At 60.9% G+C, this 55,426-nt stretch carries 61 protein-coding genes (1 of these 61 only partly in view); 55 read left to right on the top strand and 6 right to left on the bottom strand.

What is annotated here, in order from left to right:
* The 28 genes from ACZ42P_RS00720 to ACZ42P_RS00855 all read left to right on the top strand — a co-directional run bounded on the left by ACZ42P_RS00720 (position 1) and on the right by ACZ42P_RS00855 (position 28,358).
* Positions 1-2,916: a hypothetical protein gene (locus ACZ42P_RS00720; protein ID WP_464898195.1), complete on the top strand. Its 2,916-nt coding sequence runs from the start codon at positions 1-3 to the stop codon at positions 2,914-2,916.
* Positions 2,917-3,062: 146 nt separating this feature from the next.
* Positions 3,063-4,013, top strand: coding sequence for an ABC-three component system protein (locus ACZ42P_RS00725; RefSeq protein ID WP_464898196.1), 951 nt, complete (start codon positions 3,063-3,065; stop codon positions 4,011-4,013).
* A 43-nt stretch (positions 4,014-4,056) separates the two neighbouring features.
* Positions 4,057-4,239: an ABC-three component system middle component 6 gene (locus tag ACZ42P_RS00730; protein WP_464898197.1), complete on the top strand. Its 183-nt coding sequence runs from the start codon at positions 4,057-4,059 to the stop codon at positions 4,237-4,239.
* Positions 4,236-5,948 (top strand): DUF2326 domain-containing protein, encoded by a 1,713-nt coding sequence (locus ACZ42P_RS00735; RefSeq protein WP_464898198.1) that lies wholly within the window; start codon positions 4,236-4,238, stop codon positions 5,946-5,948. Before ACZ42P_RS00730 ends, ACZ42P_RS00735 begins: the two co-directional genes overlap by 4 nt.
* Before the next feature lie 129 nt (positions 5,949-6,077).
* Positions 6,078-6,989 carry a plasmid replication initiator TrfA gene (trfA, locus tag ACZ42P_RS00740; protein ID WP_464898199.1) on the top strand — a complete coding sequence of 304 codons (912 nt, stop codon included), beginning with the start codon at positions 6,078-6,080 and terminating at the stop codon, positions 6,987-6,989.
* A gap of 340 nt (positions 6,990-7,329) precedes the next feature.
* Positions 7,330-7,719 carry a hypothetical protein gene (locus tag ACZ42P_RS00745; RefSeq protein ID WP_464898200.1) on the top strand — a complete coding sequence of 130 codons (390 nt, stop codon included), beginning with the start codon at positions 7,330-7,332 and terminating at the stop codon, positions 7,717-7,719.
* Positions 7,720-8,058: 339 nt separating this feature from the next.
* Positions 8,059-9,852 carry a conjugative transfer system coupling protein TraD gene (traD, locus tag ACZ42P_RS00750; RefSeq protein WP_464898201.1) on the top strand — a complete coding sequence of 598 codons (1,794 nt, stop codon included), beginning with the start codon at positions 8,059-8,061 and terminating at the stop codon, positions 9,850-9,852.
* A gap of 3 nt (positions 9,853-9,855) precedes the next feature.
* A complete protein-coding gene (locus tag ACZ42P_RS00755) occupies positions 9,856-10,404 on the top strand; it encodes a phospholipase D family nuclease (RefSeq protein ID WP_464898202.1) in 549 nt (182 codons plus the stop codon).
* 54 nt (positions 10,405-10,458) lie between these two features.
* Positions 10,459-11,004, top strand: coding sequence for an IncC plasmid conjugative DNA transfer DtrJ family protein (locus ACZ42P_RS00760; protein ID WP_464898203.1), 546 nt, complete (start codon positions 10,459-10,461; stop codon positions 11,002-11,004).
* Positions 11,005-11,019: 15 nt separating this feature from the next.
* Entirely contained in the window at positions 11,020-11,661 is a 642-nt protein-coding gene (locus ACZ42P_RS00765) for an EAL domain-containing protein (protein ID WP_464898204.1), read from the top strand.
* Complete coding sequence (locus ACZ42P_RS00770; RefSeq protein WP_464898205.1) at positions 11,658-12,059, top strand: metal-dependent hydrolase; 402 nt, start codon at positions 11,658-11,660, stop codon at positions 12,057-12,059. The genes ACZ42P_RS00765 and ACZ42P_RS00770 overlap by 4 nt, the downstream gene beginning before the upstream one ends.
* A 56-nt stretch (positions 12,060-12,115) precedes the next feature.
* Positions 12,116-13,339, top strand: coding sequence for an RNA-guided endonuclease InsQ/TnpB family protein (locus ACZ42P_RS00775; protein WP_464899343.1), 1,224 nt, complete (start codon positions 12,116-12,118; stop codon positions 13,337-13,339).
* Between the two features lie 194 nt (positions 13,340-13,533).
* On the top strand, positions 13,534-13,920 hold the full coding sequence (locus ACZ42P_RS00780; RefSeq protein WP_464898206.1) for a hypothetical protein: 387 nt from the start codon (positions 13,534-13,536) through the stop codon (positions 13,918-13,920).
* A gap of 9 nt (positions 13,921-13,929) precedes the next feature.
* On the top strand, positions 13,930-14,415 hold the full coding sequence (locus ACZ42P_RS00785) for a lytic transglycosylase domain-containing protein (RefSeq protein ID WP_464898207.1): 486 nt from the start codon (positions 13,930-13,932) through the stop codon (positions 14,413-14,415).
* A 17-nt stretch (positions 14,416-14,432) separates the two neighbouring features.
* Entirely contained in the window at positions 14,433-15,014 is a 582-nt protein-coding gene (locus tag ACZ42P_RS00790) for an OmpA family protein (protein ID WP_464898208.1), read from the top strand.
* Entirely contained in the window at positions 15,011-15,208 is a 198-nt protein-coding gene (locus ACZ42P_RS00795; RefSeq protein WP_464898209.1) for a hypothetical protein, read from the top strand. The genes ACZ42P_RS00790 and ACZ42P_RS00795 overlap by 4 nt, the downstream gene beginning before the upstream one ends.
* The gene (gene traA, locus ACZ42P_RS00800) at positions 15,198-15,485 is read left to right on the top strand and encodes a TraA family conjugative transfer protein (RefSeq protein WP_464898210.1); all 288 of its coding nucleotides are present in this window, start codon (positions 15,198-15,200) and stop codon (positions 15,483-15,485) included. The genes ACZ42P_RS00795 and traA overlap by 11 nt, the downstream gene beginning before the upstream one ends.
* Before the next feature lie 10 nt (positions 15,486-15,495).
* The gene (gene traL, locus ACZ42P_RS00805; RefSeq protein ID WP_310676500.1) at positions 15,496-15,792 is read left to right on the top strand and encodes a type IV conjugative transfer system protein TraL; all 297 of its coding nucleotides are present in this window, start codon (positions 15,496-15,498) and stop codon (positions 15,790-15,792) included.
* Between the two features lie 7 nt (positions 15,793-15,799).
* Positions 15,800-16,393 (top strand): type IV conjugative transfer system protein TraE, encoded by a 594-nt coding sequence (gene traE / locus ACZ42P_RS00810; RefSeq protein WP_464898211.1) that lies wholly within the window; start codon positions 15,800-15,802, stop codon positions 16,391-16,393.
* Positions 16,365-17,027, top strand: a complete 663-nt coding sequence (locus ACZ42P_RS00815; protein ID WP_464898212.1) for a TraK domain-containing protein — start codon at positions 16,365-16,367, stop codon at positions 17,025-17,027. The genes traE and ACZ42P_RS00815 overlap by 29 nt, the downstream gene beginning before the upstream one ends.
* The gene (locus tag ACZ42P_RS00820; RefSeq protein ID WP_464898213.1) at positions 17,024-18,271 is read left to right on the top strand and encodes a TraB/VirB10 family protein; all 1,248 of its coding nucleotides are present in this window, start codon (positions 17,024-17,026) and stop codon (positions 18,269-18,271) included. The genes ACZ42P_RS00815 and ACZ42P_RS00820 overlap by 4 nt, the downstream gene beginning before the upstream one ends.
* 3 nt (positions 18,272-18,274) lie before the next feature.
* The gene (locus ACZ42P_RS00825) at positions 18,275-19,012 is read left to right on the top strand and encodes a DsbC family protein (protein ID WP_464898214.1); all 738 of its coding nucleotides are present in this window, start codon (positions 18,275-18,277) and stop codon (positions 19,010-19,012) included.
* A gap of 11 nt (positions 19,013-19,023) precedes the next feature.
* On the top strand, positions 19,024-19,587 hold the full coding sequence (gene traV / locus ACZ42P_RS00830; RefSeq protein ID WP_464898215.1) for a type IV conjugative transfer system lipoprotein TraV: 564 nt from the start codon (positions 19,024-19,026) through the stop codon (positions 19,585-19,587).
* Positions 19,584-22,157, top strand: a complete 2,574-nt coding sequence (gene traC / locus ACZ42P_RS00835) for a type IV secretion system protein TraC (RefSeq protein WP_464898216.1) — start codon at positions 19,584-19,586, stop codon at positions 22,155-22,157. The genes traV and traC overlap by 4 nt, the downstream gene beginning before the upstream one ends.
* A complete protein-coding gene (locus ACZ42P_RS00840; RefSeq protein WP_464898217.1) occupies positions 22,154-22,522 on the top strand; it encodes a hypothetical protein in 369 nt (122 codons plus the stop codon). The genes traC and ACZ42P_RS00840 overlap by 4 nt, the downstream gene beginning before the upstream one ends.
* Before the next feature lie 10 nt (positions 22,523-22,532).
* On the top strand, positions 22,533-23,342 hold the full coding sequence (locus ACZ42P_RS00845) for a conjugal transfer protein TraF (protein ID WP_464898218.1): 810 nt from the start codon (positions 22,533-22,535) through the stop codon (positions 23,340-23,342).
* A gap of 98 nt (positions 23,343-23,440) precedes the next feature.
* Complete coding sequence (locus ACZ42P_RS00850; protein ID WP_464898219.1) at positions 23,441-24,865, top strand: conjugal transfer protein TraH; 1,425 nt, start codon at positions 23,441-23,443, stop codon at positions 24,863-24,865.
* A gap of 7 nt (positions 24,866-24,872) precedes the next feature.
* Entirely contained in the window at positions 24,873-28,358 is a 3,486-nt protein-coding gene (locus tag ACZ42P_RS00855; protein ID WP_464898220.1) for a conjugal transfer protein TraG N-terminal domain-containing protein, read from the top strand.
* On the opposite strand, the gene ACZ42P_RS00860 is transcribed toward ACZ42P_RS00855, so the two are convergent.
* The 3 genes from ACZ42P_RS00860 to ACZ42P_RS00870 are packed head-to-tail and all read right to left on the bottom strand — an operon-like array spanning position 28,353 to position 29,553.
* Positions 28,353-28,895, bottom strand: coding sequence for a hypothetical protein (locus ACZ42P_RS00860; RefSeq protein ID WP_464898221.1), 543 nt, complete (start codon positions 28,893-28,895; stop codon positions 28,353-28,355). The two genes, ACZ42P_RS00855 and ACZ42P_RS00860, sit on opposite strands and share 6 nt — an antisense overlap.
* A gap of 20 nt (positions 28,896-28,915) precedes the next feature.
* Positions 28,916-29,326 (bottom strand): type II toxin-antitoxin system VapC family toxin, encoded by a 411-nt coding sequence (locus tag ACZ42P_RS00865; RefSeq protein ID WP_464898222.1) that lies wholly within the window; start codon positions 29,324-29,326, stop codon positions 28,916-28,918.
* On the bottom strand, positions 29,323-29,553 hold the full coding sequence (locus tag ACZ42P_RS00870) for a FitA-like ribbon-helix-helix domain-containing protein (protein ID WP_464898223.1): 231 nt from the start codon (positions 29,551-29,553) through the stop codon (positions 29,323-29,325). Before ACZ42P_RS00870 ends, ACZ42P_RS00865 begins: the two co-directional genes overlap by 4 nt.
* 337 nt (positions 29,554-29,890) lie before the next feature.
* Between ACZ42P_RS00870 and ACZ42P_RS00875 the strand changes: the two genes are divergently transcribed.
* From ACZ42P_RS00875 to ACZ42P_RS00890, 4 genes are read left to right on the top strand one after another with little or no spacing between them, the layout of a single operon-like run.
* On the top strand, positions 29,891-30,115 hold the full coding sequence (locus tag ACZ42P_RS00875; RefSeq protein WP_217086351.1) for a hypothetical protein: 225 nt from the start codon (positions 29,891-29,893) through the stop codon (positions 30,113-30,115).
* Positions 30,116-30,164: 49 nt separating this feature from the next.
* Positions 30,165-30,455, top strand: coding sequence for a hypothetical protein (locus tag ACZ42P_RS00880; protein WP_464898224.1), 291 nt, complete (start codon positions 30,165-30,167; stop codon positions 30,453-30,455).
* A 3-nt stretch (positions 30,456-30,458) separates the two neighbouring features.
* Positions 30,459-31,319 (top strand): hypothetical protein, encoded by an 861-nt coding sequence (locus tag ACZ42P_RS00885; RefSeq protein WP_464898225.1) that lies wholly within the window; start codon positions 30,459-30,461, stop codon positions 31,317-31,319.
* The gene (locus ACZ42P_RS00890; RefSeq protein WP_464898226.1) at positions 31,316-32,179 is read left to right on the top strand and encodes a nuclease-related domain-containing protein; all 864 of its coding nucleotides are present in this window, start codon (positions 31,316-31,318) and stop codon (positions 32,177-32,179) included. The genes ACZ42P_RS00885 and ACZ42P_RS00890 overlap by 4 nt, the downstream gene beginning before the upstream one ends.
* Here ACZ42P_RS00890 and ACZ42P_RS00895 read toward each other — a convergent pair.
* Positions 32,151-32,645 (bottom strand): helix-turn-helix domain-containing protein, encoded by a 495-nt coding sequence (locus ACZ42P_RS00895; RefSeq protein ID WP_464898227.1) that lies wholly within the window; start codon positions 32,643-32,645, stop codon positions 32,151-32,153. The two genes, ACZ42P_RS00890 and ACZ42P_RS00895, sit on opposite strands and share 29 nt — an antisense overlap.
* On the opposite strand from ACZ42P_RS00895, the gene ACZ42P_RS00900 reads away from it, so the two are divergent.
* The 13 genes from ACZ42P_RS00900 (at position 32,644) to ACZ42P_RS00960 (ending at position 43,721) form a co-directional block, all read left to right on the top strand.
* On the top strand, positions 32,644-32,919 hold the full coding sequence (locus tag ACZ42P_RS00900; RefSeq protein ID WP_464898228.1) for a hypothetical protein: 276 nt from the start codon (positions 32,644-32,646) through the stop codon (positions 32,917-32,919). The genes ACZ42P_RS00895 and ACZ42P_RS00900 overlap by 2 nt on opposite strands.
* Positions 32,919-33,392 (top strand): FlhC family transcriptional regulator, encoded by a 474-nt coding sequence (locus ACZ42P_RS00905; protein ID WP_464898229.1) that lies wholly within the window; start codon positions 32,919-32,921, stop codon positions 33,390-33,392. Before ACZ42P_RS00900 ends, ACZ42P_RS00905 begins: the two co-directional genes overlap by 1 nt.
* Before the next feature lie 39 nt (positions 33,393-33,431).
* A complete protein-coding gene (locus ACZ42P_RS00910) occupies positions 33,432-33,959 on the top strand; it encodes a hypothetical protein (protein WP_464898230.1) in 528 nt (175 codons plus the stop codon).
* Between the two features lie 167 nt (positions 33,960-34,126).
* Complete coding sequence (locus tag ACZ42P_RS00915; RefSeq protein WP_464898231.1) at positions 34,127-34,624, top strand: S26 family signal peptidase; 498 nt, start codon at positions 34,127-34,129, stop codon at positions 34,622-34,624.
* Between the two features lie 10 nt (positions 34,625-34,634).
* Complete coding sequence (gene mobH, locus ACZ42P_RS00920) at positions 34,635-37,049, top strand: MobH family relaxase (RefSeq protein ID WP_464898232.1); 2,415 nt, start codon at positions 34,635-34,637, stop codon at positions 37,047-37,049.
* Positions 37,050-37,119: 70 nt separating this feature from the next.
* Positions 37,120-37,746: a type-F conjugative transfer system protein TraW gene (traW, locus tag ACZ42P_RS00925; protein ID WP_464898233.1), complete on the top strand. Its 627-nt coding sequence runs from the start codon at positions 37,120-37,122 to the stop codon at positions 37,744-37,746.
* Positions 37,730-38,743 (top strand): conjugal transfer pilus assembly protein TraU, encoded by a 1,014-nt coding sequence (gene traU / locus ACZ42P_RS00930; protein WP_464898234.1) that lies wholly within the window; start codon positions 37,730-37,732, stop codon positions 38,741-38,743. Before traW ends, traU begins: the two co-directional genes overlap by 17 nt.
* Positions 38,740-39,486: a type-F conjugative transfer system pilin assembly protein TrbC gene (gene trbC / locus ACZ42P_RS00935; protein WP_464898235.1), complete on the top strand. Its 747-nt coding sequence runs from the start codon at positions 38,740-38,742 to the stop codon at positions 39,484-39,486. Before traU ends, trbC begins: the two co-directional genes overlap by 4 nt.
* Positions 39,487-39,506: 20 nt before the next feature.
* Positions 39,507-40,523 (top strand): hypothetical protein, encoded by a 1,017-nt coding sequence (locus ACZ42P_RS00940; protein WP_464898236.1) that lies wholly within the window; start codon positions 39,507-39,509, stop codon positions 40,521-40,523.
* Complete coding sequence (locus ACZ42P_RS00945; RefSeq protein WP_464898237.1) at positions 40,523-42,124, top strand: conjugal transfer protein TraN; 1,602 nt, start codon at positions 40,523-40,525, stop codon at positions 42,122-42,124. Before ACZ42P_RS00940 ends, ACZ42P_RS00945 begins: the two co-directional genes overlap by 1 nt.
* On the top strand, positions 42,121-42,903 hold the full coding sequence (locus ACZ42P_RS00950; protein ID WP_464898238.1) for a hypothetical protein: 783 nt from the start codon (positions 42,121-42,123) through the stop codon (positions 42,901-42,903). Before ACZ42P_RS00945 ends, ACZ42P_RS00950 begins: the two co-directional genes overlap by 4 nt.
* A 9-nt stretch (positions 42,904-42,912) precedes the next feature.
* Complete coding sequence (locus tag ACZ42P_RS00955) at positions 42,913-43,335, top strand: hypothetical protein (protein WP_464898239.1); 423 nt, start codon at positions 42,913-42,915, stop codon at positions 43,333-43,335.
* Positions 43,336-43,514: 179 nt separating this feature from the next.
* A complete protein-coding gene (locus ACZ42P_RS00960) occupies positions 43,515-43,721 on the top strand; it encodes a hypothetical protein (RefSeq protein ID WP_464898240.1) in 207 nt (68 codons plus the stop codon).
* A 5-nt stretch (positions 43,722-43,726) separates the two neighbouring features.
* Here ACZ42P_RS00960 and ACZ42P_RS00965 read toward each other — a convergent pair whose 3' ends face one another.
* Both ACZ42P_RS00965 and ACZ42P_RS00970 read right to left on the bottom strand, forming a co-directional pair.
* Complete coding sequence (locus ACZ42P_RS00965) at positions 43,727-44,065, bottom strand: helix-turn-helix domain-containing protein (protein WP_464898241.1); 339 nt, start codon at positions 44,063-44,065, stop codon at positions 43,727-43,729.
* On the bottom strand, positions 44,031-44,321 hold the full coding sequence (locus ACZ42P_RS00970; protein ID WP_464898242.1) for a BrnT family toxin: 291 nt from the start codon (positions 44,319-44,321) through the stop codon (positions 44,031-44,033). Before ACZ42P_RS00970 ends, ACZ42P_RS00965 begins: the two co-directional genes overlap by 35 nt.
* Before the next feature lie 1,369 nt (positions 44,322-45,690).
* Here ACZ42P_RS00970 and modA point away from each other — a divergent pair.
* The 10 genes from modA to ACZ42P_RS01020 all read left to right on the top strand — a co-directional run.
* Positions 45,691-46,455 (top strand): molybdate ABC transporter substrate-binding protein, encoded by a 765-nt coding sequence (gene modA, locus ACZ42P_RS00975; RefSeq protein WP_464898243.1) that lies wholly within the window; start codon positions 45,691-45,693, stop codon positions 46,453-46,455.
* A gap of 12 nt (positions 46,456-46,467) precedes the next feature.
* The gene (gene modB, locus ACZ42P_RS00980; protein ID WP_464898244.1) at positions 46,468-47,160 is read left to right on the top strand and encodes a molybdate ABC transporter permease subunit; all 693 of its coding nucleotides are present in this window, start codon (positions 46,468-46,470) and stop codon (positions 47,158-47,160) included.
* Positions 47,160-48,242: a molybdenum ABC transporter ATP-binding protein gene (modC, locus tag ACZ42P_RS00985; protein ID WP_464898245.1), complete on the top strand. Its 1,083-nt coding sequence runs from the start codon at positions 47,160-47,162 to the stop codon at positions 48,240-48,242. The genes modB and modC overlap by 1 nt, the downstream gene beginning before the upstream one ends.
* Before the next feature lie 211 nt (positions 48,243-48,453).
* The gene (locus tag ACZ42P_RS00990; RefSeq protein ID WP_464898246.1) at positions 48,454-49,383 is read left to right on the top strand and encodes an HPP family protein; all 930 of its coding nucleotides are present in this window, start codon (positions 48,454-48,456) and stop codon (positions 49,381-49,383) included.
* Positions 49,355-49,855: a tRNA adenosine(34) deaminase TadA gene (gene tadA, locus ACZ42P_RS00995; protein WP_464898247.1), complete on the top strand. Its 501-nt coding sequence runs from the start codon at positions 49,355-49,357 to the stop codon at positions 49,853-49,855. Before ACZ42P_RS00990 ends, tadA begins: the two co-directional genes overlap by 29 nt.
* On the top strand, positions 49,845-50,324 hold the full coding sequence (locus ACZ42P_RS01000) for a L,D-transpeptidase family protein (RefSeq protein WP_464898248.1): 480 nt from the start codon (positions 49,845-49,847) through the stop codon (positions 50,322-50,324). Before tadA ends, ACZ42P_RS01000 begins: the two co-directional genes overlap by 11 nt.
* Positions 50,325-50,491: 167 nt before the next feature.
* Positions 50,492-52,921: a protein kinase domain-containing protein gene (locus tag ACZ42P_RS01005; RefSeq protein WP_464898249.1), complete on the top strand. Its 2,430-nt coding sequence runs from the start codon at positions 50,492-50,494 to the stop codon at positions 52,919-52,921.
* Between the two features lie 37 nt (positions 52,922-52,958).
* Positions 52,959-53,900, top strand: coding sequence for an HlyD family secretion protein (locus tag ACZ42P_RS01010; protein WP_464898250.1), 942 nt, complete (start codon positions 52,959-52,961; stop codon positions 53,898-53,900).
* A 40-nt stretch (positions 53,901-53,940) separates the two neighbouring features.
* Positions 53,941-54,867 (top strand): ABC transporter ATP-binding protein, encoded by a 927-nt coding sequence (locus ACZ42P_RS01015; protein ID WP_464898251.1) that lies wholly within the window; start codon positions 53,941-53,943, stop codon positions 54,865-54,867.
* Positions 54,864-55,426: the beginning of an ABC transporter permease gene (locus ACZ42P_RS01020; protein ID WP_464898252.1), read on the top strand. 574 nt of this gene lie beyond the right edge of the window; only the first 563 of its 1,137 coding nucleotides appear in the window; the start codon lies at positions 54,864-54,866; its stop codon lies beyond the right edge, outside the window. Before ACZ42P_RS01015 ends, ACZ42P_RS01020 begins: the two co-directional genes overlap by 4 nt.

Here is a 55,426-nt window from a genome sequence, read left to right on the forward strand (position 1 = left end):
ATGAGTCCGGCCATCAGACACCGGGAAGAGACGATCAACACACAGCTTGCAATCGTTCTTAGCAAGCACGGCGTCCATGCGGATGCCGAGACGATCCACCGGCATGGACAGCAGCGACCGGATGTGATGTTTCTGATGGGTGGCGTCCGCGTTGTGATCGAGGGTAAATACGCGGACGCTCCCGATGCGGAAAACACAGTGCTGCGCGCCGCAAGGCAGCGCGTTCAGAGCGGCATCTGCCACATCGCCGTGGCGCTGATCTATCCCAAGACCCTTCGGACGGTTCCCGTCAGCAGGCTCGATGCGGCGCTGTCGGAGAGCCGGTTGAGGCACCGGGTCATATCCGAGACCGGAGAGACGGACTGGGCCGAAGGAAGCCCAGACGAGGTGCTTGCCTCTCTGCGCCGGGCGCACGAGGCGATGACAAAAGACGACATCGTTGCTGCCTCGGCAGAGAGGTTGTCTGAGCGCATTCAGTCCATCGCCGATCTATGGGCAGGCGCGGGCGGCATCTGCGACAGGCTCTCCGACACCCTGGGGATGCACTCCAAGCGCGGCGAGACCGCGCAGGAGCGTGACGCACGCCGCGAAACGGCGGCCAAGGTGGCCGCGCTGGTGCTGGCCAACGCCATGATCTTCCAGGAACAACTGGCGGCATCGAATGCGGATGGGCGCATCGACTCGCTGCGCGCCTACGACAACGCGGCAGACCCGATCAACGAGATCAAGAAGCACTGGCGCTGGATCTGGACGCGCATCAACTACGTCCCGATCTTTCAGATTGGCGAGGCCATTCTCGAAGAAGTGCCGATCACCCAGGGAGCTATCGCGGCGGTTCGCTGGCTCAAGGACGAGGCCAAGGCGATCTGCGCCAACCAGTCGGCGCTGCGGCACGACCTGATGGGACGCATCTACCACTGGCTGCTGCACCATGCCAAATACCTTGGGACGTATTACACGGCCACGTCCTCGGCCACGATGCTGCTCAAGCTCGCCTTCGCGCAGAAGTGGGACATCGATTTCGGCTCGCTGAAAAAGCTGGTCGATTTCGTTGCTGCCGATCTGGCCTGCGGCACGGGCACGCTGCTGATGGCGACGGCGCAGGCCATCACTGACCGGTTCATCGTCGATCGCGTGAGTTCCGGGCGGAGGATCGAGCAGACCGATCTGAGGCATTTGCACAAAACCCTGATGGAAAACGTCATCTACGGCTACGACGTGCTTCCGTCGGCGGTGCATCTGACCGCATCGACCCTTGGGATGCTCGCGCCAGAGGTGACGTACAGCAAGATGAACTTGTTCACGATGCCAATGGGCGTTCAGGGGCGCACGCTGCGGCTCGGCAGTCTGGATTTCATCGGGCATCGCTCGGTGCCCACCCAATTCACGCTCGACTACAGCCAAATGGAGGTCAAGCAGACCGGGGTTGCCGCGGAGCACTACACGAAGGCCGAGGTGCCGACGCTCGACCTGTGCGTGATGAATCCCCCGTTTGTGCGCTCCGTGGGCGGCAATCTGCTCTTTGGCAGTCTGCCGGACGATGAGCGTGACAGGCTACAGGCAGAGCTGAAACGGCGGGCACAGAATCTCAAGGCGTCGGTCACGGCGGGCCTGGGCAGCGTGTTCATGGCGATCGCGGACAAGCACCTGCGTGTGGGCGGCCGCATGGCGTTCATCCTCCCTGTGGCCCTGGCCACGGGTGAGGCATGGGGCGAGAGCCGCAAGCTTATTGCCGACGGCTACCACCTCGAGGTCGTGATCGTCAGCCATGACGCAGAGCGCCCGAACTTCTCCGAGAACACCGACCTGTCCGAGCTGATGTTCATTGCGAGGAAGCGCAAGCGCGACGAGGCGCCTGGCCGAACGCTCTACGTGAACTTGTGGCACAACCCGGCCACGATCTATGAGGCCATGGATCTGGCCTCGCGCATTGCGGCCACTCACGCGGCGGACGTGGAGAGCGGATCGGTCACATCGATCAAGGGCAGCGACGGACGCAAGCTCGCGGAACTCGTCTCCCTTCCTGCGGCACAGGGAGAAGAGCAATGGATCGGGGCGCAGTTCGCGCAAACATGGACGTTACGGGTGGCGGTAGAGCTTTCTGAGCATCACCAATTGACTGTCCCGGGTAGCCGCTCTATTCCTGTCCCTCTTTGCCGAATCGATCAAATCGGGGAGATTGGTCCAGATCAGAGAAGAATCCACGATGGATTCAAGGTTTCTGACACCGAATGGTCTCCTTACCCCGCTTTCTGGAACCACGAAGCAAAAACCGTCACGACGATCAGGCAGCAGCCGAATTCGTGGCTTTCCCCATGGCTCGAATCTCCACGCGGTCCGAACTATGGCGCAACCCGCCTGTGGCCGCGATCAGGGCGCATCCTGCTGGTCGAGCGAGTGCGGACGAACTCGCATCGCGTCTTGGCGGTCGGCTTCGATCAGCCGGTGCTTGGCAACACCTGGTGGGCGCTGAAGACATCTCTGGATGCCAGACAGGAAAAGGCCCTGCTGCTGTGGCTCAATTCAACACCCTCTCTGCTTTTGATGCTGTCGCGTCGCGTCGTCACGCAAGGCGCCTGGATGAAAATCAAGAAGCCGCAGTGGGAGGCGATGCCGGTTCTCGATGTGCGCAACCTGGCCGACGACGTTCTTTCCAGACTGGCGGACGCCCACGACCGTCTCGGCGGCCAGGAACTGCAAGCGCTCGCCAGGCTCAATGTCGATCCGGTGCGTGCGGAAATCGACGCGGCAATCAGCGCGGCGCTCGGCCTGCCCGATATGAAGCCCTTGCGCGATCTGCTCGCGCGCGAGCCTGGGTTGACGGGCAAGGGGCTGTCTGCCAAGCCTGGACAGGCCGGGCTCTTTGGCAAAGACGAGCTGCCTGAGGCGATGCCGGTTCAGATCGAGCTGCTTTGATCGCGGTCTTGATGGCCGACGCGCTGGACAATCCTCATCCGTAGCGCAGAAGACCGACGATCATTCCGACTGCTGCGGCCAGCATGACACCAAAGCGGATCGTCAGGTCTTTGGTCAGACGTAAGCATTGGTGCTAAAGTTTTCCCATGAGCGCGCACGACGACTACTGGCTGGCGATACACTTCAAACTGCGGCTCTATGAAGCCGCTGGCGAGGCGTTCCAGCGTTTGGTGGCCGATGTGCTCATGGCGCAATACCCGGCTTTCGTTCCGGTTCGTCCGTCGGGGTCAGTGGGTGATCACGGCAATGATGGCTATGTGCCAAACCTTGGCGTGTTCTTTCAGGTCTATGGGCCCGCGGCCAGCAGTAACGTTTCGGAGCGGGAAGCAGCGCGCAAGGCGCGCGCGGATTTCGCCAAGCTGCGACAGCGTTATCCTGACATGAAGGCTTACCGGTTCGTGCTCAACGACCGCTTTCATGGCATTCCTGCGAGCGTATTGGATGAGCTTGACGCCATGCAGCGCGAAACCGGCATCGACTGCCGGGCCATGGGTGCCGGCCACCTCTTTAGCATGTTTCGCGAGCTTGCGGCAGACGTGCGCGCGCAGATCGTGCAAGGCGTGCCCGGGGAGTTGCCCGACTGGATCGACCCGCGCGCCGTGGGCGAGGTCCTCGAACATCTCGCGCACCATGATGCAGGCTGGGGCAACATCGCCAAGCACATCGCGCCGGACTTCGACGAAAAAATCCGCTTCAACGGCCTCGACGGTTTCGCGGCCGATAGACTGCGCAGCCTGTCCTATCAGGTCGGCAGCGTCGATGCTTTCTTCCAGGCGCGTGACCCATCCCTTGCCCAGGCAGTTGCGCACGAACTGCGCGCGCTGTACGCCGAAAGCCAGCAAAACATCGCGGACTCCGACGAAGATGCTCCGGCGCTGCGCTATGTCTGGATGATCGAGCGCATCATTCCGCCCGCTGCGCGGCAGCACCCGTTCATGCTCAAGGCTTACCGCGAGGCTGCCGAAACGGTGCTGGCCAAGTATTTCGAAACCTGCGACGTCTATGACGCACCTGGAACTTGCGGTCGCGCCGCATGAACACATCCGCTTCGCCGACAGCCTCCTCGGGCTGGCGGGGTATGTGCGCACACTGCTGGCCGATGCGCCGCGCACGCTCGACGAGCTCCTGGCGCAGCTTGAACGGCCGGACAGCCCGTGGCCCTCGCGGCCCGGCATGGGCGAACTGTCGCTGGCGGTGACCCTGCTCTACGCCATCGGCGCGGCCCGCCAGGTGGAGGGTGATCGCGTGGAGGCTGTGCCATGAGGCTCATCGGCTTGAGCTGCGACCGGCCCAGCTTCAAGCCGCTGGCTTTTCGCCCCAGCGGGCTGTCCGTGCTGGTGGGAGACGCGCAGCAGGAGCAAGGCAGCGCCAACGGCGTGGGCAAGACATTGGCGCTGCGCCTGGTGCACCACTGTTTAGGCGCCCATCCACGTAACGAGCTGAAACAGGGCGTGGGCGACTGGCGCTTTGCGCTGGAGTTCGAGCTCGGCGCGCGGAAACACCGCGTCGAACGCAATGGCGATGGCTCCGGCATCACCCTCGACGGCAAAGCGTTGAACCAGAACCAGCTGCGCGACTGGCTCAACCAGCACGGCCCGTTCGTGCTGCCGCAGCGCGGCAGCCTGAGTTTTCGCAGCCTCTACCGACGCTTTGCGCGCGTGGAGCGTCAAGATTTGCTCGACCCCGTGGTGCTCGGTCACGAGGAGAAACACCAGGGCCTCGTGCACAGCCTCTACCTGCTGGGGCTCGACATCGAGCTGGCGCTGGGCAAAATCGCCCGCCGCGAGCGCATCCTGCAGCTCGACGCCAACCTGAAGCTGCTTGCCCAGGCCGACAGCCGCCTGCGCGACCTGCTGCGCAGCGGGATGGCTGCGCAGGCGCAGATTGCCGATCTGGAAAGAAGCATCGATGAATGGCAACGCCGGCTGGACGCCATGCAGGTGGCCGACGATTACGAACAGGTGCACCAGTCTGCCCAGGAGCTCACCGAAAAGCTGCGTCAGCACGAGGTGCAACTGGCGCGCATCGATTTTCAGCTCAAGGGCATCGAGCAGGCGCTCGACAGAAGGCCGGACATTACCCGCGAAGCCTTGCTGGGCTTTTACCGCGGCCTGGAGCGCGTGTTCAAGCCCGAGATGCTGGCGCACTTCGAGGCGGTCGAGTCGTTTCACCACTCGCTGGCCGAACAGCGCCAGCGGCGGCTCGAACGCGACCGCATCGCGCTCATCCAGCAGCGCCAGCGCATCGAGCAGGAGCGCCGCGAGGCCGCCCGCCAACGCGACGAGGCGCTCGCCTATCTGGGCGGGCACCACGCCCTGGACGACTATATCGCAGTGGCGCAACGCCTGGCCCAGATGCGCGCCGATGTCGAGCGGCTGCGCAATTATGAGGACGCCAAATCTGCCTGGGAAAAAGAACGCATCGCGCTCCAAGAACAGGACGCCGAGGACAGCCGCCGCGCCAGCGACTACCTGGCCACGCGCCCCATCGAGTGGGCCGACCGGCGTTATCGTGAGCTGATCCACACCCTCTATCCGAATGAGCCTTGCGGCATCACGCTGGAAAACAACCTGAACACGAACAACAAGCTGCGCTACAACCTGGCGGTGCAGGTGCAAAGCCAGCACTCCGACGGCATCAACGCGGCGCGCGTCATGGCGTTCGACTGGCTGATCTACCGCCACGGTGCACACCACACCATGCGCCACCTGTGGCACGACAACGGCCTGTTCGACCCCGTGGATCCCCACCAGCGCGCCGCCTGGCTTGGCCTCACGATGCGCGAACTGCAAGGCTCGGACATGCAGTACATCGTCTCGATCAACACGGAAAACTTCGCCTCCACCCGCGAGCTGCTTTCGCCGCAGGAAGCGCGGGCGCTCGATGAGGCCGTGATCGCGCGCCTCTTTGGCGATGCCGAAGAGCACAAGCTGCTGGGGGTGCGCTTTGGCGTGGGGGGACGAGCCGCATGATCATCTGCGCTACAGACCGTTCTGCCATCCATACTCAACCGAGGCCGCGCACTTAACGAATACCAAAAAGCTGCCGCCAAGTGCGCTTTTCGCTGCGGCTTTCAGGCGTCGCCCTGATAAAAGGAGGAGATGGGTCATCCACCTCCTCAACTCTCTATTCCCTTTCTTGAAGCCGGAGAGTCGATTCCGAACACCGGGGTTGCGCAAGCGCTGGACAGGATACGTCAGCGCCGGGAGCAGGATGCCATCGCCGCGGGCCTGCCTGTGCCATCGAACGGCAAGCCCTTGCCAAACGACGTGCTGAGGTCGGCGCTGTTTGGTGTGTCAGAGAAAGCCTTTCGGCGAGAAGAAAAGATCGCGTCCGTGGAAGGATTGAATGTCTACATGGTACGCGGCTATCGTCCGACGCAGGCTCATCTCGACGTTTGGGAGCATTGTCTGGCGCTCGCAGCCAAGCATGGCACGGGCAAGCAAATCCGGTTTTCCGCGTACTCCTTTCTCACGGCAATCGGACGCACGACAGGCAAATCCGACTACGAATGGCTGAAAGAAGCCATCAACGACCTTGCGGGCTGCCTGGTGCGTATCTCGAACGGTCGTCACTCGTACTTCGGCGCCTTGATCCAGGAAGGGTTCAGGGATGAAGCGACGGACGAGTACGTGATCAGCGTCAACGAGCGGCTCGCGCTGCTCTTCATGGGCGGCAACTGGACCGCCCTCGATACCGTAGAGCGCGCAAAGCTGAGGCGGCATCCCCTGGCCCAGTGGCTCCACGCCTTCTACTCCACCCACTCGGAACCCTACGCCTACAAGGTCGCCACGCTGAAGGAGTTGTGCGGCAGCGACGCGGAGGAGTTGTGGAAATTCCGCCAGGTGCTCCGGCGAGCCATCGAGAAGCTGGCCGAGACGACGGGGTGGGAGTGTTACATCGACGACGAGGACAAGGTGGTTGTAAACAAGACAAGCAAAAACAATGCCAGACCCACTATCGGGATAGCGGGTAGGGTCAAAACAAGCAAGTTATCCACAGATCGGCAGTAATCATGAATGCGACTATCGGGATAGTGGGTAGTGGATATCGGGATAGTGGGTAGGGCGTCACCGCAAACTATCGGGATAGCGGGTAGAGGGTATCGGGATAGCGGGTAGCAAACTATCGGGATAGCGGGTACCAAACTATCGGGATAGCGGGTAGGGTCGCGCCTGTGGAAAACATGTCCAACTAATTGAAAAATAATGAAAACAAAAGTTATCCACAATCGCCCTAATCTTTTTCTAATCTTTTTTTAATCTTTAAGAGGAACGTGACTCGTTGAAACAGATAGGTTTTGTGCTCTTTTCCACAACGTTCTGAACGAACGCGAAGCTATTCTCCCTTGGTATGGAAGCTAATCAGAAAACTCTGCATCCGGTCTGGCTGTATGACGGCAAGCCGGAATACGTTGACCTCAATGTTGGAGCCACATCGTCGGTTCAAGGCGGTTATGTCCTCGCTCTGGAACTCGCGAACGGAACGATACGGCTGGCCGCGACTCGCCATCCTGCGAAGTACGTCACTGCCTGGCGCCACAACGTAAGGCGCTACGGCCTGTCCGATGTCGTCCGGGTGCTCGTGTCCCACCCCTATCTTCGCTACGAGGCCGTCAAGCGCGGGATCGCAAGCAAGTTGGCCGAATACAAGGACGAAGAATCGGATGCGTATCGGCTGGATATCGAGACTTTTACGGAAAAGGCACGAGAAGTGTTCGCAGTGTCTGGGTTGTACCAATGAAAAGGGGCGGCGCCATCATGCGTTTAGCCGCGCCGACGCTTGCCGTGCTCGCGGTCAGTGCTGGGGCAGCCCATGCGGATGGCAGTCTCTTCTCCCAGGATAAGACGCAACCACAAAGACAGCGCGCCACCTTCTCGGATCGGGAGCGAGGCAGGCTGCTTCAGGACGCCTACGCCTGCAATCGGCCTGGCAAGACGCCAGAAGAACAGCAGCGGTGCCGGGCATGGGAGGCGCAGGCCCGGCAAATGATTTCCGAGCGGACACGCGCCAATCATCAACGCGCAGAACCGCAGCTTCAAGAACTCAGACAGCTCTACCGCCAACAGCCAAGGTAACGGCATGTTCGAATCCGTGGATTTCGAGGAACCGTGGCGCAAGGTGCACGAATGGCCGATGTCGCTAACCTGGTTGGCAGCATCCGCCATGACGCTCGCTGTAACAGCCACATTGCCGGTTCCAACCAGGGCAGGCGTTGCGGCATCGATCGCATGTCTGTCATTGGCTGCTTGGCGGGGCGCACAGGCTTGGAGGAGAAACCAGGCGAGGGCAAGAGCCCTGGATAAAACCAGAAAGGAGTTCGTCACGCCACAAGACCTGATCGCGAAACAGAAGCCCGGACAGTTCTGGTTGGGCAAGGGATTCGTCTGGACAGACATCGAGGCTCGAAAGATGCATGCCCTGATTGGGAAAGGCGTGGCCGAGACCTTCGGTAAAGAGTTTGTCAAGGATGGCGCCCACTGGCTTCATGGACTATCCAGGGAAGAGGATGTCTATGCCGATCTCGGCTTGCTCGAAGGGCATACTCTGATTGTTGGGTCAACTGGCGTGGGGAAGACGCGCCTGTTCGATCTCCTGATCGCCCAGGCCATTGCCCGTCATGAACCGGTCATCATCATCGACCCCAAAGGCGACCACGGCTTGGCCTCGAATGCTCGCAAGGTCTGTGAGGCGCTCGGTCAACCGGAACGGTTCGTCTATTTTCATCCCGCCCATCCTGAAAAGTCCGCCTGCATCGACCCGCTACGCAACTGGAACCGCAAAACGGAACTTGCAAGCCGGATCGCTGCGCTGATTCCATCGGAGACGGGTGCGGACCCGTTCACGGCGTTCGGCTGGAAGGTGCTCAACGACATCGTGAACGGCCTGATCGCGACCGGCCAGAGGCCGAATCTCGTGCAGTTACGGCGCTACATCGAAGGCGGACCGGACGACCTGCTGCTCAAAGCGCTGCGAATCCACTTCAAACACCACGTTCCGGATTGGGAAGCTCGCTCTAGCAGCTTCGTAAAGCAGTACAAGGGCAATCAGCTACTGGCCTATATCAGCTTCTACAAGCAGGTTGTGATCCATGACGCCCAATCCGTCGATCTGGACGGTCTGATTTCCACCTACGAGCACAACAGAGAGCACTTCCAGAAAATGGTGGCGTCGCTCATTCCGATCCTTTCCATGCTGACGAGCGATCCGCTGACAGAACTGCTGTCTCCGGACTTCGAGGCAGGACACGACAAGCTGGTGACGGACATGGCGCGAATCATCCGGGCCGACAAGGTGATGTACGTGGGTCTCGATTCTCTGGCTGATGCCACGGTGGGAAGCGCCATCGGCTCCATCCTGCTTGCCGACCTGACCGCCGTGGCCGGCGATCGGTACAACTACGGCATCGACTCGATCAAACCGATCAACGTGTTCGTGGATGAAGCGGCGGAGGTCATCAACAACCCGACCATCCAGCTCCTGAACAAGGGGCGCGGCGCAGGGTTTCGAATGACCATTGCAACCCAGACGTTCGCTGACTTCGCCTCGCGTCTCGGAGATGAGAATAAAGCCCGCCAGGTGCTCGCCAACACCAACAACAAGATCACCCTGCGTGTGCAGGATGCTGAAACGCAAAAGTACATCGCGGACGGCATTCCGAAGATCAAGGCCAGGTCGATGATGGTCCGTTACGGTCACAACGTCGACTCCAACATTCACGACGCCTACAGCGCCTCCTACCAGGAGCAGGCGACAGAAGAAGAGGCCGACTTGATACCTCCCGCCATCCTCAGCGAACTCCCCCCTCTGCATTTCTTCGCCCGATTGTCCGGCGGCAGGACGATCAAGGGGCGGATTCCGATTCTGGTGGAGTAGGTCGTGAAGTGGCGGGCCTTGCTGGTTATCGCATTTCTATGTGCGACGCAGGCAGCAAGCGCAGGTCAAGCGATTCATGCGCTTCCTGCAAAGGGAACGATCGAGGTCGCGTTCTCGCCAAACGGCGGTGCCACGGCCCTGGTGGTGAAAACGATCGCTGGTGCCAGGAAATCCATCCTGGTACAGGCATACAGCTTCACTAGCACCCCGATCGCCGGGGCGCTCGTTGAGGCCAAGTCACGCGGCGTGGACGTGCGCGTCATCCTCGACAAAAGCCAGCGCTCGGAGCGCTACACGTCGGCAACCTATCTTGCAAACCACGGGGTGCCGGTGTGGATCGATGCTGCGCACGCCATCGCCCACAACAAGGTAATGGTGATCGACGGCGAGACCGTGCTCACCGGCTCATTCAATTTCACCAAGGCAGCCGAGGAGAAGAACGCCGAGAACGTGATCGTTCTCCACGGGAATCTGGGCCTGGCAAGAATTTACGCGGCCAACTGGGGCGAACATCTTTCTCATTCCGAGAATTATGGCGGTCCGAGGTACTAGATGGCGCGGCAAGCTTCAGAACGACGGGGTGAATGGGGCCACTTCATTGCCGTCATGCTGATCGTCGGCTTCATGGCGGCATGGGCATTAATTCCATCAAGGGTGCTGGAAGAGACCTGGCATGCGGAGAACAAACAGATGGAGGCATGGGCAGGAGAAAGGGCGGAGAGGTGGATCCGGTCCCAAGCGTTTGCCGCCATTAGCGCGATGGCGCAAGATGCGGAAAAAGTGGCGCGCAATCTTGGCACAAGTGGCATTGAGCGCTGGCTCACAGATCGAATCTATGCAAGCGTGATGTGGGTGGCCACGGCAGCCTACCGCGCCTATGCGCTCATGATGTGGACGCTTCTTGGCATGCCGTTGATTCTGGCGGCATCGGTCGATGGCTTCTACGTGCGCGAGATTCGCAAGACGGCGTTCATCGCGCAGAGCCCCATTCGGCACAAGATCGGCATCCATTTTTTCCGGCTCGCAAGTGTCGCGGTCGTTGTGTGGCTCTTTCTGCCGGTTCCCATGCCAATCATCGCGGCGCCTGCCGTGGTGTGCTTCATGGCGCTTTCGCTCTGGCTATGGGCAGGAAACTTGCAAAAACGGTTGTGATTCCAGGCATGAGGCATGAGCATGTATCGACACCGCGTCCAACCAATCCTTGACGCCGCGACATTGGAGGTCACGGCACTGGAAGTTCTGAGTACTGGGCCGTTGGTATTCGATGACGAGACGGAAATGGTCTATGTGGATGTTGCCAGCCTTGAATACGCGCTCGGATTGGTTGCGACCACAGGTTTTCGCATCCACTGCAACATCGAGTATTCCACGCTCATTCTGGCGCCTTGGGTGATCCAAAAGATCAGGCCGGGCATCGTGATCGAATTGGTGGAGCGGCACGAAATATTCGAGAAAAGTGAAGTTCACACCTGGATTGCAGAGGCCGCCACCAAGATACGCAGCAGAGGAGGGTCGATTGCAATGGACGATGTGACACCCACCACGTTGGAGCGAGAACTCATCAAGACATTGCGGCCGGACATCATCAAGGTCGAGAACAGGGACGCGCTGGCCGAAATTCGTAACGCGGTGAAGGGCACGCCCATCATTGCCGAGCGCATCGAAACGGGACGCCATGCAGAGTTGGCGCGAAAGCTTGGTGCTAGAGAAATACAGGGATTTTGGTGCGACCGGAAAGCGCTAGCCCATGCCGGATACCGGATGGCCGTGAATGCGTCTCTGGCTGATTTCGCGCTGAGCATTACATGATGGCTTTTACGCACATCGCCGCAGGAAGTGCCTTCGCGCTGCTGGCTGCTGAATGGCTCAATGCGCCAGCGCCACAAGCGGTGTTGATGCTAGCCGGCGGCGTGCTGGGCAGCATGTTGCCGGACATCGACCATCCAGGGAGCGCCTTCGGGCGTCGGGTGCTCCCGATCTCGATGATGCTCGCTGCCGTGTTTGGGCATCGAGGCATAACGCACAGCCTGCTTGCCGTGGTCGGCATGTCTGCGCTGGCCTGGTTTGCGCTGCACCATCTCGATTGGCATCCGGGCTATTCCGTACCGTTCGTTGTCGGCTTGTCGGCGGGTTACCTCTCGCACTTGGCCGGCGATTGGATGACCCGGTGCGCGGCAAGCCTCGGCCTTCAGGCCGGGGAAGGATAGCGCGGACGCCGTTGGCGTCCTTGTCTTTGCTGTTCATGAAGAGTAGGGTTTCTAGAATACAACGTCTCCAGGCTTTCAAATTCGCTCTGATGCCAACCGGCGAACAGGAACGGCAGATGCGCCGCTTCGCCGGTGCGTGCAGGTTCGTGTTCAACAAGGCGTTGGCGTTACAGAAGGAACGCTACACGCAGGGCGAGAAGAAGCTTGGATACACCGGGCTGTGCAAGGAACTCACTGCATGGCGCAACGGATCTGAAACGCCGTGGCTCAAGGATGCGCCTGTGCACCCGCTACAGCAGGCGCTCAAGGATTTGGAACGAGCCTACACCCACTTCTTCGCCAAGCGGGCAGGCTTCCCGCGCTTCAGGAAGAAAGGGCAGCACGACAGCTTCCGCTACCCCGACCCTAAACAGATCAAGCTCGATCAGGGGAACAGCCGCATCTTTCTGCCCAAGCTCGGCTGGTTGCGCTACCGCAAAAGCCGCGAGGTGCTGGGCACGGTGAAGAACGCCACCGTCAGCCAATCGGGCGGCAAGTGGTTTGTCTCCATCCAGACCGAGCGGGAAGTGGAGCAGCCCGTGCCGCAGGCCACTACGGCAGTGGGCATCGACCTGGGCGTGGTGCGCTTTGCCACGCTCTCGGACGGCACCGTCTATGCGCCGCTCAACAGCTTCAGGCGGCACGAAGAGGCATTGCGCAAGGCGCAGCAGGCGCTCGCCCGCAAGACGAAGTTCAGCAATAACTGGAAGAAAGCCAAGGCCAAGGTACTGCGCATCCACGCGCGCATCGCCAACGCCCGCCGCGACTACCTGCACAAGACCACGACCACGATCAGCAAAAACCACGCGATGGTGTGTATCGAGGACCTGCGGGTGCGGAACATGTCCAAGTCGGCGGCTGGCACGGCGGAGGCGCCGGGAAGAAACGTTCGGGCCAAGTCGGGCCTGAACAAATCCATCCTCGATCAAGGCTGGTTCGAATTCCGCCGCCAACTGGATTACAAATTGGCATGGCGTGGCGGGCATCTCATCACCGTGCCGCCACAGAATACGAGCCGCACCTGCCCATGCTGCGGCCATGTGTCGGCAGAGAACCGGCAGACGCAAGCCCGGTTCGCGTGCGTGGAATGCGGTTTCGAGGAGCACGCCGATCTAGTCGGCGCGATCAATATCTTAAGGGCGGGACACGCCCGGTTCGCCTGTGAAGTGAGCGGTGCGGTAATGCCGCCAGCAGCAGGAACCCACCGAAGCGACTCAAGGGCGGCTCAATGCCGCACCTGAGCGCCGTAGGAATCCTCCGACTTTAGGCGGAGGAGGATGTCAACAACTCCGGCGTGCCGCTGTTGTGGCCGAGCAAGCGGCGGTTCGTTGCGCCGCTGCGGATTTTCACTGGGGATGTCCGCGAGTACCTTATGGCATTTGCCATGTATGGATGGGCCATTGTTCAAGTCCTGCGGACGATCGCGCGGTAAGCGATGTTGCGCCTGGCTTTGCAACTCGGTCTGCTTGCCGCCGGTATCGGGTTGGCGGCATCGCACCTGGACAGCCAGACCATGCAGAAGATCGAATCCTCGATCCGCGATCTTGCGGTGGTGTTCAGGCAAAGCGGATTGCCGGGAGGCCAGGGAGCAGCGTCTGGGATGGATAAAGCTGCGGATGCGTTGCAATCGGCGGCGCCTGCGCAGGCAAACGTGGCGCTAGAGCGCGGCGCGGCTGCTCCCGAAGAGCAGACGGCACCCCCGAAGGCGTTCTACAACAAGCTCCCGAACGAGTGCCACTGGGAGAAGGTTATCGACCCGGCATCCGGCGAGGTTTCGTGCTCGGTTCCAGCGCGGGTTGTCGCAGGAAAAAGGCACCAGTAGAGCGAAACAGTGCAGTTTCGTGCGCTTTTTGCCGCTGTCTGGCGCTTTGAACCCGATAACATCATCGCCATGTCAAGGACATGGACGACCGGCATCCTCCTTTTCGTCTTCTCGGTGGCCGCCAACGCGGCCTGCTTCGGAGAGGCCGCCGCCCGCTATGGGATCCCACCGGCGCTGCTCATGGCGATCTCCCGGGTGGAGTCGTCAGGCAACCCGCAGGCGCTCAGCCGCAACCCCGACGGCAGCTACGACATCGGTCACATGCAGATCAACAGCCGCTGGATACCGGTTCTTCAGCGGTATGGCATTACGGAGCGGAACCTGTTCGACGCCTGCACCAACACCTACGTCGGGGCCTGGATTCTGGCTCAAAACATTCATCGGCTTGGATACAACTGGAATGCGATCGGCGCTTACAACGCCCGAAGCCCGAGTAAAAGGATGGCATATGCCAGAAAGATCGCTGAGGTTCTGAAACGGGAGGGAGTTCTTTGAACGTGGGGCGTAATTTGATGCTGGTGCTGCCAATGGTGTTGGCTGGCTGCGCAGGCAACCAACAGGCATTTCGTGAAGAAATCGCAGCGCCACACCCGCCCAGTGTTGGCTGGGTGAAGCAGGATTGGAGGATTTGCAAGGACGATGCTTGCCCGAAGCCGACACCAAAGACTGTTGAACTTTCAGCGCAGCCGATGGCCGTTGCGGCGCAGCCCACCAGTCCAGACAAAGAGCGCACGACGCAAATGACAACCGCGCGCGAGCCGGTCGTGGTGCATTTCGAATTCGCAAAAGCGATCCCGGCGGGTGACTGGAAGCGCGCGCTGGAGACCATCGAGCGTCAGGTGGCGCCATCAGACAGTCTTCTCATCAAGGCGTATACCGACAACGTAGGGAGCGCCAAATACAACGATCGCCTCGCGCGCCAACGCGCCGAGTTCGTGCTGTCGTTGCTCAAAGCGCGAGGCGTCAAGAATCCGATGGAAGTCGAGGCCAGAGGCAAGTGCTGCTATGTGGAACCGAACGACACGGATGCAGGCCGCGCCGCCAACAGGCGCGCGGAGATTCATTTCATCAACACCAAGGAGATCAACAAGTGATTCCGAAATCGAATGAGGCAGTCCGGGACACGCTGATCGCCGGAGCGTTCATTGTGATGGGGGCATTGCTCCCTGGATCGCTGCTGGATAAGGGATTCGAAGCCCATATCGGCGGCATCGCAATGGGGCTGGGCATTGGCTGGCTCATCAAATCCATCATCGACCACACGAAAGGAGTGAAACGTGAATCGTAAGACCCAATTGGCCATCATCGCAGTGGCTCTTTCCGTCTTGGCGGGGAGCGCGTTTGCCGGAACGACCGGCACGGAGTTCGCAACCCTGTACACCTGGATCAACAACGTGGTGACGGGCTATTTCGGCCGTGCCGTCGCCGTAGCGGCGGTTGGGATCGGCGCCATCCTCTCCATTGCCCGTGTCAATCCCATTCCTATTCTGGCGGGCGTCGGCTTTGCGATCTTCCTGCAATACACGCCGACGATCATCACCGGCATCCTGACGGCGACCATCTGAGGGATTGGGCATGGGCGGCGACGAAACCGGATACATCCCGAAATCGCTCGATGCGCAGGAGCGATTCCTGTGGTGGGAAATGGACCAGGCGGTGATCGCCATCATGCTGATCGGCATGGGGGTCATTTCTGGCTCCATGCTCCTGGGGATCGCGGCAGGCGGTTTGGCGGCCTGGCAATACGGCCGCCTGAAAGCTGGCAAGCATCCGAAGTTCGCCGTCCATGCCCTTTACTGGTGGCTGCCGAGCGGTCTGTTCGTGAAGCCACGAGTCACCCCGCCTTCGGATCAACGCTACTTCCTGGGGTAAGAGAGAGATGCTTTTCAAGAAATACCTCTCGGAACGGGACAACGCCAACCACGAGATCCGCTTCATGCGCCTCCTCGTGGCAGGGCTGACCGTGGTGGTGCTCATCGAGGCGGGGGCCATGTTGAGGCTCGCGGGAGCGGAGAAAACCGTCCTCGTTCCCCCTGAAATCAACCGTAGCTTCTGGGTGTCGGGGAACGCCGTCTCCAAGGAATACCTGGAAGAGATGGCGTACTGGTATGCAGGGTTGGCGCTCAACATCACGCCCGCCGTCTCCGATTATCAGAACAGCCTGTTCCTCAAGTATGCGGCTCCATCCGAATACGGGCGCTTGCAGGCCGAAATGGGAGCGCGGGCAGAGTTCCTGAAAAAAAACAACACGGCGACCCAATTCTCGGTTCGGAACGTCACGACGGACGAAAAAGACCTCAAGGTGGCGCTGTCCGGGACGCTCGTGACCTGGACTTCGGACAAGAAGGCAGGCGAGCGGAACGCCACTTATCTCGTCGGATTCAAGTTCATGAATGGAAGACTCTATGTCAGCGACTTCAAAGAAACCAGCGATCAAAATCCTTTTGGCAACCCTGCTGGCAGCCAGTCTTGACGCGCACAGCGCCCAGGTTCTCACCGGAAAACCAGACGACACCCTGAGCGCCATGGTGTCACGGTCGGAGCCGACCATGATCCGTGTGGAGGGTCATCGCATCCGGCGGGTGTTCGGGGCCGAAGGTGATTTCACAGTCACACCGGATAAAGACGCGGGCGCTGCATATATCAAGCCGACGACCGACAAGCAGGCATTCAGCGTCTTTGTGTCGGACGAGAGCGGACGCACCTGGAAGCTGTTGCTGTCCGTTGCCGACGGCCCATCCGAGTCCATCATCATCAGGGGCAAACCGGAACCCGGCAACAAGGCGCCGGGTCGCGATATGGCGCGTAACGAAGCCATCAAGCGCGTCTTGCTTGCTCTCGAATCCTCTGGTGAGACGGATATGGAATCCAGGACAACGAACGAACTAGTGCCACTCTGGAAAGAAGCTATGTTCGTGCTCGTCAAGGTCGTCGATGGACCGTTCAGGGGTGAGAAATACATGCTCACGAATACCTCTGACAAACCCATGGCGATTGACGAGCGGGAGCTTTACCGGCGTGGCGTGGTGGCCGTGTCAGTTGAACGCCCAGAACTCAAACCTGCGGAAACGACGGCCGTGTACGTGATCTCGGAGACCTCCGAATGAGCACGGATGCCAAGACCACCCTCGCTGATCGTTTCAAGAACTTATCGCCAAAGGCCAAACAGTATCTCGTGCTTGGCACCCTGGGCACGGTTTTCCTCGGCCTCGTCTTTGGCGGTGTCGCTCTCTGGAACAACCAACCTTCGATGGTTCCGCAATCCGGCAAGGAAGAGCACACCACCAAGAACATCGCAACACCCGGGTCGCAGGTCGACCCGCGCGATGTCTGGATGGCGCAATCCTCTCAGCAAATGAAGGAAATGGATGCAGTCATTCAAGGGCTCAAGCAAAAGCTGGCTGAGGTCGAGCAGAAGCAGGCGGCGCCGCAGGCCCCCGCAAAGCAGGAAAGTGTGCTTCCGCCGCTGCCGCCTGTGCCGCCGCCTCTACCATCGGCACAGACGCAGCCGGCCGCACAAGAGCCTGCGCAGGCCAAACAGGAACCACCGCAGCCGCCACCACTCAAGGAACCGGGTATCGCCGTATTCGAGGTGAGTGATGCGGCGAGCGGTCAGCAGAAAAACGAGCAAGAGGCAGAAAAGCAAGGCAAGACCTACATACCATCAGGATCTTTCATGCGTGCTGTGTTGCTGGGTGGGCTCGATGCGCCGACGGGCGGCCAGGCCCAGAACAACCCTTGGCCGGTGCTGCTGCGGGTTCAGGACAACGCCTTCCTGCCCAACCGCTTCCGGGTCAAGGTCAAGGAGTGCTTCCTGCTGGGCTCAGGGTACGGCGACATCAGCTCCGAGAGGGCATATCTCCGGCTCGAATCGCTCTCCTGCGTCCTCAACAATGGGGAAGTGGTCGATACCAATGCCAAAGGGTATGTGGTCGGCGAGGACGGCAAGGCAGGCATGCGCGGGAGGCTAGTGAGTAAGCAGGGACAGGTGCTGGCGAATGCACTCCTGGCTGGTGTCGCCTCCGGTATCGGTCAAGCGTTCCAGCAAAGCGCGACGACCTATTCGACCAGCGCATTGGGTACGGTCGGCACCGTGGAAACGGGTAAACAGTTCCAGGCCGGGCTGGGTGCCGGCGTCGGTAAAGCGCTGGATCGGCTCTCGCAGTACTACATCAATTTGGCCGAGAAGATGTTCCCGATCATCGAGGTCGATGCCGGGCGGGTGGTGGATGTCGTCCTGACCAAGGGCGTGACGCTTGGTCTCGGCCCGAGTGTGGATGAAGGCGACTACTCCGAAATCTGGAAGCGTGGCCGCCAGATCATGAAGAAATCTTTGAACCCCATGGAGTAACTTATGCACAAACTCGTTGTTTCGATCATTGCTTTCGCAGTCGCCTCTGCGGTGTACGCTGGTGCAGACGACGTGGAAAAACGCCTCAAGGAACAGTATCCCGCAACAAAGATCACATCGGTTCGCGAAAGCCCGGTTAAGGGCGTCTATGAGGTCGTGATGGGGCGCAACGTCGCCTATACCGACGAGTCCGGGCGGTACATGCTCTTTGGTCACCTCTACGACATGCAGGAACAGAAAGACCTGACCGCCCAGCGCCTCGATGAGATCAACAGAATCGACGTGTCTGCGCTGCCGTTGGGGGATGCCATCAAGACCGTCAAAGGTGACGGCTCCAGGACGCTCTATGTGTTCTCCGATCCGGATTGCCCGTTCTGTCAGCGCCTGGAGCGCGAGACGATGCCAAAACTCGATAACGTGACGATTTACACCTTCCTCTACCCGTTGGAGGGGCTACATCCCGACGCCAAGCGTAAAGCGGAAACCATTTGGTGTGCCAAAGACCGCGCAAAGGCGTGGGGCGACTTCATGACAAGCGGCAAGCTGCCGGGGGGTAGCAACAAGTGCGACAACCCTGTGGACCGTAATATCCGGCTAGGAAGCAGCCTGGGCATCAACGGCACGCCGACCATCATCATGAGTGACGGAGCGATGGTGCCGGGGTTCGTGCCGGCATCCGAGCTCGAACGGCGTCTTTCAGGGGGCGGCCGCCCGATGGGTGGCGAGGTTCAGCGTCAGTGAAGGGGATCGACATGCGCACGTATGCTGCCGCGATCATGATCTCGACGCTCCTCGGAGGGTGCGCCAGCGCGATGTCGGGGCTGGACGGAGAGACCAAATTCGCCTGCAAGGCTCCCGAAGGTGTGAGCTGCGCATCGCTGTCCGGAGTCTATGCCAACGCCGTTGCCAACAATCTGCCGGGCTTGCGCAAGGAGGGCAAGGGCGAGGCGCAGGCGGCGCCGCCCGCGAAGTCCGGCGAGATCATTGGACGTGCGCCGTCATCCGGTGACCCAATTCGCACTCGACCGAAGGTATTGCGCCTCTGGATCGCCCCATGGGAGGACAGCGAAGGCGACCTTCATGACCAGTCGTACATCTACGTCGTGGCCGATCCTGGCCGCTGGGTGATCGAACACAACCAGAAGCGGATCATCGATCGCTACCGGCCGACCTTCATCCAGCCCAGCCAGGGCAATCCGGCACAAAAGCCGTTGACCTCTGTGCCACAACAGGCGGGTAGCGGCGTCGTGCTGCCTGGCGCGCAAGGCTATGGGCCGCCGGCAACGCAGCAACAGAACACAGGAGGGCAGGAATGAGCGTGCTCGATGCCCTGAAAACCGTCTTCTACGGCGAGCGTTTTGCTCCTGCCGACGCGGTTCCTCGTGCGCTGCTGGAACAAATCGCCACCATCCCGAGGCTTACCGGGATTCTGCCGTATCTGGGCTGGATGCAGGACGAAAAACTGTTCGTTCTTGACCAAGGCGCGTTTGGCGGGAAGCCCGAGCAAAACATCGGCTTCTGCATCGAAACCATGCCGCAAACCGGCGCCAACGAGGAAATGGAGCGGGTGCTGGCGAGTTTGTTCATGTCCTGCCCACCGGGCACGGGCATCCAAGTTTCTCTCTACGCAAGTCCGCACATTCTTCCGGTGTTGCGGGATCAGGCAAGCCGGCTTCCCGTCGATGGCCCCAAGCCCGACGCGGGATGGGAGGACAGACGCAACAGAAATGTCTTTCGCGCAGTGGCGCGCCGGAGAATCGAGTACTACCTCGAAGGCACGGGTAAGTCACTGTTCTCACACCATGTTTATCTGCTGCGCAACTACCGTTGCGTGATTTCCATCACGACGCCCCTGAGCCCTTCGAACCCCGCAGATGTGGAAGAGGCTATCCGCATCCGGGAAAGCGCCCATGCGACCCTGCGCTCGGCACACCTTCCGGGTTGGGATTGGGGACCGAATGACCTTCTCAATTTCGTGGCCGATTTCTTCGACCACGAGCGGGTGTTCGGGAGGGGGGCAGACAAGCCGATCGAATACGACGATTCGCGGCCGCTGCGCTCTCAGCTGTCGAATCTGGAGATCGCATCGAGCGTCGCCGACAGCTTCGTCAAGTTCCGCAAGGGGGGCGGGGAAGAAACCGCCCTGCAATGTTTCTCCGTGCGACAGTACCCCAGGTACTACCGCCTTGCAAGCATGGGCGCCCTGATCGGCGACTACTACCAGATGGCGCTGTCGATTCCGTGTCCATTCCTGATCACCATGGGCGCCATCATCCTCGATTACGAGTCGGCGCGGACCAAGGCCCAGGTCAAGGCTGCCCGCGCGACCCAGGCCGCCGGTTCCTACATGGCCCATTTCCAGCCAGATCTGCAAGACCGCAAGCGCGACTGGGACATGGTGCTGCGGGCATTCGACAACGGGCGCAACGTCGTCCAGATGTACCACCAGATCGTCCTGATCTCCAGGCTAGAAGACGTGGCAAGGAGCGAACATGCAGTGCGTGCCGTCTGGCGGGCGCGGGGTTTCGACCTGGCGAAGGATGTCTATCTCCAGCATCAGGCTCTCGTGGCGGCCATGCCGTGCGCGCTGACCCCGGCACTGCAAAAGGACTTGCAGATGTTTGGCCGTGCCGGAACCAAGACGGCGGACAACGCCGTCATGACAGCCCCGCTGATCGCCGAATGGAAGGGGACGGAGACGCCGGTGCTCACCCTGTTCGGGCGGCGCGGGCAGATCATGACTTTCGACCTGTTCGATAACAAGGGAGGCAATTACAACTTCGCCGTCGCAGCGTTATCGGGCTCGGGTAAGTCGGTCTTCGTGAACGAAATGGCGTTTCGCTACCTCGGAACAGGAACCAAAGTCTGGATCATCGACGTGGGCCGGTCATACCGCAACCTGTGCGAGCTTCTCGATGGGGAATTCATCGAGTTCTCGGATGAACGGAGCAATACGATCTGCCTCAACCCGTTCTCCATGGTCGTAGACATCAACAACGACATGGAAATGCTGCTGCCGCTGGTAGCGCAGATGGCAAGCCCGCGAGAGCCGTTGGACAACTACTCCTACGCGGCGCTGTCGGCGGCCATCAAGCGCGTGTGGGACGCCAAGGGGAAAGCGGCCACCATCTCCGACGTCTATGACCTGCTGAAAACAGGTCGCCTCTCAGAAGACGGCGAACATGAGCGCGAGCTGTCGCGCCTGGCAACCGCGCTGGAGCCATACACCCGGTACGGGGTGTACGCGAGCTACTTCGAAGGGGAAGCCAACATCCAGTTCCACAAGAACTTCGTGGTATTGGAGCTCGAAGAACTCAAGAGCAAGAAGGATCTCCAGGCGGTGGTGATGCAGCTCATGATGTACCGGATAACCCAGGAGATGTATCTCGACCGATCCAAACGGAAACTGGTCATCATCGACGAAGCGTGGGACTTGATGGGTAGCGGATCGAGCGCCGGGTTCATCGAGGCAGGATACCGGAGGGCCCGCAAGTATGGCGGCGCCTTTGGGACCATCACGCAGTCCGTCGAGGACTACTACAAGAACGAGGCGACCAAGGCCGCGATCCAGAATGCCGACTGGCTGTTCCTGTTGCGACAGAAGCCGGAATCCATCGATCGCCTGGGTAAGGAAGGAAAGCTGCATGTCGACGAGTGGATGAAGCGGCAACTATCGAGCGTGGCGACCGAGCACGGTTACTACTCGGAAATCTTCGTACACGGGCCGATGGGGTCGGGTGTCGGGCGGTTGATTCTCGACCCGTTCTCGATGCTTCTGTACTCAACCAGGGCGGAGGACTTCCAGGCAATCAAAACGCTCAAGGATCAAGGTATGCCCGTGATCGAGGCGATTGAGACGATCTTGACGCAGAGGGGGACGCATTGAAAGCTCACATCATCACATGGGCGTTATCGGTGTTGTCAGCGTGCATCATCGGTGCTGCATGGATATACACCCACCCATCGCCCCGCATGGTTCGAGTGGATGTGGGAAGCCTGTTCGACGAGCAAAAGAAAAGCCTGGCGGCTAGGATCAAACCAGGTATGTCCGAGGAAGAGCAAAAGGCCTTGCTCATGTCGGCAGCGGATTACGCCAACCAAGTCAATGGCGCCCTGGATGTCGTTGCCAAGGAATGCGGTTGCGCTGTCATCAACACAGCGGCAATCGTGCGGCTCCCGGAAACAGGCGGCACATCAGGCATTCCAGACATGACGGGGAGGGTCAAGGAACTGCTGTCGAGAGCAAGGTAAGAGGCCCAGCATGGGAATGTTTAGCCGGAAGCTGGCCTGGGCGCTGTCCTTGACGGCAGCAACATCAGCGATGGCAAATACGCCATCGAGTGGGCTGGACTATCCATCGGTCTGGCAGTGCGACAGCACGAAGTTCAACTGGTATTGCCAAGTCGAAGAGACGAAGCCGGTTGCCAAGAAAGAACGGCAACCGCCAACGAAAGCCAAGACCAGGGAAGAGATCGCCCTCGAAGAGATCGAGAAGCTCCGCAAGGAATTGGAAGCAAAGAGGGCGCTCGCCATCATGCAGCCGACCCAGGAAAACATCAAAGCCTACATCGCGGCTCAAGAAGCCATGATGAGTCGCGCATCCGTATTCTCCGATGTCTGGCGGCGCGTGGTGTGGCAAAACCCAGAGCTGAACTACGAGTTGAAGCGCCCCGTGAACAACGCTGCCATTGCGACCTACACGAACATCCGCAAGGCCACAGAAAAGCGCACGCTGGATGAGATCAACAAGGAATGGGGGCTGTTCTTCTTCTTTCGCTCGGATTGCCCCTACTGCCATCGTATGGCGCCGACCCTCAAGTTCCTGAGCGACACCTACGGCATCACGGTGCTCCCGGTCAGCGTGGACGGTGGAGGTCTGCCAGAGTACCCGAATCCGCAACGCGATAACGGGATGGCGGCGAAACTTGGAATCCGGCAAGTGCCCATGCTGTTTCTTGGGAACATCAAGGATCGGCGTCTGATTCCGCTGGGATCGGGTGTGATTTCCGCTCAGGATGTGATCGAGCGGATCTACATCCTCACCAGCACGCGGCCGGGCGATTTGTACTGAGGCGAAATGCTCCCGAGACGTTTGCTTTTGGGTGAAGAGGCGAGGGGGTGCGTCTGGTAAATAAACGGTGGTTTGAAATCACAAAAGAGAGGGTTCCCATGTTCCGAAAACGGCTTATCGCAGCAGCCATCGTTGCCACATTCAGCGTGTCTGCCTCGGCTAGCATCCAGTCCGAGATGCAGTCCTGGTTCAACGAGATGGGCGCCTATGGCAATGTGACCGGGGCGCAAGTCGTTCAGGGGCAGACTTCGACCGTCTACACAGGCGGCAGCATGTACATGCGGACGCCGATCAAGAACTACCAGCTAGCCTCCATCGCGCCACCCAGCATCCGCGCCGGTTGCGGCGGGATCGACCTCTTCGCCGGTTCTTTTTCCTTCATCAACTCCGAGCAGCTGACCGCGCTTCTGCGGAACATCGCCAACAATGCCGTCGGATACGCCTTCATGATGGCGGTGAAATCGATCTCCCCTGAAGTGGCCGATCTCATGCAGTACCTTCAAGATCAGGCATCCAAGATCAACGGCATGAATCTGAACTCGTGCCAGTTGGCGGAGGGCATCACCACGGCTACGTTGGGCCCACTGCTCTCTGACAAGAAGGAGCAGGCGAACGCACAGGGAACGGGTTCTGTCCTATCAAACCTGTGGCCCGACAGCTTCCAGTCCTTCGATGAATGGCGCAAGGATAAGAACGCCAAAAAGCAGGCCAGACAGCAGGCCGCCAACGCCGATCCGAATCTCAAGGAGATCCTGGAACCCGGGAACGTCGTCTGGAAGGCTCTCCAGAAGACCGATGTGCCAGACGAGCTGAAGGAACTGATGATGAGCATGATCGGAACCATCATCATCATTCCGCCTGGTGATCCTGGAAACGAGAATGGCGACAAGCCACTCTGGCGTTACGTCGGGCCGACCGGGGTCAAGTTCTCGGATTTCGTCGGCAACCCCGAGTCGCCCACCAAGAACGACATCACCCTTCTCAAATGCGGCAACGACTACGACTGCATGAATCCGACTGCGGTTCCGAATCAGTCCGTTGCCTCGCTGTCGTGGCATGTTCGCCAGACCATGGAAAAGGCCACGGACAAGATCATGAACCGCCAGAGCCAGAGCTTTGACGGAATCGACTATGCCGTCTACATGAATTCCTCGATCCCTGTGTGGAGGCTGGCCAACGTCGCCGCAATGAGCAGGGGAGGTCCAGCGCTTCTCACCAACAACTACGCCCAGACCGTGGCCGTCGAACTTGCCTACAACTGGTTCACCGAGATGGTGCGTACCCTGCAAAAGGCGCTTTCCAATAACTCGGCAGCCCAATCGCAGGACGTCGTGCAGGCGAGCGCAAGCTTGAACGAGCAAATCGCGAACGTGAGAAAACTCGCTGCCTCCGAGTATGTGGCGCAGTACCAGAAGGCCGTATCGATGGCGGAGCTGCAGAAGACCACACAGTGGCTCCATGAGACCATGATTAGATCGATGCCGGTCGACGTGCAGAAGTCTCTACTGACTTTCAATCGGTGAGGAAAGTGTGAACTTCGAGGTATACGCCTATTGGAATACCACCGAGCTGGCTGCGGTCTTCAATGCGATCGCCGCGATCACCGGAGGCGCAGATTTCAACGGACTGCTGCGCACGCTGGCGCTCGTCGCGATTCTCTCGCTCTCGATCGCCGTGCTTGCTGGTCGGAGCCGCATGGACGATTTCTGGAAATGGGTCGTCATGCTGGCCATTTTCCACGGAATGCTTCTGGTCCCGAAAAGCAACGTCGTCATCGTGGATCGTACCGGTACGGCTCCGACGCAAGTCGTATCCAACGTGCCCATTGGCTTGGCTGCCCTTGCACATGGTACAAGCAAGATCGGCGATTGGCTCACGACGACGTTCGAAACCGTCTTCTCTCTCCCAGACGATGTGCAGCTTCGGAAGAACGGAACCCTGTTCGGCCATCGAATCATGCGGGAGCGGCTTGCCGCAGGAACGGTCAACCCCATTCTTCTGCACAACTTGATGGAGTTTTACCGCGAGTGTGTCTGGCCGGATATGGCGACAGGCTACATCAGCAGCAGGGACATCAGCGAAGCCTCGGACATCTGGGCGCTGTTCAACAACACGAACCCTGGGCTGATGGTGACGATTCTGGATTACAACGATCCGGCGGCAAGCAGTACGGTAAGCTGCCCGAGCGCATACTCCACGCTGACAAGCCAGCTTGCGCTCGATACCGACAAAAATCTGGAGGAGATCGGCAAAAGGCTCTATCCGGGAATGAGCGCAGCGGCCGCCAAAGCAGCCTTCATTGGGTCTCTGCAGACAACGACAAACTATTTGCTCGGAGTGTCACAGTCAGCCCAGAATATCCTCAGGCAGGCGATTGTCGGCAACACCATCATCGATGCCGAGTACACGATTCCGTCCCAGGTAGGCGATGCCGCGCAAGCCCAGGTCAAACTGGCCGGGGCACAGGCCATACGGTCTTTCAACACGTCCTACGGCACGATGGCCGCGCTTGCCGACGAGACGATGCCGAAGCTACGCAATGCAGTCGAGATACTGACCTATGCGCTGTTTCCGATCGTCGTGCTCATCATCGTCGTGTCGGGCCAATATGCCGTCACATTCCTGAAAACCTATCTCGGCGCGCTCCTTTGGGTGCAATTGTGGCCGCCGCTTTATGCCGTCACGAACTTCATCATGAACACCAAAGCGGCGTCAGGGCTGTCCAGCGCGACGGCAGGGGACGGGCTCGCCCTGAAATACTACAACTACATTGGTTCTGCGGTTGCGAGCGATCAGGCCATTGCAGGAGTTCTGGCCATCGCCATCCCGGTGATCGCATATGGCATCGTGCAGGCAACGATGGCGGCGGCAAATTCGGTGGCCTCGGCGGTGACGGCGGGCGGTGCATACGGTGCGAGCCTTTCCCAGGGTAATCTCACCATGGGCGCGGCCAACGTCGATACGACCAAGGCCGGTCTATACACCGCCGGTCTTTACAACATGCAACCCATGCTCAAAGGCGGCGTGCCAAACAGCATGGTTGCCGGGGAACAGGGTACGGTCGCACAGGAAGGCTTGATCTACCGTTTCTCTGGATCGTGGGGTCAGGCCTCGGCGCTGGATTCAAACCGGGATGGTCGCATTACCGTCGATGAGATCACCTCTTTCCAGGGGCTTGGATCCAGCATGTTCGGCGGTAAGGCCGGCCTGTCCCTGGGGCAGAGTCGGTCGGACGGTATCTATTCGGATGAATCGGTTCAGGCTGGTAAGGGACGAGCGGCCTCGCTTGGAGATACCCAGACGGCGAGACTGACCAGCGAGCAAGGAGCCGCTTGGAGCCGGACGTTCACGCAGGCACTCAACGACGAAATCGGCCGGGAAACGGGGGGTGGGGTTACGACTGCGGCTGGGCATTCATCCAATACCGGAAGCGAAGCGTCAGGACAGAAGTCCTTGCAGAACAATGAGGGGGGCTCGTTCGACTCAAGAATCAGAGGAGGAGTTGGCACGCCTTCACAGGGAGCGCCAGCCAAAGACGCCTACGAGAAAGCCAAAGCCGCAGGCGAGCCTGTAGACTTAAGGCACAAGCTGGCCAGCGCGATCAGCAGGGCAATATCCGCTTCTGTCAGCGGTGGCGTCCAAACTGCCCAGCAATACGCGGAGTCGGCGATTCAGACTATGAGGGCCATGAGCCAGGATGACATCAGGCAGAGTTATGACATCGTAAGTCGAGCCCTGAAAAAGACCGCTGGCACAACCTCGGACCAGGGGATGCGCCAGGCGACAGAGCGGATGGCGGCGGCGCTGGACAAGGCGAAGACGTTCGATAGCAAGGAATTGGCATCGATCATGGAACAGGCCAGCGCCGGCAATCGCCGGGACGTGACGAGCCGCAATGCGGCAGAAGTGTCGAGCGACACGAGTCGTGAGCTGTTCAAGACGGCCTGGATGATGCTGGCTAGCCGGCAGGGGTGGGACGATACAGTGACCACGGAGCGGTTGGCAACGTTTGCCCGCGAGTGGAACAGCAACGCCTCATTCCGGGAAGACGCCGAAATCGCCATGCTTGAACGTCTCAAGGGGAACAGCCTGCTGCAAACCGGAGTGCGCGATCCTTTGGGTCAGGACGAGCTTCGGGATCTGGGCGGCGCGGACGTTGATGCGCTGAACCGCCAAGGGCGCGCGGAGGTTGCGGCACAGAATAACTCGAATGTGGGGCAGGTCAGGCAGAACCAATTCGCCGATCCGCGCTCGATGCCAAGCATTGCGCCGGCTGCTCAAGCCTACGCGCAGACCATGAGCCAGGCGGATGGGGAAACTCAACGGAGAGCGGCCCAGATGCACCTGGAGCAGGGCATCAACACAGTGGCCAATGCGCTTTACCACGACAGGCAGAAAGGCTTTATCCAAACTTTTGCGAACTCGTGGCTCGGAGGGATAGGCTCGGCGAGCGCGCAGGATTACGCGGCGAAACTCCGCGAGGCGGCGGCCAAAGACCCCGAGTTGGCGCGTGGCCTGGCCGCGATTGGAATTAACCACGAGCAGGCGAAGATCATGCCGACCGAGCAGAACTTGGAGTGGGTTACGCAAAGGGCAGGGCGGTCGCTTGCGGAGGCGCAAGGCACCGTCTCCACGATGTGGTATGACTTCAAAGATAACACCGCACAGTGGACGAAAGGTTTGTTCAGTAGCGCGAACAACATGCTGGACCGAACGGTGGATTATGGCCACCAGGTAGCGGCAGAAATTTTAGGACGCGGAGAAGCTCAGCAGCCGCAGCCTCAGCCTCCGGTGATGGGTCAGCCTCCAGTTGCCGGATTAGGCGAAGGGGCGTTCGGCAACCAGCCGGGCCAGCAACAACAGGCTGGGCCGGGCAACTCGCTTGCAGGATCGCCAGGCCAATCAAACCTTGACAAGCTCTTCGGAGGCGGGCAGAAGCCCACGCCGACTCAGCAGCAGCCTACAGAGGAAATGGGTAGCCAGCAGAAGGGCGACGCGCCGCCGCCGAGATCATAAGATGTCGTCAGACCCAATGCGTGAACCGGCGGAGTAATAGCCGATCCCTTGCGGGCCAGCGGTTAATCCATCTTCGCCAAATAGACCAAACTGGTGGTCAAACGAGCTGCTGTGGTCGATGTGAAGGTTGCTGCCGCTATCGACGCTGACGCCATCAAGAGGCATGAAAGAATCATCGTAGTCCCCTTGGGGTCGTTGGCCACCGGGAGCGGCACCAAACTCATCCACCAGCGGGGTGTAAGGTTCTCCCGTCAGCCAGTGCAAGAGCCGCCAGAAGATGTCGATGACGAAGTAAACGAAAGACGCAAGGAAAAGCGTCCCGAGAACGTCGTACAAAGAACGCGAGAATTTTTGTAACTCTCCGGACATCCCGAAAACCATCAAGGCAGCCGCCGTACACACGGCTGACGCAAGCCACAGACGGCGCGCCATCTTGCTCTTCAGTTCACTGGTCAGAAAACACGTGATGCGGCCGACGGTGTAAAGCGGCACACCGAAGATGGCGACCAAAATTAAAATCCCGAATACGGTGCTCATGTTTTTATCCTTTCTTCACGCTATGTGCTGCCGAGCCCCATCGTTTTCGCAACGCGATCCAACCGGTCGTCGCAGGTCATCAGGCGCGCCCCATGCCGCTCCGCCAAGGCGAGATACAGCGCATCGTACACCGTGAGATCGTGTGTGTCCGCCAAAGCATATGCCGCAGAAAGCAAGGGTGCATGCGGCTCGATGCGCACCGGCAGGGAGACGATTGCCTCGATGATCTCCTTTGCTTCCCCGGAGGATAGCTCGCCTCGCCTGCTCTTGCGCAGCAGCACATTGGCCGATTCGGCCAGCATCAGATCCGGGGCCAGCACGACATCCGAGCCGTGCATGGCCCGGTTCATGGCCGCTTCGATCTCGGGATGCAGCGGACCGTCCGGGATGAAAAGCCGCACTATGGCGGAGGTGTCGACGACCCAGATCATCGTGCCCGATCCGCCCGAACATCCTCGACGGTATCGCCGAGTGTTCGCCCGGCGAGTTTGCCGCGCCATTGCCGGGCAGCCTCCACGGGCGACGGCTTGGCCAGGCGGACTTCCCGTTCGATCAGGGCGCGAACGTATTCCTGCACGCTGCGATGACTGGCGGCGGCAAGCCGCTTCAATGCCTCGTGTACCTCATCGGGTAGGTTGCGGATATGGAGTGCTTTCATAGTGGTTCCTGTGCCACAGAAAGGTAGCGATATGCTACTGTTTATTTGCTACCATCTTAGCACAAAAAATCGCTTGACACCAGACGAAGGGGATGCTAGAAAGCAGAACAGGTGCTAGTAACACCTCACAAGCGGTCTTCCGCGCCCGACAGTCCGCGGTATTTTTACGCCCGGAATCCGTCCGCCGCCTCCTCGGGCGGGTTCCCTGCCGAGTCGATGGCCGGGTGTGCGGCTAATACAAGACCCTTCGGGGGAATACGCCCGCCGCCTTGTGACGGTTACTAGCGCCCGGCCGCCCACGGTCTATCGTGGGTATCGACTCGACAGGAGCGTGAAAATGAACCAAGAGGAACTCGATCTCCTCGACCGTGAAGAGCGCATCTTCACATGTTTTCAAGCGGCGATCGATCTTTTGAATCCCAATGAAGAAGCCCGTGATCCGGCGAAAGTCCGCGAGCTGCTCGACTTTCTCGTCGAGGAATACACCCATGCTCGCGAGGCTCTGATGGATCGCGTCACCGGATCGCTACGGGAAGCGCGTCATGGATGCGCCGCGCACTGAACCGCTTGCCTGGATAGCATGACAAGGCCTATAAGGAGAGAAGAGAAAAATGAAGAAGATCGTGATTGCGTCGTTTGTCTCGATGATGCTTTCTGGCGTAGTAATCGCCGGGGAATCCGGTCAAGCAAGAAATGCGACATTCGGAATCGAGTGCGTGAGATGGTCAAATAACGCCACGCAGATCATCTGCGGACCTTATCCCTGGCGCAGAAATGACCCTGCCGAGATCACGTTCAGCAGTGTCAAGGACATATACGAGCGTGGGTATAAGGTGGTTTCCATGTACGACATCGAGGGGGTTTCCGGGCGCACTGTGTTCGTAATCGAGAGACAACAATGAGAAATGGACGAGCTCTCCCTCAACACCACTCCCAACCCAGACGGCACCTTTACCACCCGCTGGAAGTGGCGGCAGCAACATGCACGACAGCCAGGCAAGGGAGGTGTCGTTCGCGTCTCGCTTCCGAATAACGGCTGGGCGCAGGATAAACTCATCCTCGCTGAGCTGGCCGCCATCCATCGACTGCTCGAAGTCGAGCGGGTGCACGGGGAGGGGCGCTTGGGCAATAACATCCGGATTCAAACGACGTTTGGCGCAATCCGAAAAGCCCTTTTGAAGGGCGCGCTCAAGGAAAACGGGCGCGGTGATACTGACAAGACGCACGTCGCGCTATTTTCCAAGTTCCTGGCGACCAAATATTTCGAAGCCGAGATCGAGGTTCTGCGCCCTGACAAGTGGCGCGACGAAGAACCGAAACTGCGCCTGGACTGCGATCTGGTTGTTACCGGGGTACCGACGGTAACGGTAGACAGTATCGTCGGCCCGCTGGTTGTGAGCAGACACGCCTTGAACCGCGTGGTAGGGCGCTGCATTTGTCGCGCCGAGCTACGGGCGCAAGGAAAGACGGAGAATGATCTCAAGCATCTGCCCGACCGCAGATGGACATCGGCATGGGAGCATCTCGAAAGGGTATTGCCCAACACCGTCCGGGGCTGCGTGGTCGAATCCGAGCACCGCCGGGTGCTCAGAAAGTACGGCAAAAATCCCATCTACCTCTGGCACCAGGATTCGGGCCTGGTGTACGTCATTGTGCGCGAGCCCTATGGTTTGGAATTGGTTACGGCGATCGACGACAAATACTGGGTTGCCAGGAACATACCCACACAAAGCGGCCAGCATCTGAAGTACGGGGTGGCGGTATGATCGCCGTCTCTGTCCTATTCGCGCTCGCTGGCCTGTTCGCCGTCGGCGCCGTCATCGCCCAACGGTACCAGCGCGAGCGCAAACCAATCGAACACGGACAGGTGCCGCATCGATCGGAACCGGAGCGCTTACCCAGCGTCGTAGAGCTTTCGAACCATAGTGCACATCTGCTTGCAGAAGTGGAACGCAAGCGGCAAGCCTCCGAGAAGGCGATCCGCAAACACAAAGCCATTCTGGAAGGGTTGACGGTCGAGGAAGCCAAGATCAGGTCGGGAATCGAAGGGGAGTCCAGATTGGATGATTTTCTTCGCAGATGCTTCGACGACGCCTGGACGATCATTGCCGGCTACCGTGCTCATGAGGGCGAGATCGATCGCATCCTGGTGGGGCCGAATGGCGTGTTTGCCTTCGAGGTTAAGAACTTGGGCGGGGTCATCCACTGCGACGGCGACCGCTGGTGGCGTGATAAGACGGATCAATACGGCAGTGTCGTGGAGCGGGACATTCCGATTGCGGACAACGGCGGAAGAAGCCCGTCACGCCAGATCAATGACGCGGCGGATGCCCTGGACCGGCTGCTCAGGAAAAACGGGTACGATGTTGCGGTAGTGCGGGTGATCGTGTTTTCACATCAAAAAGCCACACTCGGCAGCATCCGTCGACTGAACGTCCACTTTCTGGCCCTAGGTCGAGACCTGGACATGCAGCGAGTGCTCTCACGCGGCACGCCGCTGTCTATGGATCAGGCACGCAAGATCGCCACAACCATCCGCCGCCACCACGAATGGTTTGAACGCAAGGAGCGGCAGCCTCCAAGGTTCGACGAGGCTCTCAGCCAAGTTTTCTCGCCATCTCTCTGACGAGATCCTCCAGGTCGGCTACTCGTTTCGCCTCCTGAACGCGAGAAAAAATCTCCTCAAGAACAGCGTTCCGCCTATCCTCTTCCAGTCCGTCGAGCAACCCTTTCACTGCGTCGATTCTTCGAAGATAGGCATCATCGCGGGCGGGGGGCTTGGCTTCGGCCTCCGCGCACATGTCTCCTTGTCCCAGAAGAAGCCAATTCAGGTTTACGCCTGTTTTGCCAATGGCGACAAGCGCTTCCCCGCCAGGTACGTTGACCCCGTTTTCGTACTTGCGAACAACCCCAATATGCAATCCTGTCCGGCTGGAGAACTCTTCCTGGGTTAGCCCAAGATGCTTTCTCCACGTCCTTAGACGGTCTGCGATAGTCGAAGCCAAAACAACCCCTTTTAGTGATCTTTTTCTCTTGACAGATACCGAATACGGTCTATAATGGGAGCGTACGGAATGTTGGAAACGCGCCATGAACGACATCATTTCGATAAACCGCCAATTTCTCATTATGGCAAGGGAGGCGGCAAACTCCAAATCCGGCGAGATCATCACCGGCCTACCCCGGCCCGTTTTGGACCGGCTGGCCGCCCTAAGCCTCGACCAGATCGAGGCGATAGCCCAAGGGGCCGGGGTCAGTCTCATCACCTTCAGGCTCAGCGAGGCCGAGCTGACTCGACTGACAGCTCTTCAAGAGGGCCAGAGAGCAGCCTATTCGCTGGCGGTAGTCGCTTCGGAGGGGCGTTGATGGTGGAACTGGCCGAACTCCAAAAGCTCCGGCTAGCCCACGCGCTCATTCAGGCGGGGCTGCGGCTATCCATTGTTCGCGGAATGACCGATATCGGTACGCGCACTCTGCGGCAATGGTGGAAGGATGTCCACGGCGTCAGGCCGTCCAATGGCAAGCTGCCGGAGTCCGTCCTGTCTTTCATAAAGGACAAGGATTCAGCAGCCAGGCTGTCCGCGTTCGCCGCTCTCCATAGACGATTGTATGGGTCGGAGCTGACGCCAGAAAGCTTGCTGACGACATGGCGCGAATACCAACGGCTTTGCGGAGCAATTGATATCAACGCTGCGTATTTTGCCGTGCGGGATGTGAGAGCGTGGATCGTGTCTCTCTCGCGGTGCCAAGCATGCCGCGCGCACTTCATCTATGACGCCGGCAGCAGGCACACAGACCGGTGTCCGTTCTGTGAAACGAAGGTTGTAGCGGACCATTGAGTCTTAATCCCTTTGAGATCAGGGCATGGGTTCAGAGTTATGCAACACCATTCAAATGCAATTGCAATTTCCGGCTGGGTCAATTTCCCGGTGAACGACCCGGCCTGGAAGAACACCCACGAAGGCGGCATGGTCGTCAAGCTGGTAGTTTGCGACAACCGCGAATTCGAAGACCGGTTCGGTGTGTGCTGCGGCGCGTCAGTGACGGACATTCTCAGCGAATCGTTCATCGGTGACGATCGCGCACCCAAGCCTATTCCACCGGAATCCTACGACTCCCTTGAAGGCGTGCAAGCCGAACAAGATGCCATCATCGCTTGGGAAGCTCGGCACTTCCCGCGTATTGCAGACGCGAACGCGAAAGGTGTTGAGCGTTACCTGTCGCGGGACTACTTGGCGGTCCTGGTGCTGGGTACTACAGACTGGTCGGGGTGGCACGAAGCCGATGGCCGATACTGGGAATGTCGCTTTGAGGATCTGAGCGTCGATGGCAAGGCGCTGTACCGGGAGATCGAAGCCCTGTATCCGGGCTGCGAACTCCATTTGCTCACTTTTCTGGATACCTGACGGACCGGACCTTTCGATATCCACGCGATGCCCAGAGAAATGGGTCGCCGGGGACCTTCTCCGATCCCGGCCGGGCGCGAGCGCGAAAACACGAGCATTCAAACACGACACAAAAGTGCGCTTTTCGCATCAGATTCGGGCGATTGGACCGCTAGCATCAGAGCACCATGCTAGATGCCATCTACTCTCATCTCTTCCGTCGCGCGCCCGTCTACCTTTGGCTGCTGGCCGCTATGGTCGCCTTCAGCCGATATTTCACGATTTCTATCAATGTCTCCGACTCCCTACCAGGGGTGCTTTTTCTTGTGCAGAAGGGAGCGAAGCCGGGCAAAGGCGACCTGGCGGCTTTTCGGTACAACGGCGGAGGGCCTTATGAGCGGGGAAGCCTGTTCCTCAAGCGCGTCTTGGGGGTACCGGGGTCGGTGGTAACCGCTACGGATCGGGGTGGTGGCTATCGCGACTACTTCGTCGACGGACAGTTTGCGGGCAGAGCTAAACCGGTGTCCAAAGGCGGCATGCCCCTCGCCCCAGGCCCGGTAGGTGTCATACAGGAAGGGCATTACTACATGGCCGCGCCCAACCCAGACAGCCTCGACTCTCGCTATGCCTTGGTTGGCTGGGTCCAAAACAGTCAGATCGTTGGACGAGGAATCAAGATTTTCTGAGGATTGCGGCGTGATCTTCTGGAAGAAAAGACCGAAGCCAGATTCGCAGCCCATCTCGCGCGAGCACGTCATGCAATGGCGTGATGACGATATCCCGCGCTACCCGCCATTCATGAAGGGCCTCCCGGCCGTATCGCCAGAAAAGCTACTGGAAACACAGGCCGAGCTGATCAAACGAATCTCCGACACGGCGATCGCTCTGCCCGCGCAGTTCGAACGCTACTACCTGGCCGCAATCGAGCGCTTTGCGCGATTCGCCCACCTGCTGCCAGCGTCACAGTCCCATCATCATCGAGGGGCCGGTGGGCTTCTCAGGCACTCATTGGAGGTCGGTCTGTGGGCGCTCCAATCCGCCGACAAGGTGTTGCTCGATGCAGCAAAGACCCCCTCCCAGCGGCGCGAGATGGAGCCGCGCTGGCAACTGGCCGTGTTTCTCGCGGCGCTATGTCATGACGCGGGCAAGCCGGTGACCGATCTCATCGTGACCAACAAGGATCGGACGGCGATCTGGAAGCCTATCAAGGAAGACCTGTACGACTGGGCCAAGAAGAACAAGGTTGACGCCTACTTTCTCGACTGGCGCGAGGGGCGCTCCCGGCAGCACACCGCCCTTTCCAATCTGATCGCCGATCGAATCATTGGCGCAGAGGCGCTCGAATGGATCGAAGAGGGTGGCACGGAACTCATCGTATGGCTCCTGGAGTCGCTCAACTGCAACCCTGGGCCAACCAACCTGATCCACGATCTCGTCGTCAAGGCGGACCAAACGAGCGTGGAACGCGACCTCAAGACGCTCGGCGTCGCGATGGCTGGGTACGACCTGGGTGTGCCTGTGGAGCGCCATCTGACGGACATCATGCGCCGCTTCATCAGAGAAGGTGTCTGGCTCGTCAACGAGCCCGGTGCGCGGCTGTGGAACATCGGCGGCCATCTGTATCTGATCTGGCCTGCCGCTGGAGAGGAAATCGCCAGACAGGTTCGCGAGGATGGCATTCCAGGCATCCCGAGAACGCCGGATGGCATCCTGGACATGCTGGTGGAACGGCAGATTGCCTTCATTCGTGAAGGCGCTGCTCCAGGGGACCGACTCTGGAAAATCGCGCCGGCGATCCTGGCAGAAAAGATCCCCGACATCAAACTCCCAGCCATCAGGTTGAGGGATGAGGCGATGGTGTCGTCCACGCCGATCCCTTCGGTCGAGGGAAGAATCGTCAATGAACAGGAAAACGAGCGTAGCGAGTTTCGGCGAAGCCCAAACGACCACGGGGAGTCTCTGCGCCACAACGAGCGAAGCGAGGTTTCAAGCTTGCGGTCAACCGGCGAGCAATCTGTCGCTCCGGCGGTGGAGACGAGCGTGGCGAGTTCTGGCGAGACCAGAAACGACACACACCCGCTGACCTGTGCTGTGACGAATCATGTGAGCGAACACGCGGTAAGCCCTGAAGAGGCGGCAGTCAGCAAACCAGGTGATGACCTGCCTCATGCGCAACAGCCGGCCAGGAGTGCGCCATTAATGCCCGGCCTTGCTTTGTTATCAGGCGCAGGTGATACCAAGGCCACGAAGACGAGCGGAGCGAGTTTCGAGCAAGCGAAGCGTAGCGGCCAACCGACGATCGCGCTCGACGGGGCAGTAGGCGAAGCCCTCAAGGCGCTCGCGCAAGACCTCAAGTCCGGCGACAAGCGATGGGGGGAAGACGCCATCATCGACGCGGACCAGCATGTGCTGCTCCGGTGGCCGGATGCATTCAGTGGGTATGGGCTGACCGCCAAGTCGATTCTCGAGGAGTTGAGCAGTCGGGAGTGGTTGTGGATCGACCCGATGGCCCCCTTGAAAAAGGTCACGGAAGCACAGTTCGGAGGCAACATTGCGAAAGCCATCCGCCTGACGCCGGAAATCAGCCAGACGTTGATCCGTGAGGCCGGCGCAGCACTGGATGGCGGCCACATCGAGTCCGAAGTCAAAAATTCGCCATGCCAGGAAACAAAGAAGAAACCAGCCGAACCAGAGAGCTCGCAGGGGCAAGAAAAACCCGTAAAGCAGGGCCACAAGCCAAAGCGCGAGGCAAGCCTTGGTGAGAAAACGAGCGCGGCGAGTCTCGGCGAAGCCGAAGCCAAAACCCAACGAAGGAATGAACAGCCTGGCAAGATACCCGCAAGCGTCGGTGGAGGAACGGGCGAAGATCAGGAGGCGGGCGGTGTGGCGGAATCGGCCGGACTACCCTCTGTGGACCTCGTGATAGAGGCGATCAAAGACCTTCAGGCAACCGTACAGTCTGACGGATACCTCCTCATCAACAAGCAGGACGTGCTCGCGGCGTGCAAAAAGCGCGGTCTGAAGATCACGCATAGGATCCTGTGGGAGTTGGGGAGTAAAGACCCAGATAGGCTATCGGTGGAGGGGGGTGTCGTCCGATTCAAGCTTTGAGCCGAAAAGCAACCAAAGTGAGCGCTTTTAACCATCATTTCGAAGGGCGGCGTGTGCAAGCATACCCCACATGCCATTTCGATCGATTGCTGCCATTTCGCTGATCTTTCTCGTCTTCTGTGGCCCTCTCCAGGCCGAAGACTTGGGTGTGATCGGCCCGACTTACGAAATCGTCGAGCGCGATCTCGTCGAGGTCATCAAGGACAAGTTCCGCCGCATGGAGATGACAGGCGAACTGGCAAAGCGCAATGAAGAATACAAGCGCCGCGTCATCGAGGGCATCGAACGGCCCAAACCGGTTCCGGGCATCAATCCGACCGAAACCGCCAGAACGTTCTACATCGATCCCACATTCACGCTCGACCGCAACATTCAAGACGAGCGTGGCAGGATCTTCTATCCGGCCGGCACAAAGATCAACCCGTTCGACTACGACCGCATGAGCAAGGTATTGCTCTTCTTCGACGGTCGGGACAAGAAGCAAGTGGAATTCGCAAAGCGGTTCATGGCGGAATCCAGAACGCCGGTGAAGCCGATCCTGGTCGCCGGCGAGCCGCTCAAGCTCATGCGCGAGTGGAAGAGGGAGGTGTTCTATGACCAAGGTGGGGCGCTATCCAAGCGATTTTCCATCACCCAGTCCCCCGCCGTGGTCGCCCAGGAAGGAAAAAGGATTCGTGTCGATGAAGTCCGCCCGTAGCCTGTTTCTCGGCCTTCTCGTTCTACTTTCTTCAATGCCAGCAATGGCCGCGACCTGTAAAGGCAAGTTCGCAAATCCGATCACGGACATCTGCTGGTCGTGCATCTTCCCGCTGCGCATCGCCGGCGCAACGCTTGCCTCTTTGGATCAGGAGGACACACCCAATCCAGGCGGCAGTCCGGCCTGTTTCTGTGGCAACCCTCCCAAAGCAGGGATGAAAGTCAGCTTCTGGGAGCCGGTGCGCCGGGTTGATGTGGTACGTGAGCCATTCTGCATGGTGAGTCTGGGTGGCATCAAGATGGACCCCGGATTCGACGCTCCGGTCGCTTCCCGTTACCGTCGAGACGGTCAAGACCAGTCTTCGTTCTACCAGGTGCACTGGTATGTCGATCCGATCATCTACTACCTGCAAGCCGTTCTGGACAACGGTTGCCTGGAGAATCAGGGCTTTGACGTGGCCTACCTCACCGAGCTCGACCCGCTGTGGCATGACGACGAACTGACCCGCATCCTAAACCCTGACGTCTACCTGTTCGCGAACCTGCCAGCGCGTGCGGCATGTGCCGCGGATTGCGTCGCGGCGACATCCGGCTTCCCAAACAACACCTTCTTCTGGTGTGCCGGGTGCCAAGGAAGCCTGTACCCATTGAATGGCAACGTGCAAGCCCATGTGGGCGGCGTTCAAGCATCCAGCCTGGAGGTCTACCGGATCATTGCCAAGATGCACCGTGAAGGTTTGATGTGGGCCGCATCGGGCGAAAACGGACTATGCGGCTACTACCCGCAGCCGGTGATGGATAAGACCAACTACAAGTACCACATGCTCTACCCGATCCCACAGACGAAGAAGATTGCGGGGAAATGCTGCCAGCCACTCGGGCGCTCGACGATACTGTGGGGCGCAGGGCGCGAGTTTCCCTTCGAGGGCGAAGACTTCGCCTATCAGATATTCCGCAAGCGCAATTGCTGCCAAGGGGCGGTAGGGATCGGGAAATGAGCATCATGCACAGGTTTTCATGTCGCTTCCTCCTCCATTTGTTCCTGTCGCTGGCGTCAGGCATGGCGCTGGCGCAGGAACCCACTTTTGCATCCGGGAGGCCTGACAGCTTTCGGATGCCAACAGATGAGGAAATGGCAAGGGCACAGGCGAAGGCGCGCGAGGCGATAAATCGCTTGCCGGATTTGGGAAGCATCAAGCAGCAATACGGGGTGGCTGGAATGCCAAAGGTCGAAGCCGTGCCGAAGCCAGCCGCACCGGCCCCCGACATTGCAAGCATTGCCGAAAAATACAAACACCTTGGGCAGGCTCCCATCCCGCAGAACGGTCAGCCGGATCTGTTAGTCATGGTGTCGCTCTCAATGCCCAAGGAAGCCCTTGAACGCACCGTGCAGCAGGCGGAGCGAGCGGGAGCAACGCTCGTCTTTCGTGGCCTCAAGGGCGATTCGATGACGAAGATGGGCGAGGAAATCAAGGCGATCGTGGGCAGCCGGAGCGTCTCGGCGGTCGTTCATCCTCCGGCATTCCAACAATTCAGCGTCACGCGAGTTCCCGCGATCGTCATAGCGCGGCCGGAGGCCGGTAACGTGCTCGACAACGGCTGCTCGAAGCCGGAGACCTTCGTGAAGGTCTCGGGGGACGTTTCTCTCGATTACGCGCTCGACTACATCGAGCGCAAGAGCCCTGCTTGGGCGGCTGTGGCAAGGCACTTCCGCAGCAAGATCGTCAGGGGGATCAACTGATGCGTGCAGGGGTGATTCTGATGCTGCTCTGGGCCGGCGCCGCCCTCGCCGACCAGACCGGCGCATTTCAGGATGGCAAGGGTCTGGGCAGTTCGGTCAACCAGAGTGCGTTTTCCGGGATCAATAGCGGGGCTGCATCCGACAAGATACCCGGCTACGGCACGAATCCTTCCGAGACACAATTCTTTCAGGGCGGGCAGGGGCAATTGTCCGGGCCCGGGGTCGCGAAGATGCAAAACTGCGCGACAGCAACGCCCGACCCCGATCCCATCAAGCGCCAGGAGTGCGAGGCCGTGAATTTCCTGGCGCGCAATCCACAGATCAGGCCGCAATTCAACATTACCAAGAGCGACCCGATGTTTGTCAAGGCGAGAGACATCGGGCGCAATGCGGAAAACATTTTCCAGTCCTTGGGCATCAACGGAGGCACAGGGTCGAGCACACAGTGCACGACGAAGACCGAAACGACCCCGGCGCAGTACACCACCGAAACTTGCTCGTCTATCAAAGAGGTTGGCGAACAGCAATGCACGATGGGGCGGGTCATCAATATCGATACCGATGCGAACTTTCAGTGTGAGCAAACGGTGAATGGGTATGAGAACTTAAGCTGTACCAAAGAGCTGATTGTTACCTCAACGACGAAATACACATGCGCTGCCACTGGGCTGACAACATCAGATAAGGCTAGTTGCGATGCCTCCTGTACGACGACAAGAACATATTACTACATTTTCGGGCAGAATTTGCAATGCGGTTCGTTTGCCTGGATTTATGGAAGTTCTTTGATGCCGAGCGGAACCCCCAAATGCAGTTATGACGCGACTGTAGGTGTGGCCTATATGCTAGGCATTAGCGTGGACACAGTTCGCCAAACACTCATGAATGGTGGCGGTTATAGAGGCTACGAAGGCTGTGAGTATTTACGGTGCTATGGTTCATTTTCAGCAACAACTGGCACTCCTTGCGCCCAAACACAAACGCTTAATTACTCTTGGCAGAACAATTGCGCCGAATTGGAAAATAGGGCAAAGTGATGCGGCTCCTGTTTTTTGTTTTTCTTGCCATATCAGCAACAGCGCAGGCAGGTGACTGCATAAAAACAGGTTCTTCTTGTGCTGATGCAACTCCTTGCAAGACCATTTCAGGACAGCAGGTGTGTCTGTCCCAACTTGGCGAGACATGCTGGCAATACGTTGACACCTATACTTGTCTCCAGCCGAATGCCGTCAATTACTGCCAGCCATTTGTCGACGCGCAGCCGCAGTGCTGGCAGACTGGATCTCAGTGCAGCCAGATGGACACGCTGTTCAACACCGGGTGCATGAAATACACGCAAACCTGGCGCTGCAACGATCCGTCGATGCCAACACCGGCTAACACGATCAGGCTCAGTGACACGTACACCCTGGTCTCCAGCAACTACGACACGTCGCAATGCCAGAGCTTGAGCGGCAACCCCAACTGCCAGATCGCGGAAAGCCGGTGCATTCAAACGACACCGGATAGTTCTCTCCCTCCTGGCATCGATCCTGCCCAGGTCGCCCCGGACGGGTGTTACAAAAAACAGGAAACATACGCTTGCTTCACGGGGAGGGCTGATACCTCGGAGTGCGATGGCTACACATCTAACCCGAACTGCACGCTTCAATCTTCCGGGTGCGATCCGGCGGACATGGTGAACGGGCAATGCACGTTTGAGACAAAAACCTACAAGTGCATGTCCGCGCCACCGAAGACTAGCACGGTCACGGACTGCTCAGGACAACTCTTCTGCCAGGACGGGAAGTGCTTCGACACCGGATACCAGAACGATTCGGACTTCGCCCGGACGATGGCCTTAATGGAGGCGGCACGGGAAGGGGGCGTCTACAACCAGAATGGTGTAGTTTTCTCAGGTGTCGACTCACGATGCAAGATCAAGCTGTTCGGCCTGGTCAACTGCTGCAAGAAGAGTGGGGGTGGAGCAGGCATGAGCAATGCCGCAATGGCGCTAAATGCGGGGATGCAGGCTGGTAAATTTTTTGGCTCGCCGTATATGTACGACGCCATGTTTGCATCAGATATACCGTGGCTTGTCGAGAAGGCCGTAGATGCATGGAGTGCAACCGCCTGGACATCGACTACCAGTTTCTATGGCCTCCAGTTCTCTTTCTCAACGACCGCAGGGTTGCAATTCGTTGGTTTCGATCCGTATTCATTCGCGATACAGGTAGGCATGATGGTCCTCCAAGAGCTAATGTCATGCGAACAGCCAGAACAGATCCTCGCGTTGCGGCGCGGGCAGAATCTCTGCCATGAGGTTGGCACTTATTGCTCAAAGAAACTACCCATCGTTAAAATTTGTATTGAAAAGACCAAGTCATATTGCTGCTACAACAGCCGCCTCGCCCGGATCATCAACGAGCAAGGCAGGGCGCAGATCGGTAAGGGATGGGGAAGCGCGGAAAGCCCAAACTGCGCTGGCTTTACCCAGGAAGAGTTTGCGATGATCGACTTCTCCAGAATCGATCTGTCGGAATTCACAGCGGAGATCATGGCGAACATCAAAATGCCGGACGTTGGCTCGATGGGTCAGCAGGTTCAATCTGCGGTGCAGCAGAAGGTGCAGAACTACTATCAGCGAGGAAGTCAATGAAGGAGATCGCGAAACAAACAGCGGTCCTGGCTGTCATTGCCAGCCTGGCGTTGCCATTGCACGCACAGGATCAGGAGCAGGCCGGAAGCCAGAATGAAACCAAGAGCGGCCAACGCGACGATAAGCCGAGCCAGCAGTCCATCTCCATCACGAAGAACGGCAGTCTGCCTCTTGAACAATTGGCCGGGAAGAAGGCGTTCGTGACCTTCAAGAACAGCGGCAAGATGACAGAGGTGCTGGCGGATCGCGTGGCGCGCCTGGGCGCCCAGGTGGTTCAGTCGGCAGAAGGGGCAGACGTGGTACTGGAGGGAGAGGGGATTTTCATGGCGGCCCGAGAATTCGGGAACCGTCAGGCACGCGCCGATGTGGGCGAAGTGTTCGAGAAGGCTGGCCATGTCGAGACAAAGAATAAGTCGTTGAACATCGTGTTGTCCCACGGAGGCCCCGTTTTGAGCGCCGGCGAGTCGATGGTGGTGTCAAATTTCCTGAACTTCGTTGGGGAAGCGACCGGATTCAAAGGCTGGTTCAACAACCTCGTCGCAGGCGACCCGGACGGCTTTTGTTTCAAGGGGTGCGAGTACAGACAAGGAGCCACGATCAGCCTGGAGATGCGCAGCCGCGACGGGGGGCGCATTGGTACTGCGTCGGTCACGGCGGGCGCGGAAGATAGAAAGCTCATGCCCTTGCCGCTCATCGAGGCGGCTTTGGGAGCGATGTTGGGTGAGCTCGGCGGTAGATCCCAACAGACTGACGCCGGCACAACGACAAACTCGCAATAGGCAAATGCCATGAGACTGCACCAAGGTATTGTTACGGTGGTTGCGATGGTATTGATGCCCATCACCCACGCCGCCGAATACACCAGCGCCAAGCCGTTGCTCCTGCAAGCCATCGACGCTCCGGATGGACGCGCCCAGGGCGAGATCGTCGGCCCGATCGCGGACAAGTTCCGGGAGACGACCAAATCAAGCGCGCCAGTCATGGCAGAGGTGACCACCCTCAAGAGCTTCAAGCAGGAGGGCTGCAAGCGGCTCAACCTGCGACTGTCCCAGGCGGGCGTAACGACAAAGGACGGCGGAACAACCGAGTTCAGCGTTAACTACGGCATCAACCTGTGCAGAGACGGTAGCCCGCCGACAGAGGGAATGGACTTGGAGCAGATAGGGAAAGCGCTGGGCTCGGGTGGCGTGGCCGAGGGGTACCGTTATTGATCCCCTTCCTACAAAAGAAGGCAGGAACGATGTTACTGCGCACTTTGGAGTTGATGCGACAGCCGTAGTCGCAACTTGCATCTCTACGGCTGGATAGTAGCCTGCCGGAATGGTTCCTGAACGCATTTCCTGTCGAGCGCCTGGAGACGGCAACGCCTCCCGGCGATCTCGACGCCGCCGTGGCGGCGGTACGGGAAGCCGGCAAGAAACCTGTCCCGGGGCTCGTCGAGCAGGCGATCGAACAGCAGCGCCAGCGTCGCCAGGCCGAGGCCGCGGCCACCGACCGGCGGGCGGCGGCTGCGGTGCAGCTAGACCCTGTGGCAATCGCGCGCGGGCGGGAGCTCTTGCCGGAAACCCTGCGGGCCCGGGTCGGGGTGGCGGCTTGAAACAGCTACTTGAGCGCCTCGAGGGCCACCTCCGGCGCCTTGTCGAGCACCGCCAGCAGTGCACGGGCGGCGCCGGTGGGGCTGCGTTTGCCTTGCTCCCAGTTACGCACCGTGTCGATCGAGACGTGGATGCGGCTGGCAAATTCGGCCTGGCTCAGTCCCAGCCGTCGCCGCACCCGGCGGGCGTATGCGGCGGCATCGGCCCGGGCAGCCTCTTCGTCCGCCGCCATTTGCGCCTGAATGGCAGCTTCGTCGGTGGCGTCGACCCGGGCCGCATCGATGCGACCGGGCCAGTGCTCGCGGGGCGTGTCAGGACTCAGATGCATGCGTACGGTTTTGCTCATAGCGCTTGGTCTCCCTTCTGTTGGCCTTGCGGGCCGAGATGATGCGAATGGCGGCGTGGCGCATCGTGTAAACCACGACGAACAAACGTCCTTCGATGCGCCCATAGAGCCGGTATCGTGGCTCGCCGTATTCAAGGCGGTTGTCCGGTTCGACCATCCGACCAGCATCAAAGAACGCTCGCGCTGCGTAGGCGAAATCGAAGCCACGCTCGACATAACACGCTTCGCTCTTTGCCTCGTCCCATTCGAATTCCATGGCTTATTGTAGTTCAGAGGACCACACCATGAAACGAAAAATCCCTCGCCACAAGACGTACCGGTTCGAGTCCGGTTCCGGGCACCAATTAAAAATCAATCAGTTATCTTACTTTCCTCGGTTTTTCTAGGTTGTGACAAGAGAGGGACAAGGCTGGCGGGGATTGATGTATGCGGTAGCCATTTTTGACATCCTCCCAGCCCTGAAGGCCTGGGAGGATGTCAATTCCGAGCCGGAGCGCGCGCGATCAGGCAACGGCTGGCAGCGGCAGGCAAGGATAAGTGGTTGATTGGTGATGGTATTTATGCTGGTATCTGGCAAAATCGACTGCAAAAATGAACGATAAATCAAGATGTTGCGACTCTCATCGATGAGTGAGTGGGAGTAGCTGCCCGTCAGGTGACGTTCTGCCTGTGCCGGATGTTCCATCGGCATTGCAGAAACGATACCGCGCCGTCGCCCCAGCTCTGGAGAGGTGGGGTCGTGTCCGGCGGCGGTTTGCCGCCGTGGGCGCCCGGTGTCGCTTCCAGACTGAACGAGCCGTGGCCTCGCCCACGCCCGGCCCCGCGCCGATCATGCGCGGGTGCTGTTTGCCCGGGGGGCGCGAGGCAAGCGGGCCTGGCTTCGATGGTCCAGCGGCGGACGTCACAGAAGAGGAGAGGGTTGGCGGCCCCTGTGGCGGGCAACCTGCCGTTGGATCAGGGTGTCCGGGTGGGACGCCCAAGACCGGTGTTCGGCCACCCCCGGCGGGGAATGGCGCTCCAGCCGTCCGCCGATCAGGGCCACCGTCTCCGGGGCGGGGCCCGCGGCCCCGGCTGTCGAACGACGGCGACACCTGCGGCTGCGGCGTCCTGCTCCCACCGTTTCCCCGGGCAGCGTTTGCCCCGATGGTTTCCCGGCCAGGATTGACGCGGGCGACGAAGAGGCTCAACGAATAAGGGGACTTGTGGAGCGGGCCGCCCGCATGCTAACCTCGCTATATCTGATCAGATATAGCGCATTGTCCGCGCCGCCCGGGGACTTGCGCCGCTCCGTGGAGCGGTTTACCGAGGATGCAGCTGTCGCACGCGTGACGTCGCCGTTCGTGGGGACCCATGGGATTTCCTGCTGTTTGGTGCGGCCACGCTGCTTCCGCCACCGGAAGCCGTCGGCCGCCCGCGCCGGCAGTGCGGCAGGGTGGCTTTGGGGTTCACCCCCCCCGGGGCGTATCCGGGGAAAACCAGGCCGTCCGCATGGCGGCGCCCAGGCTTTGTCGCCGGCCGACGTTTGCGCAGCCGGCTGTGTTTCCCGGCAGTCAGGCTGTTGCAGCGGCGTCCTTCGACGGTGTGGGGGTGCCCGCCTGGGGCTGCCGACAAAGAGGGAGTGTGAGATGACACGATTCACTGACCTGCTGCGCCGTGCCGCACTGTTGATGGCTTTGCCGCTGGCGCTAACCGTGCCGGCGCGTGCCGAGACCATCACCGTGGCGGTGGCCGCCAATTTCAAAAAGCCTGCCGAGGAGATCGGTGCCGCGTTCAAGGCGAAGACCGGCATCGACGTGAAATACGCCTTTGGGGCCACCGGGCAGTTCGCCGCGCAAATCCGCAATGGCGCGCCGTTCGACGTGCTGCTCGCTGCCGACGACACCACCACCCCGGCGCTGGCCAGGGAGGGCTTTGCCGTGCCTGCGACCCATTTCGTCTATGCCCGCGGCACGCTGGTGCTCTACAGCACCACGCTGCCGGTCAAAGAGCAGGGCGGGCAAATCCTGCGCAAGGGCGATTTTGCGCATCTGGCGATCGCCAACCCCAAGAGTGCGCCCTATGGTGCGGCGGCGATCGAGGCAATGAAAAAAATGGGGGTGTACGACGCGCTCAAGCCCAGGATCGTCGAGGGCTCGAACATCGCCCAGACCTTCGACTTCGTCGCCACCGGCAATGCGCAACTCGGCTTCGTCGCGCTGTCCCAGGCCATTGGCGCCGGCAGGGGGCAGTGGTGGGCGGTGCCGCAGGCAGACTACACGCCCATCGACCAGAGCGCCATCGTGCTCAAGCCCGGCGCAGAGAAGGCCGCGGTCAAGGCCTATGTGGACTATCTGCGCGGCCCCGAGGCGCGCGCTGTGATCGAGAAATACGGCTACGCCATTCCAAAATAAACGCCGCGCTCTATGACCCTGTTCGGTCATCCGCTCGACCTTGGCCCGCTGTGGCTTACGCTGCAGGTGGCGTCGATCACAACCGGTATTCTGCTGGTGCCGGGCATCGCGCTGGCATGGTGGCTGGCGAACTGGCGCTCGCCGCTGCGCGCCGTGGTGGAGGCCGTGGTGGCGCTGCCGCTGGTGCTGCCACCGGTCGTGCTGGGGTTTTATCTGCTGGTGCTGCTCAACCCGCAGAGCTGGGTGACGCAAACCCTGCGCAGCTTTGGCTTTGAAGGGCAGCTCACCTTCAACAAAACCGGTCTGATCATCGGCTCGGTGGTGTATTCGCTGCCCTTCATGGTGCAGCCGCTGCTGCGCGCCTTCGAGGCGCTGCCGCAGAACCTGCTCGATGCCGCAGCCACCCTGCGCGCCGGCTGGTGGGACCGGTTTTTCCACGTGGTGTTGCCGCTGTCGCGCGGCGGCCTGATCGTGGCGCTCACCCTCACGTTTGCGCACACGGTGGGCGAGTTCGGCGTGGTGCTCATGGTCGGCGGCAACATCCCGGGCGTGACGCGAATGGTGTCCATCGACATCTACAACCACGTCGAGGCCATGGAGTATGCACAGGCGCACATGCTGTCTGCGCTGATGCTGCTGTTCTCGGTCATCGTGCTGACCATCGTCTACGGCCTGTACCGCCACGGCAGCAGGGAGCATGGGTGATGGGCGCGCCTGGCAACAACGCTTGGGTACGCGGCCATGTGCAGGCGCGGCTGGGGGTGTTCACCCTCGACACCGGCGAGTTTTCCTGGCCGCTCGAAGGTGTCACCGCGGTGTTTGGGCGCTCGGGCTGCGGCAAGAGCACCCTCCTGCGCACTTTTGCCGGATTGATTCCCCACGTGCAAGGCACGTTGCAGGTGGGTGATGTGCGCTGGCTGGACGGCACGCGCCAGACCCCCGCACCCGAGCGCGACGTGGGCTATGTGTTTCAGGACGCGGCGCTGTTTCCGCACCTGACGGTGCGCGGCAATCTGGAGTTTGCCGCGCGGCGCGCACCCGGCGGGCTCGATCCGGGCGCGATCGAGGCACAGGCGCAGTCGCTGGGCATCGCGCACCTGCTCGACCGGCGCATCGGTGCGCTTTCGGGCGGCGAAAAGCAGCGCGTGGCGATTGCCCGCGCTCTCCTGTCCAAGCCGCGGCTGATGCTTCTGGATGAGCCGCTCGCGGCCCTGGACTGGCGCGCCAAGGACGAACTCCTGGAACTCATCGGGGAACTCGCGCGCAGCCGCCGTCTGCCCATGCTGCTGGTCAGTCATGCGCCCGAGGAAATCGAGCGTCTGGCGCAGCGCGTGGTGTTCATGGAGGCCGGACGCATTCTGCGTGTCGAGCCGCTGGCGGACGCGCTGATGCGCCCGGACTCGCCGCTGTTTGACCGTCTCGGCCCCGTGGCGGTACTCGAAGGCGAGACCGGCATGCTCTCCGACGGCCTGCCACAACTTCACATCGACGGCAGCCGGCTCACTTTTCCCGGTACGGCCGCGGCGGGCCGGGTGCGGCTGCGGGTATATGCGCGCGACGTGGCGCTGGCGCGCAGTGTGCCCACAGGTATCAGCATGCTCAACCATCTGCCTGTACGCGTCACCGGCTTTGCCGAAAGCCGCGCCGGACATCTGCTGGTGCGGCTCACTTTGGCCGACGGCCAGCGGCTGTGGAGCGAAATCACCACCCGGGCCCGCGAGGCGCTACAGCTGGTGGAAGGCGACGCCGTGGTCGCCCTGATCAAGACCGCGTCCCTGGAGCGTTGAGCCGCACCCCGGCCTCTGCCCGGCTTTCCATCGCGCCGGTCATTGCCAGGGGACGCTGTTTTGGTCTGCGCAACGGTCAGCCGAATGTCCCTGTGGGTTTTTCTGAAGTTTCCACGTCCCGGATGCGCGCCCTGCCGGTGGCGCACTCCTCCGGCCGGAGCCGGGTACAATCGCGACTGGGTGGCACAGTGTTGAAAGCCGGAACTCCGATATGTTGACGCAACGCCTGCGTGCCTTGATGGGGCTGGAAGGTGGCACGGCCAGCCACCGCGAGAAACTCCTTTCCGCCGCAGGGGCCTTTCTCGCCATCCTGGGCGTGGTGCTGGCGAGTCATGCCCTGCTGGGGGACGCCGGCACAGCGCTCCTGGTGGCATCCACCGGCGCTTCCGCAGTGCTGCTGTTCGCCATTCCCCACGGGCCGCTGTCCCAGCCCTGGCCGCTCATCGGCGGCCATCTGGTGTCCGCCCTGATCGGGGTGACCTGTGCGCGCTACGTGAGTTGGCCCTGGCTGGCGATGGCCTTGGCGGTGGGACTGGCGGTGGGCGCCATGTATTACCTGCGCTGCATTCATCCTCCCGGTGGCGCCACAGCGCTGTCGGCGGTGCTGGGGGGACCGGCGGTGCACGAACTGGGCTACCAGTACGTGCTGACGCCAGTGCTGCTCAATGTCGCGCTGATCTTCGTGATCGCGCTGGCGTTCAATTATCTGTTTCCCTGGCGGCGCTATCCTGCGGTGCTCGCCCGACGGCCGCCGCCCGCCGGCGAGGCGGCCTACCGGCCCATCGAACACGAGGATTTCGTGTACGCCCTGAGCCAGCTCGATTCCTTCGTGGACGTGAGCGAGGAGGACTTGCTCCGCATCTACGCCATTGCCACCGGCCGGGCCGAGAGCCGCCATGTCGCGCCTGCCGACATCCACGTGGGGCGCGCCTACAGCAATGGCGAGCACGGCGATGGCTGGGAGGTGCGCGAGGTGGTGGATGCCAACCATACCGGCGACCCCGGACGCGACCAGGTGATCTACAAGGTGGTGGCCGGCGCCCGTGCGCGGACGAGCGGGGTGATGACGCGCGGCGAGTTTGCGCGCTGGGCAAGATACGAGGTGGTGCGCCATGGAAAAGGCTGGCGGCGGGCCGATTGAGGCGCAGGACGAGATCTTCATGCGCGAGGCCCTCGACGAGGCCCGGCGCGCCTGGGAGGCGGACGAGGTGCCGGTGGGTGCCGTCGTGGTGCGCGACGGGGTGATCGTCGGGCGTGGTTACAACCGGCCCATCTCCACCCGGGACCCCACGGCCCACGCCGAGATCGTCGCCCTGCGTGACGCCGCGCGGCGGCTCGGCAATTACCGTCTCACCGGCTGCGAACTCTACGTGACGCTGGAGCCCTGCGCCATGTGTGCCGGTGCCATCATGCATGCCCGCATCGCGCGGGTGATCTACGGCGCGCGCGACCCCAAGACGGGGGCGCATGGCAGCGTGGTGGATCTATTCGCGGAACGGCGGCTCAACCACCATACCGCTGTGACCGAGGGCGTGCTCGCCGCCTCCTGCGGCGAAATGCTGTCCCGCTTTTTTGCCGAGCGTCGCAGGAAGCCCACCGGCGATGAAAATTAAAATCTTCCTCGCCACCCAGACCCTCGAATTGCTCGACGAGGCGGGGCAGGTCGTGGCGCGCTATCCCGTCTCCACTGCGGCCAACGGCGCGGGCGAGCTCAGGGGCAGCTTCTGCACCCCGCGCGGCCGGCACATCGTACGCGCCAAGATCGGTGCCGGTCAGCCCGAGAACACGGTGTTCGTGCGCCGCCGGCCGACCGGCGAGATCTACACGCCGGAACTCGCGGCACAGCATCCGGGCCGGGACTGGATCCTTACCCGCATCCTCTGGCTGTCCGGCTGCGAGCCCGGCTTCAACCGTCTGGGCGAGGTGGACACCATGCGTCGCTACATCTACATCCACGGCAGTCCGGACGAAGTGCCCATGGGGGTGCCGGGCTCCCACGGCTGCATCCGCATGCGCAACCGGGACATCGTCGAGCTGTTCGATCAGGTGGAGCACGGCACGCCGGTGGAAATCATTGGCTGAGGTCGGTGTCTGGCGGGGCGGAGGGCTGTCTGGGACGCGCGGGGGGGCGTATAAAGTAAAGACCTGACCCCGCCTTGTGACCCCGCGTTGAAGCCCTGCCTGTCCTCAAGTTTTGGGGCGGGCGGCCGATAGAGGGCGGTGAACCGAAGCCATCGTCCCGGACGTTCATGACGACCCTCTCCGCCACCTCCGCCGGCGCCATGCCCGGCATCGGCCGCTTCCGTATCCTGCGCCTGCTGGGGCGGGGCAACCAGAGCGAGGTCTATCTCGCCCACGATCCCCATCTCGACCGGCAGGTGGCGATCAAGACGCTGCTGTTCGCCGAGGTGGAAGACCGGGCTGCGCGCATGCAGGACCTGCTGCGCGAGGCGCGCACCGTGGGCCGGCTCAGCCATCCCAATATCATTGCCCTTTACGATGCCGGCGAACATCAGGGTCAGCCCTATCTGGTGTTCGAGTACGTGCAGGGGCGCACGCTGGCCGAAGTGCTGCGCGAGTCGGGGCCCCTTTCGCCGCCGCGCGCGGTGGAGATCGCCGTGCAGGTGCTGGACGCCATCGCCTGCGCCCACGCGCAGGGCATCGTGCATCGGGATCTCAAACCCTCCAACATCCTGCTCGACGAACAGGGTGTCGCGCGGGTGATGGACTTCGGGATCGCCACCCGGATTGCCGGGGAGGGGGCGCCCGAGGGTGGCCTCATGGGGACTCCGGCCTATATGGCACCCGAGTACGTGGGGGGGGGCGTTCACGGCCCCCGTTCCGATGTCTATGGGGCGGGGCTGGTGCTCTACGAGATGCTCACCGGACGTCCCGCGATTCAGGGCGGCAGCGTGCAGGAGCTGTTGGAGAAGGTGGTCGGTGTCCGCCTGCCACCGCCCTCGGCGGAGAATCCCGCAGTGGACGAACGCCTCGACGACATCGTGCTCAAGGCCATCGCGCGCGATCCCGAGACACGCTGGAGCGGGGCCGCCGCCATGCGCGAGGCGCTGGAGAGCTGGCTTGTACCCCGGCCGGCGGCCGAGGCCGCGGGCGCGAAACAAAGCACCCTGGAATTCCTGCTGCGGCGCATGCGCCTGAAAAGCGACTTTCCCGCCCTGTCGGAGGCGATTTCCACCATCAACCGCATCGCCGGCTCCGAGCAGGACAGCGTGTCCCAGCTCTCCAACGCCATCCTCAAGGATTTCGGTCTCACCAACAAGCTGCTCAAGGTGGTGAACTCGGTGTCCTTCGTGCAGTACGGAGGCGGCAACATCAGCACCGTCTCCCGGGCCGTGGTGATTCTCGGCTTCAATGCCGTGCGCAATCTGGCCATCAGTCTGGTGCTGTTCGAGAACCTGCAGAACAAGGCCCAGGCCGCCCAGCTCAAGGAGGAGTTCATTCGCGTGCTGTTCTCGGGGATGCTGGCCCGGGAGATGGCCGGCAGGGCTGGGGTCAAGGACGGCGAGGAAGCCTTCATCTGCGCCATGTTCCACAACCTGGGGCGCCTGCTGTGCCTGTTCTACTTTCCCGAGGAAAGCGAGGAAATCCGCCGCCAGGTGGAAACGCGCGGCGTGGACGAGGACACGGCGGCGAGCCAGGTGCTGGGCCTGTCCTTCGAGGAACTGGGCATGGGCATTGCCAAAAGCTGGGGGCTGCCGGAATCCATTACCCAGTCGATGCGCCGGCTGCCGGCGGGAAGGGTGCGCAAGGCCCACACACCCATCGAACGGCTGCGTATCCTGGCCGGTTTTTCCAATGAACTGGCGGAGGTGATCGCAGACGGCGAGCCTGCGCGGCGCGGCGCCGAGATCGAACGGCTGTCCGAGCGCTTCGGGGACAGTCTCGCCCTCAATGCCCGGCACCTGGCCGAGGTGGTGACCCGCGCCCTCAAGGAGGTCAGGGAATTCTCCACGGCCGTGAATGCCAATTTCGGCCAGACCGCCTTCGCACGCCGTGCCGACAAATGGCTGGGCCATGCGGCCGCACCCGAGCCGGCGAGCCGCGCAACCGGCACAAACGGCCTGGCGGACACGCTGCTCGCTGCGCCGGGACCCGCGGAGGTGCATCCGGAGCATGTCGGGGCGGAGGGGCCCAGTGCGGCGGCGTCCCAGGCGGCGCTCGTGGCGGGGCTGCAGGAAATCAGCAATTCCCTGGTGAACGACGATCTCAGGCTCAACGACATCCTGCGCATGATCCTGGAGACCATGTACAGCGCCATGGGATTTCACCACGTGCTGTTCTGCATGCGCGATGTCAAACACAATGTGATGCAGGGCAAGTTCGGCTTCGGCGAAGGCATTGCCGAACTGGCGGTGCGTTTCCGCTTTCCCCTGGCTTCCGCGGCGGACGTCTTCCACGTGGCGCTGGAAAAGAACGTGGACATCCTTATCACCGACATCGACGATCCGAAGATCGCGGCGCGCATCCCGGAGTGGTACCGGCAGGCGGTGCCGGCCAGGACCTTCGTGATCTTCCCCGTGGTGGTCAAAGGCAAGCCGGTGGGGCTGATCTATGCCGACAAGGCCAAAGCCGGGGACATCGTGATTCCCGAGCAACTGCTGGGCACTCTGAAGGCCCTGCGCAACCAGGCCGTGCTCGCCATCCGGCAGAATCTGTGAGGGGGCTATAATCGGACCCTTTCCGAAGGGGCCCGCCATGCGTGTTGCGCTCGTGCTTTGTCTGCTGGTCCTGACCGCCTGCGGTCGCGCAGGACCGTCCGTCTATCAGGGCTACGCGGAAGGCGAGTTCGTGCGGGTGGCGGCCCCATTCTCGGGTGAGCTCAAGCTGCTGGCCGTCGCCCGGGGTGGCAGCGTCGCGGTGGGCGATCCCCTGTTCCAACTGGAGCAGGAAAACGAAAAGGCCGCGCGCCTGGAGGCGGAACAGCGGCTCGCCGCTGCCGAGGCGCGCCTCGCCAACCTGCGCAAGGGGCGGCGTCCGGAGGAGGTGGATGCCCTTGCCGCCCAGCGCGCCCAGGTGCAGGCGGCCCTGCGCCTGTCCGAGGCGCGCCTTGCGCGCGAGGAAAAACTCGCCGGCCTGGGGTTCGTTTCGCCCGACCGCGTGGACCAGCTGCGCACCGCGCGCGATGGCGACCGGGCCAGGCTCGCGGAAATCGATGCCCAGCTGCGGCTTGCGCGCCAGGGCGCACGCAGCGACGAGGTTCGCGCCGCCGAGGCGGAAGTGGCGGCGGCGCGCGCCGCATTGGACCAGGCCCAGTGGCGCCTGAACCAGAAATCGGTGCGCGCGCCGGTGGCCGGGCGTGTGCACGACACCTATTACGTGGCGGGCGAGTGGGTCAATGCAGGCAGTCCGGTCGTGTCGCTGCTGCCACCGGCCAATCTGAAAGTGCGGTTCTTCGTTCCGGAACCGGTGGTCGGCAGCCTGAGACTCGGGCAGCGTGTGAGCCTCCAGTGCGACGGTTGCGGCAAACCCTTCCCGGGCTACGTGAGCTATATCTCGTCCCAGGCCGAATACACCCCGCCCGTGATCTACAGCAAGGAAAACCGCAGCAAGCTGGTGTTTCTGATGGAAGCCCGGCCGGAGCCCGCAGACGCGGAGAAACTCCATCCCGGCCAGCCGGTGGACGTGGTGCTGCAGTGAGGGCAGGGGACAGGGTGAGTCATCGGGGGAATCAGGGCGCGTGACGCATACCTCCCTGGCCATCGACGTGCAGGGTCTGTGCAAGCGCTTCGGCGGCAAGCCCGTCGTGTGCGACCTGAGTCTCGCCGTGCGCACCGGCGAAATCTTTGGTTTCCTCGGGCCCAACGGCAGCGGCAAGACCACGTCCATCCGCATGCTGTGCGGCCTGCTCACACCGGATGCGGGCAGCGGCACCTGTCTCGGTTACGACGTCATCCGGGAGGCGCAGAAAATCAAGCGCGAAGTGGGCTACATGACCCAGCGCTTCTCCCTCTACGAAGACCTCTCCATCCGCGAGAACCTGGACTTCGTCGCTCGCGTCTATGACATGCCGGACCGGCGCGCGGCGGTGGAGCGCGCCATCGCCGAGCTGGGGCTCACCCATCGCCGGAACCAGCTTGCCGGTCAGCTCTCGGGCGGCTGGAAGCAGCGGCTCGCGCTGGCTGCGTGCACCCTGCACCGCCCGCGCCTGCTGCTTCTGGACGAACCCACGGCGGGTGTGGATCCCAGGGCGCGCCGTGATTTCTGGGATCGGATCCATGCCCTGGCGGCCGGTGGCGTCACGGTGCTGGTGTCCACCCACTACATGGACGAGGCGGAACGCTGCCACCGCATCGCCTATCTTTCCTGGGGCCGCGTCCTGGTGGCCGGCACGCCGGACGAGGTGGTGGCTGGCGCGGGTCTGACCACCTGGATGGTGGAAGGCCCGAATCTGGCGGCCCTGGTGCAGGAACTCAAGCAGCTGCCCGGCGTGGAGCAGGTGGTGCCGTTCGGCACGGCCCTGCACGTGAGCGGCTCCGACGGGGCCCTGCTCGCCGCCAGCCTTGCACCCCTGCGCGAGCGGCCGGGCCTGCGCTGGACCCAGACCACGCCGGGGCTGGAAGACGTCTTCGTCAAGCTTTCGGCCAGCCTGGAGGAGGCGCCATGAACGCGACCTTCTCCTGGTCCCGGTTCCTGGCGGTGGTGCTCAAGGAATTCATCCAGATGCGCCGCGACCGGCTGACCTTCGCCATGATGGTGGGCATTCCCCTGATCCAGCTGGTGCTGTTCGGCTTCGCCATCAATACCGATCCCAAGCATCTGCCCACGGCCCTGGTCATCGCGGACCACAGCGAATTCTCACGCAGCATCCTGGCGGCGCTCGCCAACAGCGGCTATTTCGAACCGGTGCGGGTGGTGGCCAGTGAAGCGGAAGCGGACCGTCTGCTGGCGCAGGGCGTGGTGCAGTTCGTGGTACACATTCCCGAACGGTTTGCGCAGCGTCTGGTGCGTGGCGAACGCCCGGCCCTGCTGGTGGAGGCCGATGCCAGCGACCCCGCCGCCACCAGCAATGCCATCGCCGCCCTGGTCACGGTCGGGCAGACGGTGCTGGCACGGGATCTCACCGGGGTGCTGGGCCGGTTGCAGGGCGGCCCGGCACCCTTCGACGTGCGCATCCATCGCCGCTACAACCCCGAGGGCATCACCCAGTACAACATCGTGCCCGG

It is taken from the genome of Thiobacter subterraneus (assembly GCF_055379455.1).

What these genes read in the sequence shown, in the direction of transcription:
- ACZ42P_RS00720 (WP_464898195.1), top strand. Translation starts at nt 1, where the DNA reads ATGAGTCCGGCCATCAGACACCGGGAAGAGACGATCAACACACAGCTT.
- ACZ42P_RS00725 (WP_464898196.1), top strand. Translation starts at nt 3,063, where the DNA reads ATGAGCGCGCACGACGACTACTGGCTGGCGATACACTTCAAACTGCGG.
- ACZ42P_RS00735 (WP_464898198.1), top strand. Translation starts at nt 4,236, where the DNA reads ATGAGGCTCATCGGCTTGAGCTGCGACCGGCCCAGCTTCAAGCCGCTG.
- trfA (WP_464898199.1), top strand. Translation starts at nt 6,078, where the DNA reads ATGGGTCATCCACCTCCTCAACTCTCTATTCCCTTTCTTGAAGCCGGA.
- ACZ42P_RS00745 (WP_464898200.1), top strand. Translation starts at nt 7,330, where the DNA reads ATGGAAGCTAATCAGAAAACTCTGCATCCGGTCTGGCTGTATGACGGC.
- traD (WP_464898201.1), top strand. Translation starts at nt 8,059, where the DNA reads ATGTTCGAATCCGTGGATTTCGAGGAACCGTGGCGCAAGGTGCACGAA.
- ACZ42P_RS00760 (WP_464898203.1), top strand. Translation starts at nt 10,459, where the DNA reads ATGCTGATCGTCGGCTTCATGGCGGCATGGGCATTAATTCCATCAAGG.
- ACZ42P_RS00765 (WP_464898204.1), top strand. Translation starts at nt 11,020, where the DNA reads ATGAGCATGTATCGACACCGCGTCCAACCAATCCTTGACGCCGCGACA.
- ACZ42P_RS00770 (WP_464898205.1), top strand. Translation starts at nt 11,658, where the DNA reads ATGATGGCTTTTACGCACATCGCCGCAGGAAGTGCCTTCGCGCTGCTG.
- ACZ42P_RS00780 (WP_464898206.1), top strand. Translation starts at nt 13,534, where the DNA reads ATGTTGCGCCTGGCTTTGCAACTCGGTCTGCTTGCCGCCGGTATCGGG.
- ACZ42P_RS00790 (WP_464898208.1), top strand. Translation starts at nt 14,433, where the DNA reads ATGCTGGTGCTGCCAATGGTGTTGGCTGGCTGCGCAGGCAACCAACAG.
- traL (WP_310676500.1), top strand. Translation starts at nt 15,496, where the DNA reads ATGGGCGGCGACGAAACCGGATACATCCCGAAATCGCTCGATGCGCAG.
- traE (WP_464898211.1), top strand. Translation starts at nt 15,800, where the DNA reads ATGCTTTTCAAGAAATACCTCTCGGAACGGGACAACGCCAACCACGAG.
- ACZ42P_RS00820 (WP_464898213.1), top strand. Translation starts at nt 17,024, where the DNA reads ATGAGCACGGATGCCAAGACCACCCTCGCTGATCGTTTCAAGAACTTA.
- ACZ42P_RS00825 (WP_464898214.1), top strand. Translation starts at nt 18,275, where the DNA reads ATGCACAAACTCGTTGTTTCGATCATTGCTTTCGCAGTCGCCTCTGCG.
- traV (WP_464898215.1), top strand. Translation starts at nt 19,024, where the DNA reads ATGCGCACGTATGCTGCCGCGATCATGATCTCGACGCTCCTCGGAGGG.
- traC (WP_464898216.1), top strand. Translation starts at nt 19,584, where the DNA reads ATGAGCGTGCTCGATGCCCTGAAAACCGTCTTCTACGGCGAGCGTTTT.
- ACZ42P_RS00845 (WP_464898218.1), top strand. Translation starts at nt 22,533, where the DNA reads ATGGGAATGTTTAGCCGGAAGCTGGCCTGGGCGCTGTCCTTGACGGCA.
- ACZ42P_RS00850 (WP_464898219.1), top strand. Translation starts at nt 23,441, where the DNA reads ATGTTCCGAAAACGGCTTATCGCAGCAGCCATCGTTGCCACATTCAGC.
- ACZ42P_RS00860 (WP_464898221.1), bottom strand. Translation starts at nt 28,895, where the DNA reads ATGAGCACCGTATTCGGGATTTTAATTTTGGTCGCCATCTTCGGTGTG.
- ACZ42P_RS00865 (WP_464898222.1), bottom strand. Translation starts at nt 29,326, where the DNA reads ATGATCTGGGTCGTCGACACCTCCGCCATAGTGCGGCTTTTCATCCCG.
- ACZ42P_RS00870 (WP_464898223.1), bottom strand. Translation starts at nt 29,553, where the DNA reads ATGAAAGCACTCCATATCCGCAACCTACCCGATGAGGTACACGAGGCA.
- ACZ42P_RS00875 (WP_217086351.1), top strand. Translation starts at nt 29,891, where the DNA reads ATGAACCAAGAGGAACTCGATCTCCTCGACCGTGAAGAGCGCATCTTC.
- ACZ42P_RS00880 (WP_464898224.1), top strand. Translation starts at nt 30,165, where the DNA reads ATGAAGAAGATCGTGATTGCGTCGTTTGTCTCGATGATGCTTTCTGGC.
- ACZ42P_RS00885 (WP_464898225.1), top strand. Translation starts at nt 30,459, where the DNA reads ATGGACGAGCTCTCCCTCAACACCACTCCCAACCCAGACGGCACCTTT.
- ACZ42P_RS00890 (WP_464898226.1), top strand. Translation starts at nt 31,316, where the DNA reads ATGATCGCCGTCTCTGTCCTATTCGCGCTCGCTGGCCTGTTCGCCGTC.
- ACZ42P_RS00900 (WP_464898228.1), top strand. Translation starts at nt 32,644, where the DNA reads ATGAACGACATCATTTCGATAAACCGCCAATTTCTCATTATGGCAAGG.
- ACZ42P_RS00895 (WP_464898227.1), bottom strand. Translation starts at nt 32,645, where the DNA reads ATGGCGCGTTTCCAACATTCCGTACGCTCCCATTATAGACCGTATTCG.
- ACZ42P_RS00905 (WP_464898229.1), top strand. Translation starts at nt 32,919, where the DNA reads ATGGTGGAACTGGCCGAACTCCAAAAGCTCCGGCTAGCCCACGCGCTC.
- ACZ42P_RS00910 (WP_464898230.1), top strand. Translation starts at nt 33,432, where the DNA reads ATGCAACACCATTCAAATGCAATTGCAATTTCCGGCTGGGTCAATTTC.
- ACZ42P_RS00915 (WP_464898231.1), top strand. Translation starts at nt 34,127, where the DNA reads ATGCTAGATGCCATCTACTCTCATCTCTTCCGTCGCGCGCCCGTCTAC.
- traW (WP_464898233.1), top strand. Translation starts at nt 37,120, where the DNA reads ATGCCATTTCGATCGATTGCTGCCATTTCGCTGATCTTTCTCGTCTTC.
- traU (WP_464898234.1), top strand. Translation starts at nt 37,730, where the DNA reads ATGAAGTCCGCCCGTAGCCTGTTTCTCGGCCTTCTCGTTCTACTTTCT.
- trbC (WP_464898235.1), top strand. Translation starts at nt 38,740, where the DNA reads ATGAGCATCATGCACAGGTTTTCATGTCGCTTCCTCCTCCATTTGTTC.
- ACZ42P_RS00940 (WP_464898236.1), top strand. Translation starts at nt 39,507, where the DNA reads ATGCTGCTCTGGGCCGGCGCCGCCCTCGCCGACCAGACCGGCGCATTT.
- ACZ42P_RS00945 (WP_464898237.1), top strand. Translation starts at nt 40,523, where the DNA reads ATGCGGCTCCTGTTTTTTGTTTTTCTTGCCATATCAGCAACAGCGCAG.
- ACZ42P_RS00950 (WP_464898238.1), top strand. Translation starts at nt 42,121, where the DNA reads ATGAAGGAGATCGCGAAACAAACAGCGGTCCTGGCTGTCATTGCCAGC.
- ACZ42P_RS00955 (WP_464898239.1), top strand. Translation starts at nt 42,913, where the DNA reads ATGAGACTGCACCAAGGTATTGTTACGGTGGTTGCGATGGTATTGATG.
- ACZ42P_RS00965 (WP_464898241.1), bottom strand. Translation starts at nt 44,065, where the DNA reads ATGAGCAAAACCGTACGCATGCATCTGAGTCCTGACACGCCCCGCGAG.
- ACZ42P_RS00970 (WP_464898242.1), bottom strand. Translation starts at nt 44,321, where the DNA reads ATGGAATTCGAATGGGACGAGGCAAAGAGCGAAGCGTGTTATGTCGAG.
- modA (WP_464898243.1), top strand. Translation starts at nt 45,691, where the DNA reads ATGACACGATTCACTGACCTGCTGCGCCGTGCCGCACTGTTGATGGCT.
- modB (WP_464898244.1), top strand. Translation starts at nt 46,468, where the DNA reads ATGACCCTGTTCGGTCATCCGCTCGACCTTGGCCCGCTGTGGCTTACG.
- modC (WP_464898245.1), top strand. Translation starts at nt 47,160, where the DNA reads ATGGGCGCGCCTGGCAACAACGCTTGGGTACGCGGCCATGTGCAGGCG.
- ACZ42P_RS00990 (WP_464898246.1), top strand. Translation starts at nt 48,454, where the DNA reads ATGTTGACGCAACGCCTGCGTGCCTTGATGGGGCTGGAAGGTGGCACG.
- tadA (WP_464898247.1), top strand. Translation starts at nt 49,355, where the DNA reads ATGGAAAAGGCTGGCGGCGGGCCGATTGAGGCGCAGGACGAGATCTTC.
- ACZ42P_RS01000 (WP_464898248.1), top strand. Translation starts at nt 49,845, where the DNA reads ATGAAAATTAAAATCTTCCTCGCCACCCAGACCCTCGAATTGCTCGAC.
- ACZ42P_RS01005 (WP_464898249.1), top strand. Translation starts at nt 50,492, where the DNA reads ATGACGACCCTCTCCGCCACCTCCGCCGGCGCCATGCCCGGCATCGGC.
- ACZ42P_RS01010 (WP_464898250.1), top strand. Translation starts at nt 52,959, where the DNA reads ATGCGTGTTGCGCTCGTGCTTTGTCTGCTGGTCCTGACCGCCTGCGGT.